Genomic DNA, 57,671 nt, shown 5'->3' on the forward strand with positions numbered 1-57,671 from the left:
CCCTCCGCCCGCAGGGAAACCGCCGCCCGGCCGCGGGAACCGGCCCCGCCCCCTCTCCCTTCCGTAGCCAGCCTCCCCAACGGCACCGGGACCGGACGTAACCCGGCAGCGCTGCCGTCACCATCCGATGCCAAGCCGTCCGCCCCCGGGCTGGAGACGGGGGACTTGGCATCGGATGGTGACGGCCGCGTCGCCGTCTCCCGGCAGTCCCGGTGCCAGTGGGTTGGCTGGCTACGGAAGGGAGAGGGGGCGGGGGGCCAGGGCACCCGGGCGGCGGTTGGTCCGCGGAGAGAAGAGGGGCGGGCCGAGGTGCCCGTGGAGAGGAGGGCCTTGGTCGTCTCGTGGACGGGAGGTAGCGGTTGGCCTTGCGGAGGGGAGGGCCGGTTGGACCCGTGGAGGAGAGGGCCGAGGTGCCCGTGGAGAGGAGGGCCTGGGTCGTCTCGTGGACGGGAGGTAGCGGTTGGCCCTGTGGAGCGGAGGGCGGGTTGGACCCGCTGAGGGGAGACCCGAGGGAGGCCATGGAGAGGAGGGCCGGGGTGCCCCTCTGGGGAGAGGGCCGGGATGGCGCGTGGAGTGGAGGTCCGAGTTGGTCCGTAGAGCGGAGGGCCGGGACGGTCCATGAAGCGGAGACCGACTGGCCCGCCAAGCGGAAGCACGACAGAGATGGAGTCAGCGTATGGACACAGGACACAAGAGATCGACGCCCAGCCCTGGAGCGGCGGTCGCCATGAGCGCGCCCGGGGCGGGCCGACTGGCGTCCCACGCTCAGCCGTTGGTGCGTGCGCTGAGTGCCGCCTTTCCCGATCTCGGTGGCGGCGTCACCGATGCCCACGAGGCCCGCCGTATCCTCGCCTCCGCCGGCGCGCGGCCGAAGGACGCCGTCGATGTCGCGTCCGTCGCCGACGACGTGATCCCCGGCCCGGAAGGCGCGCCCGCAATCCCCGTACGCGTTTATCGCCCTACGGGCCCCGGCAGCCATGGCAGGCCCATCGTCTATCTCCACGGCGGCGGCTTCGTCCTCGGTGATCTCGAGCTCTACGACGCCACCGCCCGCGCCCTCTCCGCCGGCAGCGGCCGGACGCTCATCTCCGTGGGCTATCGGCTCGCGCCCGAGCACCCCTTCCCCGCCGCCGCCGAAGACGCGTACGCCGCCCTCCGCTGGGCCGCCGAACACTTCGGCGGAGCGCCCGCCGTCGCCGGGGACTCCGCCGGGGGCAATCTCGCCGCCGTCTGCTGTCTCATGGCCCGTGATCGTGGCGGTCCCACCATCAGCCGCCAGGTGCTGATCTATCCGCAGCTCGACCCCGCCCAGGACACCCCCTCCTACCGCCGCAACGCCACCGGCTGCTTCCTCACCGCCGCTCATCTGCGGTGGTTCTGGCGGCAGTACGCGCCCCGCGCCCGTGACGCCGACCACCCCTACGCGGCGCCCCTCCGCGCCCGCAGCCACGCCCGCCTGCCGCCCGCCTACATCGTCACCGCCGGCTGCGACCCGCTCTGCGACGAGGGCGAGGCCTACGCCTGGGCGCTCAGTGAAGCCGGGGTGCCGGTGACGCACCGGCGCTACGACGGGATGTTCCACGGCTTCCTCGGCTTCGCCGACCGGCTGCCGGAGGGGGCCGAGGCGCGGGAGGGTGTGTGCCGGTTCCTGCGGGCGTGAGGCTCGGGCCTAGGCTGGGGCGTATGACCGCAAACCGTTGGTCCGACCTGGAACGCCCGCCTCTCAATGTCGACGGCCTGCGGCAGGCGCTGCTCCGGCCCGGCTCGCTGTGGACCGCCATCGATGTCGTCGATGTCACCGGCTCCACCAACACCGACCTCGCCGAACGAGCCGCCGCCGGCGAGCCGGAGGGGGCCGTCCTCGTGGCCGAGGAGCAGGCGAAGGGGCGCGGGCGGCTGGAGCGTACGTGGAGTGCGCCGGCCCGCTCCGGGCTGTTCTTCTCGGTGCTGCTGCGGCCCGGCGTGCCGGTCGAGCGGTGGGGCTGGCTGCCGCTGCTCGCCGGGGTGGCCACGGCGACCGCGCTGTCGCGGTCGGCCGGGGTCGACACCGCGCTGAAGTGGCCGAACGATCTTCTCGTCACCGTCGAGGGCGAGGAGCGCAAGACCGGTGGCATCCTCGCCGAGCGGGTGGGGGACGACGCGCTCGTCCTCGGCATCGGCATCAATGTTTCCCTCGGTCCCGACGAACTCCCCGTCCCCGCCGCCGGTTCCCTCGCCCTCGCCGGCGCCAAGGGCACCGACCGCGACCCGCTGCTCCGCTCCGTGCTGCGCTCGCTCGAGCGCTGGTACCGCGACTGGAAGCAGGCGGGCGGCGACGCCGCCGCGAGCGGGCTGATGGAGGCGTACGCGGCCGGCTGCGCCACGCTCGGGCGCGATGTGCGCGCGGAGCTGCCCGGCGGCGAGGAGCTGACCGGCGAGGCGGTGGCGATCGACGGGGACGGGCGGCTGGTGCTGGCCACGGCCGACGGCGTGCAGCGGCCCGTGGGGGCGGGCGACATTGTGCATGTGCGCGGGGTCTGACGGTTCGTACCGGAGGTATGGGGACCGGATGAGTGAGCTGGGCCACATTTCCCGTATCGTGGGGGTCGCTGTTCGCCCGCGGGCGGAGTGCGCCGGCGGGTACGTGCCGGAGCCCTCGGGCGGAGCCCGCTATCGGATATTTCGGAAGGGCAGTGAGTAAGCACGTGACAGGGGTGGGGCGGTGAGCGGCACCGAGCCGTCGGGCGATATGCCCGCCGACGGGCCTGCCGAGGACGGCGGGCTCGACGACGACCCCGTTGCGCTCAAGCTCGAGCAGCTCATCCTCGGCGCCCCGCGGCGCTACACCGCCTTCCAGGCGGCCCGTACCGCAGGCGTGCCGATGGATCTGGCGGCCCGGTTCTGGCGCGCGATGGGCTTCGCCGACATCGGGCAGGCCAAGGCGCTGACCGAGGCGGATGTGCTGGCCCTGCGGCGGCTCGCGGGTCTCGTAGAGGCCGGGCTGCTCAGCGAGGGCATGGCGGTGCAGGTGGCGCGGTCCACCGGGCAGACCACGGCGCGGCTCGCGGACTGGCAGATCGACTCCTTCCTGGAGGGACTCACCGAGCCCCAGGAGCCCGGGATGACCCGGATGGAGATGACGTATCCGCTGGTCGAGCTGCTGCTGCCGGAGCTCGAGGAGTTCCTCGTCTACGTGTGGCGACGGCAGCTGGCCGCGGCCACCGGGCGGGTCATCGGGGCCGCCGATGACGAGGAGATGGGCGAGCGGCGGCTCGTCGTCGGCTTCGCGGACCTCGTCGGCTTCACCCGGCTGACCCGGCGGATGGAGGAGGAGGAGCTCGGCGAGCTGGTCGAGGCCTTCGAGACCACGGCCGCCGATCTGGTGGCCGCGCATGGTGGCCGGCTGATCAAGACACTCGGCGATGAGGTTCTCTACTCCGCCGACGACGCCGGGACCGCCGCCGAGATCGGGCTGCGGCTGATCGAGACGATGGCGAACGACGAGACGATGCCGGAGCTGCGCGTCGGCATGGCCTTCGGCACTGTGACGACCCGTATGGGAGACGTCTTCGGTACGACCGTGAACCTCGCGGCCCGGCTCACCTCGATAGCGCCCCGGGACGCGGTCCTCGTCGATGGCGCCTTCGCGGAGGAGCTGAAGCGCGAGGGGGCGGCGCCGGAGTCGGAGGCGCAGGCAGCCAAGGAGGCGGAGGCGGGCGTCGAGGAGAAGTACCGCTTCGCGCTGCAGCCGATGTGGCAGCGGCCGGTGCGTGGGCTCGGCGTGGTCGAGCCGTGGATGCTGTCGCGGCGGGAGTGACCCTCGCGGGGTGGGCGCGGCGCCGGTAGGTTAGCCGGCGTTAACCCATGTCGGCTTCAGGAGGTCCCCATGAGCGAGCAGCGATACGGCGAGCATGTGGTCGTACGGCGCCACGGACACATCGCCGAGCTGGTGCTGGACCGGCCCAAGGCGATGAACGCGGTCTCGACGCAGATGGCGGCCTCACTGGCGGAAGCCACCGGCGCGCTGGCCGAGGACGCGAGCGCCCGCGTCGTCGTCATCACCTCCTCGCACGACCGCGCCTTCTGCGTCGGCGCGGATCTCAAGGAGCGCAATTCCTTTACGGACGACGACCTCCGCCGCTCGCGTCCGGGGTCCCGGGCCGCGTACGGCGGGGTGCTGGAGCTGCCGATGCCGGCGATCGCGGCGGTGCACGGCTTCGCGCTCGGCGGTGGCTACGAGATCGCGCTGTCCTGCGATGTCATCGTCGCCGACGCCACCGCCGTCGTCGGGCTGCCGGAGGTGTCCGTCGGCGTCATCCCCGGCGGCGGCGGCACCCAGCTGCTGCCGCGCCGGGTGGGCGCGGCCCGCGCCGCCGAACTCGTCTTCTCCGCGCGGCGGGTGGAGGCCGCGGAGGCGCTCCGGCTCGGGATGGTCGACGAGCTGGTGGAGGACGCCCGTACCGGAGCACTGGCGCTGGCCGAGCGGATGGCGGGCAACTCGCCGGTGGGGCTGCGGGCCGCCAAGCGGGCGCTGCGGCTGGGCTGGGGGCAGGGGTTTGCGGCCGGTCTCGAGCTGGAGGACGCGGCGTGGCGGACGACGGCCTTCTCTGGCGACCGGGCGGAGGGCGTGGCGGCCTTCAACGAGAAGCGCACGCCGGAGTGGCCGGGCGTCTGAGCGGCGCGATCGAGGCCCCGCGCGCTGTAGTCCGCGACGTGACGTCTGCCGGGTGTCAGTCGCAGGTGTTGTACGTATAGCTGCCGTACTTCAGCTCCATGTCCTCGTAGAAGCTCCACCGGCCGGTGTTCGATCGGTAGAAGCCGCTCGACTGACTCTTCTCGCCCACGTACCTGAACTGGTAGCGGCGCTGCAGCTGGTCGCTCTGGGTGGAGACGTAGCGGAGATTCTTGTCCGCGCGGCCGAACGTCTCCTTGCCGACCTTGCCATCGGCGGTCAGGCCCCAGCGCTTCTGGAGGTCGATGGTGGCGGTCCTGGTCAGGGCGCCGAACTGACCGTCCATGTCGGTCTCCTTGAAGTTGCCGCCGGAGCTGGTCACGTTGGCCCCCTCGGCGACCAGGATCCGCTGCCACAGGCAGGTGGCGTTGGAGTTGTTGTACGACGTGGTCGACAGTGTCCCCTCGTCACCGAAGTCGTCGAAGAAGTAGTCCGCTCCACTGATGTAGCCGTCGGAGGCGGCAGCCGACACGGGCGATGCCCCCAGGCCGAGGCCCGCCGCGGTGATGAGCGCGACGGTTGCGGCTCCCCAACAGGTGCCTGCGGTACGGAGTTTCATGATCGTATCCCCCTTGATTTCCTGCCCGAAGCTGTGGCGGTCACCGCCCCCGTGCGGTGACCGCGGTTCCACGATGCGGGCGGGGCCGTGCAGAAACCTTGCGGGAATCTAGAATCCGCGCAGGGGAGTCGGCCTCAGCGGGGCGGGGACAAGTGACGGTAGCGTTTCGGCTGTTCGGCGGCATTCACGCGCAGACCGCTGCCGGGCCGGTGGACCTGGGGTCCGGCCGGCAGCGCACGGTGCTGGCGGCCCTGCTCGCCGACGTGGGCCGGGTGGTGTCCATGGACCAGTTGGTGCACCGGGTATGGGGGGACGCTCCCCCGCGGCGGGCCAAGGACACGCTCTACAGCTACATTTCCCGGCTGCGCCGGGTGCTGCCGGAAGGGGCCGCGAGCGTCGCCCGCGGCCACGGCGGCTATCTGTGCACCGCGGAGCCGGCGACCGTGGATGTGCACCGGTTCCGGCAGCTGATCGACCAGGCCGGCACGGCCGCCGCCGACGAGCAGGCGGTGGCGCTGCTGAAGGAGGCGCTCGCGCTGTGGCGGGGCGAGCCGTTCGCCGGGGTGGACACCCCCTGGTTCAACGCCGCCCGGGACGCTCTCGGCAAAGAGCGGCTGGCCGCGGAACTTGCCTGCACCGACGGCAGGCTGCGGCTCGGCGAGCACGCCGCGCTGCTGACTCCACTGTCCGGGCGCAGTGCCGACCATCCGCTGGATGAGCGGCTGGCGGCCCAGTACATGCTCGCTCTCTACCGCTGCGGCCGGCAGGTCGACGCCCTCGCCCACTACCGGAAGATGCGCGACACGCTCGCCGAGGAGCTGGGCGTCGAGCCGGGAGCGGAACTGCAGCGGCTGCACCAGGCGATTCTCGGCGGCGACGAGAATCTGACCCGGTCCGCTCCACCCGCGGAGGCCTCCTGGAGCGTCCAGAGCCAGCTGCCGTGGTCGGTGCCGGACTTCGTCGGGCGTGGTGAACTGCTCCAGCACCTGGAGGAGTTGCTGACCGCTCCCGGGGCGGCGCCCGTAGTCGTGTCCGGCACTCCCGGGGTGGGCAAGAGCGCCCTGGCCGTACACCTCGGCCACCGGCTGCGGCCCGCCTTCCCCGACGGCCAGTGGTACGTACGGCTGCAGGGCACCAGCGGGCGGCCGCGCGATCCGTCCGAAGTGCTGGCCGCGCTGCTGCGTGCCTCCGGACTCGACGCGGGCCGCGTCCCGCAGTCCGCGGAGGACCGGGCGGCGGCCTTCCGCAGCCGGGTGGCCGACCGCCGGATCCTGCTGGTCCTCGACGACGCCGCGAGCGCCGAGCAGGTGCGGCCGCTGCTGCCGGGCAGTGCCGGTGTCGCGGTGCTGATCACCAGCAGGCCGGATCTGCGCGGCCTGATCGCCAGCCATGCCGCCCGCACCGTACGGCTCGGGGTGCTCGAGCCGGCCGAGGCGGATGCCCTGCTGGCGGCCGTCCTCGGTGAGCGGCAGGTACGGGCCGAGCCCGGGGCGGCCGGGCGGCTGGGCGAGCTGTGCGCTCGCCTGCCTCTGGCGCTGCGTATCGCCGCCGCCAATCTCGCCGCCCGCCCGGGGCATTCGCTTGCGGCGTACGCGACCGAGCTGGCCGGCGCCGGACGGCTGGCCAAGCTGTCCATCGCCGGGGACCGCGAGGCCGCTGTCCGCACCGCCTTCGACCACTCCCACGCCGCGCTGGAGCCCGCCACGGCTCACCTGTTCGGCCTGCTCGGACTGCACCCGGGACCGGACTTCACCGTCGAGGTGGCCGCGGCCCTGCTGGATGCTCAGCAGCACGCCGCCGAGCTGCTGCTCGACCGGCTCGCCACGGCCGGACTCGTCCAGCGCACCGCCGCCGACCGGTATCAGTTCCACGATCTGCTGCGCCTGTACGCGGCCGAGCGCGCGGAGGCCGACCCGGACCGCGAGGCGGCATGGCAGCGGCTGTGCGCCTGGTATCTCGCCGCCGCGGACGCCGCCACCGCCTTCGACTTCGCCGGGATGATGCGGCTGCCGCGGCCGCGTGGTGAGTCGGACCGGTTCGCCGATCGCCACCAGGCGCTCGCCTGGCTGGAGGGAGAACGCGTCAACCTGGTCGCCGTCATCCGCAGGGCCGCCGCGGCGGGCCCACGCCACGTCGCCTGGCAGCTGGCCGACCAGCTGCGCATGTACCTCTACTACCGGCAGCACAGTGCCGAGTGGGAGGCGGCGACGACGGCCGGACTGAGCGCGGCAGAAGGCGAGGGCGACGTGCTGGCCCAGGCCGCGATGCGGCATCACCTCGCGGTTCTGTACGACCACATCGGCGACGGCCGCCAGGCACTGGAGTACAAACACCGGGCACTGGCCGGCTTCCGGCAGACCGGCTTCGCCCCCGGCGAGGCCGCCACCTTGTCCAATCTTGCGATCCACCATGGGCGGGGTGGTGAGATGCGCCGGGCATTCGAGTATCAGGAACGCGCCGTCGACCTGCTCCGGACCATCGGCCAGCCCGTGCAGCTTGCCAACGGACTCAACACGATGGGTCTGCTCCGCGCCTATCTCGGCGGGCTGGAGTCGGCGCTCGACAGCACCACGGAGGCGATCGACCTCTGCCATCAGCACGGCCGCCCGATCGGTGCGATCAGTCCCTTGATCAATCGAGCCCTCGCCCAGCACTGCCTCGGGCGCTACGAAGCGGCGCTTGCCGACGGCACCGAGGCACTGCGCCTGTGCCAGGAGCACCAGAAGCGGCACAACGAAACCGGCGCCAACGAGATCCTTGCGCGCATCCACCGCGACACCGGCCACACCGACCTCGCCCGCACCCACGCCGAACGCGCGCTGGCTGCCGCGCGTGCCATCAACGACCCGTCCGCACAGGTGGACTGCCTGATCAACCTGGCCGAACAGCACGCCCTGCGCGGCGACCCGGAACGCGCCACCGAGCACCTGGCGGAAGCCCTCGCCCTCGCCCGCCGCCACGGCTTCCGCCACCAGGAAGCCGACGCTCGCGCCGCGCTGGCCCGCATCCGCCTCACGGCGGGCGACGCGACCAGGGCGGCTGAAGACGCCCGGGCGGCACTGGCCACGGCTCGCGACCTGCAGCTGCTGCTGTCCGAGTACCGCGCGCTGACCGCCCTTGCCGCCCACGCCCACACCACCGGCGACCGGACGGCGGCAGCCCAGCACACCTCCGCCGCCCAGCGCATCCGCGAACAAACCGGCTATGCCCCGTCGCGCTGGGAACGCGGCGGACCCTGAGGAGCACCACCGGTACGGCGTCGGCGCGGCGCATCCGGCCCGCCTTGACCCGGCCCGCAGGGTGTCCGGTGTCCGAAACGCGGCAATCGTTCCTAGGCTGTGGAGTGTGGAACCCCAAAGCGCCCATGGCGCCGGAGCCGAGCAGCTGCGCTGCGTCGTGGAGCTCGCCCGGGTCATGGCCGCCGCCGTCACCCACCGCGACGCCCTGCGGGCCGCCGCTGAAGCCGCCCGGGGCGCGCTCGGCGGGAGCTTCGCCGCGATCTGCGTATGGGAGCGGGAGCGGGGGCGGCTGCGGGTGCTGGTCAATGCCGGGGAGCGGGCGCCGGGGGAGGAGGAGTTCCCCGAGGACGAGTCGTACGCGGTGCACGACTTCCCGGAGATCGCCGGGCCTGACGGCGGCGCGCAGCCGCGCCCCTGGGTCGTCACCGCCGACGGGGACTCGCCGCGCGCGGCCGCCCTCGCGCGGCGTCGGCGCGGCAGCTGCGTGATCGCGCCCGTCATCGCGCACGGGCGGGCCTGGGGAGAGTTGTACGTGGCCCGGCCCGTCGGTGCCCGGATCTTCACCGCCGCCGAGGCGGACTTCGCGGGCGGGCTCGCGGCCGTCGTGGCCGCGGGCGTCGCCCAGACCGAGCGGCTCGAGGAGGCCCGCCGGCTGGCCTTCACCGACCCGCTCACCGGCCTCGCCAACCGCCGCGCGGTGGACGCGACGCTGCAGGACGCGATCCGCCGGCACCGCGGTGAGGGCACGGTCGTCACCCTCGCCGTCTGCGATCTCAACGGCCTCAAGCAGGTCAACGACTCCCTCGGCCACGCCAGCGGTGACCGCCTCCTGGAGCGCTTCGGCTCGCTGCTCTCCCTCTACGGCGCCAGCCTCCCCGGCACCCTCGCCGCCCGGCTCGGCGGCGACGAGTTCTGCCTGCTCGCGGTCGGCCCGTCGGCGGACGAGGTGGTACGGGCCGCCGAGGAGCTGTGTGTACGGGCCGCGGAGCTGGAACTCGGTGAGGGAGTGGCGTGCGGGATCGCCTCCACCGGGGACCCGATCGGCCCGGTACGCAGCGCCCGGCGGCTGTTCCGGCTCGCCGACGCCGCGCAGTACCAGGCCAAAGCGGCCCGGGCGGCGAAGCCCGTAGTGGCGGGGCGGGACGAGAAGGTGGTGCACCTCGCCGACACCGCACCCGACTACGGAGAGGACGGTGAGCGGCGCTCGTTCCGGGGGCGGTGCTGACGCATCGAAATTCATTCTCTAAGGTGCCTGAATATGAGTATGCACACTGTCGTCCTGGGGTCCGCAGGCGTCACCGCCGCCGACGTCGTCGCCGTTGCCCGGCACGGGGCACACATTGAGCTGTCCGACGATGCCCTGGCCGCCCTCAAGGCGGCCCGCCGCACCATCGACGACCTCGCCGCCAAGCCCGAGCCGGTCTACGGCGTCTCCACCGGCTTCGGCGCCCTCGCCGTCCGCCACATCAGCCCGGAGCTGCGCGCCCAGCTGCAGCGCAACATCGTCCGCTCGCACGCCGCCGGCATGGGCCCGCGGGTCGAGCGCGAGGTGGTCCGGGCGCTGATGTTCCTGCGCCTGAAGACCGTCGCCTCGGGCCACACCGGCGTACGGCCCGAGGTCGCCCAGGCCATGGCCGGGATGCTGAACGCGGGCATCACCCCCGTCGTGCACGAGTACGGCTCGCTCGGCTGCTCCGGCGACCTGGCGCCGCTGTCGCACTGCGCGCTGGCGCTGATGGGCGAGGGCGACGCGGAGGGCCCGGACGGCGCCGTCAAGCCCGCCGGTGAGCTGCTCGCCGAGCACGGCCTCACGCCCGTGGAGCTGCGCGAGAAGGAGGGCCTGGCGCTGCTCAACGGCACCGACGGCATGCTCGGCATGCTGGTCATGGCCCTTTCCGACCTGGACCGGCTCTACACCGCCGCCGACATCACCGCCGCGCTGACGATGGAGGCGCTGCTCGGCACCGACAAGGTCCTCGCCCCCGAGCTGCACGCCATCCGCCCGCACCCGGGCCAGGCCGCCTCCGCCGCCAACATGCTGAAGGTGCTTCAGGGTTCGGGCCTGACCGGGCACCACCAGGACGACGCCCCCCGCGTCCAGGACGCCTATTCCGTACGCTGCGCCCCGCAGGTCGCCGGCGCCGGGCGCGACACCCTCGCGCACGCCCGCCTGGTCGCGGACCGCGAGCTGGCCGCCGCCGTCGACAACCCCGTCGTGCTCGCGGACGGCCGGGTCGAGTCCAACGGCAACTTCCACGGCGCCCCGGTCGGGTACGTCCTGGACTTCCTCGCCATCGCCGCCGCCGACCTGGCCTCCATCGCCGAGCGCCGCACCGACCGGCTGCTGGACAAGAACCGCAGCCACGGCCTGCCCGCCTTCCTGGCCGGCGACCCGGGTGTGGACTCGGGCCTGATGATCGCGCAGTACACGCAGGCCGCCCTGGTCAGCGAGTTGAAGCGGCTGGCCGTACCGGCGTCCGCGGACTCCATCCCGTCCTCGGCGATGCAGGAGGACCACGTCTCGATGGGCTGGTCCGCGGCCCGCAAGCTGCGTACCGCCGTGGAGAATCTGGCCCGCGTGATCGCGGTCGAGCTCTACGCGGCCACCCGCGCCGTCGAGCTGCGCGAGGGCCTCACCCCGGCGCCCGCCACCACGGCGATCCTGCGCGCGGTGCGCGACGCGGGCGTCCAGGGCCCGGGCGAGGACCGCTTCCTGTCGCCGGACCTGGCGGCCGCGGAGGGTTTCGTACGGTCGGGCCGGCTTGCCGAGGCGGCCGAGGGCGTTACTGGCCCGCTGGCCTGAGCCCGGAATCCGGGGCCGTGCCCGCGCGGTTGCGGCGCAGCACGTAGACGGCCATCCCGGACCCGACGACCAGGCAGGTCGCCCCGCCGGCCAGATACGAGCCCGTGTCCAGGCCGGCGCGCGGCCCCGCCGAGTACGGGTGCCGGGCGGCCTCCCGGACGCCGTCGCCCGCCTTCTGCTGCGCGGCGGCGGCGCTGCGGGCCGGGCCGCTGTCGGGCCCCGCGGTCGCGGAGGGGATGAAGAACAGACCGGTCAGCAGCGCCGCGGCGGCCCCGGCGGGGATGAGCAGCGGCCGGCGGCTGCGGCGGTGCGAGGGGGACTGGGGGACGGAACTAGCGGACACGTGGCAGGCGTCTCCTTGTGCGACAGCAGTCGGGCCGATGGTAGTGACCTCGAATTCCCGCGTCGATACGTGGCCTGGACCACAGTTTCCCCGGCGGTGGAACGGCAAGGAGTACTTTCGGCGTTTATGCGGTACGAGCCGGGCATTGCGACCGGAAGGCTCATTGCGTACCGATGGTGGTCGAGTGGTGACGGAGAGCGTGTTGATGGCGATAAAGCTTCCCCGTAGGCGTCGTACCGCACTGGGCAGCACTGCTGTCCTGGCGGCAGCGGCGATCGCGTTGACGGCGTGCGGCGGGGGCGGCGATGCCGGCGCGCAGGGGAAGGACACGTCCGATGTGGACGATGCCGCCAAGAAGAACGCCTCCGAAGCGCAGATATCCATATCCCCGAAAGAGGGAGCCGACAACGTCGGCATCAACCGCGACACCAAGGTGAGTGTCAAGGGCGGCAAGCTGACCGAGGTGGTCCTGAAGGACACCGAGACCGGCAAGCAGATCGAGGGCACGATCTCCGCCGGCGGCAAGAGCTGGAAGCCGGACGGCCAGCTGGAGCGGGCGACCGACTACGAGATCACCGCGAAGGCGAAGGACTCCGAGGGCCGCAGCAGCACCGATCATGCCGCCTTCACCACGGTCTCGCCGAAGAACAGCTTCATCGGCTCCTTCCAGAACAACATGGAGGGCGAGACGGTCGGCGTCGGTATGTATCCGTCGATCCAGTTCGACAAGCCGATCAAGAACAAGGCCGACGTCGAGAAGAAGATCTCGGTCAACACCAGCTCCGGCGACGAGGTCGTCGGCCACTGGTTCGGCGACCAGCGCCTCGACCTGCGGCCGCAGAACTACTTCAAGTCCGGCACCAAGGTCACCCTGAAGCTGAACCTCGACGGCGTCGAGGGCTCCGACGGCGTGTACGGCGTGCAGGACCGTACGGTCACCTACACGATCGGCTCGGCGATGGTCTCCACCGTCGACGTGAAGACCAAGAAGATGACCGTCACCGAGAACGGCAAGGTCATCAAGACCGTCCCGATCTCCGCCGGCTCGCCCGAGAACCCCACGTACAACGGGCAGATGGTGGTCTCCGAGATGTACAAGGAGACCCGGATGGACGGCTCCACCGTCGGCTTCACCGACGACGACGGCAAGGGCGAGTACGACATCCCCGACGTCCCGCACGCGATGCGGCTGTCCCAGTCGGGCACCTTCATCCACGGCAACTACTGGGGCAAGGGCATCTTCGGCTCCGCCAACACCAGCCACGGCTGCGTCGGCCTGTCGGACGTGAAGGGCGCGAACGACTCGTCCACGCCGGGCGCCTGGTTCTACGGCAAGTCCAAGATCGGCGACATCGTCGAGGTCAAGAACTCGCCGGACAAGGACATCCAGGCGGACAACGGCCTCAGCGGCTGGAACATGAGCTGGTCGGAGTGGACCGCGGGCAGCGCGCTGAACGGCTGACCGCCACGCACATCGCTTCACCGAGAAGGGCCCCGCAGCGGCGGGGCCCTTTCTCATGTCCCTTTCAGGGCGGCCTAAGGGTTCCGTAAAGCTGCCTCCGTAGCTTCCACGGCATGTTCTTCACCTACCTACGGCGCGAGTTGCGCCGCCGCCGGAAGGCGGCCCTGGTCGTCGCCCTGGGTCTGGCCCTCGGCATCGGCCTCGTCATCACCGTCTCGTCCGTGTCCACCGGGATGCGCGACGCCCAGGACGAGGTGCTGCACTCGCTGTACGGCGTGGGCACCGACCTCACCGTCGCCAAGGAAGCCAAGGCCGAGGAGGGCGGCTCCGCGCCGCAGCGCTTCAAGATCGAGGGGCGTGAGGACGGCGAGAAGGCCTCGGAGACCGACGACCGGCTGATGCCGCTGGGCGGCTTCGACAACCTCGACGACTCGGTCGTCGACAAGGTCGCCGCCCAGGACGGCGTGGCGACGGCGGTGGGGGCGCTGGCCCTCAACGACATCAAGTTCACCGGGGACTTCAAGCCCGGCGAGATGAAGAAGGAGGAGGGCAAGCCCGGTTCCGGCGGCGGGCCGCGGGTCGGGGGCGGCGGCGCCGACATCGAGACCGAGACCTTCACCGTGATGGGCGTCGACGTCAGCGCGCTGAGCGTCGGCCCGCTGTCCTCCTCGAAGATCAGCAAGGGCGCGAACTTCGCGGCCACGGACACCGAAGCCCTCAAGGCCGTGGTGGACAGCGCGTACGCGAAGGACAAGGACCTCGCGGTCGGCGACAAGGTCACCATCAAGGGCAAGAAGTTCGAGGTCGCGGGCATCGCCACGGCGGACACCGGCGCCTCGACCTCCAACGTCTACATCCCCCTCGCCCAGGCCCAAAAGCTCGCCGATGCCGATATGAAGGGCAAGGTCTCGAAGGTCTACGTCAAGGCCGACAGCTCCGACGCCATCCCGGCGGTCAAGAAGGCGATCTCCGAGAACGTCGACGGGGCCACGGTCACCAGCGCCGCCGACCTCGCCGAGCAGGTCTCCGGCAATCTCTCCACCGCCTCCAACCTCGCCACCAACATCGGCAAGTGGCTCTCCATCGCGGTCCTGGTCGCCGCCTTCCTGCTCGCCGGACTGCTGACGATGTCGGCGGTGTCGCGGCGGGTACGGGAGTTCGGCACCCTCAAGGCCGTCGGCTGGCGCAGCGGCCGGGTGGTGCGGCAGGTGATGGGCGAGGCCTTCGCCAACGGCGTCCTCGGCGGTGCCCTGGGCATCGGCCTGGGCCTCGCGGGGGCGTGGATCGTATCGACGGTGGCGCCGACGCTGACCGCGACGACCGGTGGCGAGCAGCCGGGCGGTCCCGGTCAGGGCGGCGGTCCCGGCGGCGGTGGCATCGCGCAGCAGCTCGGGGAGGGCGCGCAGCAGTCGGTGGACATCGCGCTGAAGGCGCCGGTCACGCTCTCGGTGATCGTGCTGGCGGTGGTGCTGGCCGCGGCCGGCGGGATCATCGCGGGCTGCTTCGGCGGCTGGCGGGCGGCAAGGCTGCGTCCTGCGGACGCGCTTCGGCGGGTTGAGTAAAGGGAGTTACGGAATCCATGTATCAGCTGACCACTGTCACCAAGCGCTACCAGCGCGGCAAGCAGACCATCAACGCCCTCGAAGGCGTCGACCTCACCATCGCCACGGGCGACCAGCTCGTCGTCCAGGGCCCCACCGGAGGCGGCAAGTCCACGCTGCTGCAGATGCTCGGCGCCCTGGACCGGCCCACCGCGGGCTCTGTCTCCATCGACGGCACCGACCTGGCCCGCCTCAGCGAGGCGAAGCTGACGAAGGTACGGGCCGCCACCATCGGCTTCGTCTTCCAGAGCTTCAACCTCATCCCCACCCTCAGCGCCCAGGAGAACGTGGAGACCGCGCTCGTCCCCCTGGGCGTCAAGCCCGCCGCCCGGCGGAAGCGCGCCGCCGAGGCCCTGCAGCTGGTCGGGCTCGGCGACCGCCTCAGGCATCTGCCGTCGGAGCTGTCCGGCGGCCAGCAGCAGCGCGTCGCCATCGCCCGCGCGCTGGTCAAGGAGCCGAAGGTGCTCCTGGCCGACGAGCCGACCGGCAATCTCGACGAGGACACCCGCGACGAGATCATGGGCCTGCTCGCCGGCCTGTGGAAGGACCGCGGCCTCACCTTCGTCCTGGTCACGCACGACAGCTCGATCGCCCGGCGGGCACCGCGGCTGGCGGTCATCAACAACGGACGGCTGAAGGTGACAGAACGGACGCCATAGGTCAGGACCATGCCAATCTCCCCAACTGGACGGAACTGTTCCCCGAGTTCCGGGTGAATACTCGTGAGAACCGTGTCGCCCGCCGCTGACCACGGCGGGCCAGCGACCAGGAGGGGATCCGTGAAAAGACGGGCACGAGTAAAGAGAACCTGGGCCGCCACAATCGCCGCAACAGCGGCGGTGGCGGTCACCGCGGGGCTCACGTCGGCAGACGTGGGCCCCGCTTTTGCTGCGGGGAAGGATGCGCCCGCTGCCGGACGGGGCGGCCAGGTGAAGCAGTGGGTCACGCTGATCACCGGCGACCGAATAGGCGTGGACGCCAAGGGCAACGCCGTCGCCGTACGCCCGGGGGAGGGGCGTGCGAAGATCCCGGTGCAGATCCAGAAGGCCAAGGGCCACAGCTACGCGATCCCGCTGGACGCGAGCCGGCTGGTCGCGGGCGGCACCGTGGACCGGCGGCTGTTCGACGTCACCACGCTCAGCAGGCCCGAATACGTCCGCGCCCAGGCCAAGAGCCTCGGTGTCATCGTCGGCTACAAGGGCGAAGCCCCGGCCGCCGAGGCCGACTTGAAGAAGGCGCCCGGCACGACGACGAAGCGCGAGCTGCCGGCCATCGACGCCCAGGCCGTACGGGTGCGGAAGGCCGACGCCGGCGCCTCCTGGGCGGCCCTGACCCGCGGCCCCGCCGATTCGCCCGCGCCCAAGGCCGCGGCCTCCGGCGTCAAGCGGGTCTGGCTGGACGGCGTACGCAAGGCGAGCCTCGACAAGAGCGTCCCGCAGATCGGCGCCCCGGCCGCCTGGAAGGCCGGTTACGACGGCAAGGGCATCACGATCGGCGTGCTGGACACCGGCGTCGACGCCACCCACCCGGACCTGGCGGGCCAGGTCGTCGCCGAGAAGAACTTCTCCGACGCCCCGGACGCCAAGGACCGCTACGGCCACGGCACCCACGTCGCCTCCATCGCCGCCGGTACGGGCGCCAAGGGGGGCGGCACGTACAAGGGCGTCGCTCCCGGCGCGAAGCTGATCGCGGGGAAGGTGCTCAACGACGACGGCTACGGGGAGGACTCCGGCATCATCGCGGCGGCCGAATGGGCCGTCGCCGAGGGCGCCGACATCATCAACTTCAGCCTCGGCGGCGGGGACACCCCCGAGCTCGACCCGCTCGAAGCGGCGGTCAACGAGATCTCCAAGGACAAGGGCGTGCTCTTCGCCGTGGCGGCGGGCAATTCCGGCTATGGGGGCGCCGGCACCATCGACTCCCCGGGCAGCGCCGACGCCGCGCTCACGGTCGGCGCCGTGGACGACGCCGACAAGCTCGCCCCCTTCTCCTCCCGCGGCCCGCGGATCGGCGACGGCGGCGTGAAGCCCGACCTCACCGCGCCCGGCGTGAACACCACGGCCGCCGCGGCCCCGGGCAGCGTCATCGAGCAGGAGGTCGGCCAGAAGCCGGACGGCTACCTGACCATCTCCGGTACGTCGATGGCCACCCCGCATGTCGCGGGCGCCGCGGCGCTGCTGAAGCAGCAGCACCCGGACTGGAAGGGCGATCAGCTCAAGGGCGTGCTGACCGGCTCCACCAAGGCCGGCAAGTACTCCGCGTTCCAGCAGGGTTCGGGCCGCGTCGACGTCGCGAAGGCGATCACCCAGTCCGTGTACGCCGACCCGGTGTCGTTCAACTTCGGCAAGCAGGAGTGGCCGCACACGGACGACAAGCCGGTCTCGAAGAAGGTCACGTACCGCAACACCGGCGCCAAGGACGTCACCCTGAAGCTGGCCGTGACCGGCCTCGACCCGAAGGGCAAGGCGGCCCCCGCCGGCTTCTTCAAGCTGGACAAGAAGGAGGTCACCGTCCCCGCGGGCGACACCGCCGACGTCACCGCCACGGCCGACACCCGGCTCGGCGGCTCGGTCAACGGCGCCTACAGCGCGTATGTGACGGGGACCGGCGGCGGCCAGACCGTGCGCGTCGCGGGCGGTGTGGAGCGCGAGGTCGAGTCGTACGAGGTGACCTTCAAGAACCTCGACCGCGACGGCAAGCCGACGGCCGCCTTCGAGAGCACGCTCTTCGGCTACGAGGGTCCTGGCGCGGGCGACTTCATGGAGCTGCCGCTCAAGGAGACCGTTACCGTCCGGCTCCCGAAGGGCCGGTACGCGATGTCCTCGATCCTGCCCGTGGCCAGGGGCGAGGAAGCCAAGTGGGACGGCGGCGACTGGCTGGGGGTGCCGCACCTCAACGTCAGCAAGAAGCAGACGCTGACGCTGGACGCCCGCACGGCCAAGCCCGTCGACATCACGGTGCCGGACAAGAAGGCCGAATCGACCTTCGCCGCCCCCGAGTTCAGTGTGGACGGGGCCGACGGGGGCATCTCTTTCGGCATCTGGATGAATGACTACGACGGCTTCCGCAGCGCGCACGCGGGCGCGGCGCCCCTCAAGGGCAGCCTGTACCAGGCGTTCCCGGCGTACTTCCGGAGCGGCGAGGACGGACCCGAGTACCACCTCGTGTACGGCGGCAAGGTCAGCCGGCTGGCCGACGGGTTCGTCCGGCACGCGGGCAAGCGCGACCTGGCGAAGGTGACGGCCGTGCTCGGCGCGTCGATGGCGGGCAAGTCCGGCCATCTGATGGCGATGGCGTACGTGCCGGGCTCGTCCGGCGGCACCGCGATCTCGTACGACCGCAAGCTGCCGTACGAGAGCACGCTCTACCTGGGCGGCTCGCAGACGGCCGAGTGGATGCTGGAACTCAACCAGACCGGAGAGCTGGACGAGGACGGCTGGCCGATCACCGAAGCCTGGTACTTCATCCCAGGCAAGCGCTACGCCGCGGGCAAGAGCTACGCGAAGGTCTTCAACACCGGGGTCTTCGGCCCGAAGCTCAACAGCAGCCAGGGTCTGTTCCGCAAGGGCAACACCCTCACCGCGCTGGTGCCGCTCTTCGCGGACGGCAAGAACCACAGCGGCAACTCGCTGTACGACTCGGCGACCACGACGCTCTACCGCAATGGCAAGAAGCTGGCCTCCAGCAAGAAGCCGCCGTTCGGTGACCTGTCCTTCAAGCTGCCCGCGGGCAAGGCGAAGTACAAGCTGACGGCGACGGTCGACCGGAAGGCGAAGAAGGTCGCGGCGGTGTCCCCGAAGGTGACCGCGAGCTGGTCCTTCACCTCGGCGAAGACGGCCAAGAAGACGAAGCTGTCCGCCTCGGCGGTCCGCTTCTCGCCGGAGCTGGCGCCGGACAGCACCGCCAAGGCGGGCAAGACGCTCACCGTGCCGGTCACGGTCCAGGGCACGGCGGCCGGCAAGCAGCTCAAGTCGCTGACGGTGTACGCCTCGTACGACGGCGGCAAGAAGTGGTCGAAGCTCACCGTGAAGAAGGGCGCGGTGAAGGTGAAGACCCCGGCGGCGGGGCAGACCGTGTCCTTCAAGGCGTCGGCGGTGGCCAAGAACGGCAGCTCGCTGAGCCAGACGATCTATGACGCCTACGTGGCGAAGTAGCAGTACCTGTCAGTAAGACCCGCGGCCCCGGCGACGTGCTAGCGACGCCGGGGCCGCGCGTGTTGGCTATTAGTCCAGATCATGCGTATCTCCCCAATTGGATCGAACTGTTCCATGAGTTTCTGACAAATACTCATGAGAACCGTGTTGTCCGCCACTGACCACGGCGGGCCGGACCAGGAGGGGAATCCGTGAACAGACAGGCAAAAGTGAAGAGAGCCTCGGCGGCCGCCACCGCCGCCGCGGCCGCGATAGCACTCACCGCGGGGCTCACATCTGCGGCCGGCCAGGGGAGGCCGGCGGATGTGAGCCCCGCTTCGTCGTTGTCGGGCAAGGGCGCGCTGAAGCAGTGGGTCACGCTGCTCACCGGCGACCGGATAGGCGTCGACGCCAAGGGCAAGGCCGTCGCCGTACGCCCGGGGAAGGGGCGCGACGGCATCCCGGTGCAGCTGCACCGGACGAAGGGCCACAGCTATGCGATCCCGCTGGACGCGAGCGGCCTGGTCGCGGACGGCACCGTGGACCGGCGGCTGTTCGACGTCACCGCGCTCAGCAAGCCGGAGTACGTCAAGCGGCAGGCCACGAGCCTCGACGTCATCGTCGGATACAAGGGGAAGGGCTCGGCCGCCGAAGCGGACCTGAAGAGCGCCCCCGGCACCGACGTCAAGCACGAGCTGCCCGCCATCGGAGCCGAGGCCGTCACGGTCAAGAAGGCCGACGCGGGCGCCTCCTGGGCTGCCCTGACCCGCGGCCCCGCCAACTCGCCCGCGCCCAAGGCCGCCGCCTCCGGCGTCAAGCACGTCTGGCTCGACAGTATCCGCAAGGCCAGCCTCGACAAGAGCGTCCCGCAGATCGGCGCCCCGGCCGCCTGGCAGGCCGGTTACGACGGTAAGGGCATCAAGATCGCGGTGCTGGACACCGGGGTGGACGCCACCCACCCGGACCTCGCCGGACAGGTCGTCGCCGAGAAGAACTTCTCGGAGTCCCCGGACGCCAAGGACCACTACGGCCACGGCACTCACGTCGCCTCCATCGCCGCCGGTACGGGCGCGAAGTCCGGCGGCACGCACAAGGGCGTCGCCCCCGGGGCGAAGATCATCGCGGGCAAGGTGCTCGACGACAAGAGCTCCGGCGAGGCCTCCGGCGTCATCGCCGGCGCCGAATGGGCCATTGGCGAGGGCGCCGACATCATCAACCTCAGCCTCAGCGGCGGGGACACCCCCGAGCTGGACCCGCTGGAGGCGGCCGTCAACGCGCTCTCCAAGGACAAGGGCGTGCTCTTCGCCGTCGCCGCGGGCAATTCCGGCTACGGCGGCAACGGCACCATCGGCTCCCCGGGCAGCGCCGACGCCGCCCTCACCGTCGGCGCCGTGGACGACGCGGACAAGCTCGCGGTGTTCTCCTCGCGCGGCCCGCGCGTCGGCGACTTCGCCGTCAAGCCGGACCTCACCGCCCCCGGCGTGGACACCACCGCCGCCGCGGCACCCGGCAGCGTCCTCGAGCAGGAAGTCGGCCAGATGCCGCCGGGCTATATGACGATCTCCGGTACGTCCATGGCCACCCCGCATGTCGCCGGCGCCGCCGCGCTGCTGGCGCAGCAGCACCCCGACTGGACCGGTCAGGAGCTCAAGGGCGCGCTGACCGCCTCCACCAAGGCCGGCGAGCACACCGCCGTCCAGCAGGGTTGCGGCCGTCTCGACGTAGCCCAGGCGATCAAGCAGACGGTGTACGCCGGCCCGGTGTCGATCAGCTTCGGCCAGCAGAAGTGGCCGCACGCTGACGCCGAGCCGGTGTCGAAGCCCGTCACGTACCGCAACACCGGCACAAAGGACGTCACGCTGAAGCTCGCGGTCAGCGGCCTCGACCCCGAGAGCAAGCCGGCCCCGGCCGGCATGTTCAAGCTGAACAAGGAGGAGGTCACGGTCCCCGCCGGCGGCACCGCCGAGGTGACCGCGACGGCCGACACCCGCTCCGGCGGCAGCCTGCACGGCTTTTACAGCGCCTACGTCACCGCCACCGGCGACGGCCAGTCCGTAGGTACCGCGGGCGGCGTGGAGCTCGAGGTGGAGTCGTACGACGTGACCTTCAAGAACCTCGACCGCGAGGGGAAGCCGACGGCCGGCTTCAAGACCACGCTCTTCGCGTACGAGGGCGGGCCCCCGGGCGGCAGGGCGATCAATCTGCCCCAGAAGGAGACCGTCACCGTCCGGCTGCCGAAGGCCCGGTACGCGATGTCCGCGTTCCTGCCCTCCGCCACCGGAGAGGACGCCCTCCCGAAGGGCGGCGACTGGCTCGGCGCCCCGAACCTCAACGTCACCAGGACACAGACGGTGACGCTGGACGCCAGGACGGCCAAGCCGGTGGACATCACCGTCCCCGACAAGAAGGCCGAAGGCACCTTCGCACCCGCGGGCTTCGCGGTGGAGAGCGAGAACGGCGGCATCGGCTTCAACATGTGGGTGCAGAGCTATGCGGACTTCCGCACCGCGCACATCGGCGCGGAGGCGCTCGAGGGCTCGCTGACCCAGTCCTTCCCGGCGTACTTCAGGAGCGGCGCGGACGGTCCCGAGTATCACCTCGTGTACAGCTCCAAGGTGAGCCGGCTGGCCACCGGGTTCGTCCGGCACCCGGGGGTCGAGGATCTGGCGAAGGTGTCGGTGCGGCTCGGCGCCTCGCTGCCGGGCAAGATCGGCTGGGTGACTCCGATGGGCCGGATCGGGGCCATCGGACCCCCCGCCACGCAGTACACGCGCGAGCTGCCGCACGACAGCACGCTCTATCTGGGCGGTGAGACGGGCCTGGTGTGGGACATCGACTTCGCGCAGGCACTGCCCTCCGAGGATCCGGAAGAGGAGCCGGAGCCGGAGGTCACGTATGCCCTCACGCCGGGCCAGGCTTACACCCCGGGCAAGAGCTACTCGAAGACCTTCAACGTGGGCGTCTTCGGGCCCAAGCTGAACAGCGGCTTCGGCATCTCCCGCAAGGGCAACACGCTCACCCCGAAGGTGCCGCTGCTCGCGGACGGCAAGAACCACACGGGCAGCTCGCTGTACGACAAGGCGACGACCACGCTGTACCGCAACGGCAAGAAGTACGCCACCAGCACCATGCCGCCGTCCGGTTTCCTGACCTTCAAGCTCCCTTCGGGGGAGGCGAAGTACAGGCTGACGGCGACGATCGACCGGGCCGCGAAGAAGGTCGCGTCCGTGTCGCCGAAGGTGACGGCGAGCTGGTCCTTCACGTCGGCCAAGACGTCGAAGAAGACGAAGCTGCCGGCCTCGGCCGTCCGTTTCTCACCGGGCCTGGCGGCGGACAGCACGGCGAAGGCGAACAGCACGCTCACCGTGCCGGTCACCGTTCAGGGTGCTGTGGCGGGTTCCGGCCTTGAGTCGCTGGCCGTGTACGGCTCGTACGACGGCGGCAAGACCTGGTCGAAGCTCACCGTGAAGAAGGGCGCGGTGAAGGTGAAGACCCCGGCGGCGGGCAAGACCGTCTCGTTCAAGGCGAAGGCCGTGGACAAGAAGGGCGGCTCGCTGACCCAGACGATCTATGACGCCTATCTGGCGAAGTAATCGTCGATGACAAGACCCGCGGCCCCGGCGACGTGCTAGCGACGCCGGGGCCGCGGTGTTAGCTTCGCCCTTCAAGATCCTTGTGCGGCACAGCTATTAGTGCCACGTTCCGTTTAAAGGATGTACAGCATGGGCGAGATCCGGCGTCGCACTCTGCTCGCGGCACTCGGCGGCACGGCCGGCACGGCCGCCGCATCCGGCATGACGGCCGGGCGGGCGGCGGCCGCGCCCGCACCCGCGGCCGAGGGCGCCGTGCCCGCCGCGCGCAGCCCGTACGAGTCCCGGATCCGCGCGCTCCTCGGCCGCATGACCACCGAGGAGAAGCTGGGCCAGCTGCAGCAGCTGACCTGGACGAACGACACCGGCCCTGGCGAGGGCCAGAACGCCCGCGCCACCGAGCTCGCCCGCACCGGCCGACTCGGCTCCGTGCTCAACGTCTTCGGCGTGAAGAACACCAACGCGCTGCAGAAGATCGCGGTCGAGGAGTCGCGGCTCGGCATCCCGCTGGTCTTCGGCCTGGATGTGATCCACGGCTACTGGACCACCTTCCCGATTCCGCTTGCGCAGGCGGCGGCCTTCGACCCGAAGGTCTCCGTGAGCGATGCCGAGGTGTCGGCGGGCGAGGCGCGGTCGAACGGGGTGCACTGGACGTTCGCGCCGATGATGGACGTCGCCCGCGATCCGCGCTGGGGACGGATCGCGGAGGGCGCGGGCGAGGACCCGTATCTCACCGCCGTCCTCGCGGCCGCCAAGACCCGCGGCTACCAGGGCCGGAGCAAGGACGCGGACCTGAAGGCGAAGGACCGGCTGGCGGCCTGTGCGAAGCACTTCGTGGCCTACGGGGGCGCCGAGGGCGGCCGCGACTACAACACCGTGGACGTATCGGAGTCCCGGCTGCGGAATCTGTATCTGCCGCCCTTCAAGGCGTCGGTGGACGCGGGCGCGGCGACGGTGATGGCATCCTTCAACGCCCTCAACGGCGTCCCGCAGCACGGCAATTCCCACACCCTGACCGGCATCCTGAAGCGCGAGTGGGGCTTCGACGGCGTCGTGGTCACGGACTACAACGGCGTCCAGGAGATGCTGTTGCACGGCTTCGCGGCCGATCCGGCGGAGGCGGGGGCGAAGGGGCTTTCCGCCGGGCTCGACATGGAGATGGTGTCCACCGCGCTGGCCGACCACGGCGCGGATCTGCTGGCCGAGGGCCGGATCGACGCGCGGCGTCTCGACGACGCGGTGGCGCGGGTGCTGCGGCTGAAGTTCCGGCTGGGGCTCTTCGACGAGCCGTACGCGGATGTGGACGGCGAGGTGACGAAGCCGTCTGCGAAGGCGCGCAAGGCGGCCCGGGAGGCGGCCGCCCGCTCGATGGTGCTGCTGCGGAACGAGAGCGGGGTGCTGCCGCTGGCGGCTTCGGCCGGGTCGGTGGCGGTGGTGGGGCCGTTCGCGGACTCGGAGGATCTGCTGGGTACGTGGGTGGGTCCTGGTGGGGCGAAGGGGCCCGACGGGGTGAAGTTCCCGCCGGTGACGGTGGTCGACGGCATCCGGGCCGCGACCGGGGCGAAGGTCACGTACGAGAAGGGCGTGGCGGCGGAAGGCTCGGATACCGGCGGGCTGGCGAAGGCTGTGGCGGCGGCGAAGGCGGCGGACGTGACCGTCGTGGTCGTCGGCGAACCGGCCGCGCTGAGCGGCGAGGCCGCGTCGCGCAGCGAGATCGGGCTGCCGGGGGCGCAGGAGCGGCTGATCGCGGCGGTGGCGGAGACGGGCAAGCCGTTCGCGGTGGTGCTGGTGTGCGGGCGGCCGCTGACGATCGGCGGGTGGCTGGAGGACGCGCCCGCCGTGCTGCTGGCCTGGCACCCGGGGATCGAGGCGGGCCACGCGATCGCGGACGTGCTCTTCGGTGAGGTGAACCCGGGCGGGAAGCTGCCGGTGTCCTTCCCGCGGTCGGTGGGGCAGATCCCGGTCCACTACAACCACGAGAGCACGGGGCGGCCGTACGACCCGGACGAGCCGAACGAGAAGTACGTCTCGAAGTATCTGGATCTGCCGCCGGGTCCGCAGTTCCCCTTCGGGCACGGGCTGTCGTACACGACCTTCGAGGTGGGCGCGCCGCGCCCGGCGGTGCGGACCATCGCGGCGTCGGCCCTGCGCGCCGGCAGGTCGGTCGAGGTCGCGGTGGAGGTCCGTAACACCGGCAAGCGCGCCGGCGACGAGGTCGTCCAGCTCTACGTCCGCGACCTGGTCGCGTCCGTCGTCCAGCCGGTCCGCAGCCTGCGCGGCTTCGAGCGGGTCACGCTGAAGCAGGGTGAGTCGAAGACCGTCCGCTTCGAGCTGGGGGCCGAGGAGCTCGGCTTCTGGACGAACGACACCCGCGGTGAATTCGTCGTCGAGCCGGGTGAGATGGAGCTCTACGCGGGCAACAGCTCGACCGCAAAGGCGATGGCGCGGCTCACGATCACGTGAGCCGCGCCATGGGGCCTGGTCCTGGTCCTGGTCCGGTCAGGCGGTCGCGTTGCGGTACTTGCGCACCGCCAGCGTCCGGAAGACGACGATGATCAGCACCGACCAGATCACCGAAGCCAGGATCGGGTGCTCCATCGGCCAGGCGCCGGTCACCGACTTCGGGACGCCGTCGATCGTGTTGCCGAACAGCTCGCGGGCCGCCGCGACCGTGGCGCTGAACGGGTTCCATTCGGCGACGTGCTGAAGGAACGTCGGCATACCGTTGACCGGCACGAACGCGTTCGAGATGAAGGTCAGCGGGAACAGCCAGATCAGGCCGCCCGAGGTCGCCGCCTCCGGGGTGCGGACCGAGAGGCCGATCAGGGCGCCGATCCAGGTGAACGCGTAACCGAGCAGCAGAAGCAGGCCGAAGCCCGCCAGCACCTTGCCGATGTTCTCGTGCGTGCGCCAGCCGACGAGCAGGGCGACGAGCGCCAGCACCGCCAGCGTCACCGCCGTCTGCACGAGGTCGGCGAGCGTACGCCCGGTGAGCACGGCGCCGCGGGCCATCGGCAGCGACCGGAACCGGTCGATGAGGCCCTTGTGCATGTCGTCCGCGATGCCCGCGCCCGCACCCGCCGTGGCGAAGGTGACGGTCTGGGCGAAGATGCCGGCCATCAGGAATTCCTTGTAGGCGGCGGCACTTCCCTCGGGGGCGCCCGGGATGTTGATCGAGCCGCCGAAGACGTACGTGAACAGCACCACGAACATGATCGGCTGGATCAGCCCGAAGATGACCATCTCCGGGATCCGGGTCATCCGGATCAGATTGCGCTTGCCGACGACCAGCGAGTCGCGGATCGACCCGGAAATCCCGCCCCGGGGAGCGGGGGCGAGCGTCGGCGCCTGAGTGGTGGGGGCGCTCACTTGGCGGTCTCCTTCTTGCCGGCCGCGGCAGCGGCGGCGGCTTCGTCCTCGGGCTCCGAGACCTCGGCCTCATGCCCCGTAAGGGAGATGAACACGTCGTCCAGCGTCGGGCGGCGCAGCCCGATGTCGTCGATCTCCACGCCGCGCTCGTCCAGGTCGCGGATGACGTCGGCGAGCAGCTTGGCGCCGCCGAGCACCGGGACGGTGAGCTTGCGGGTGTGGTCGTCGACGGCCACCTCGCCCTTGCCGAGCACGGCGAGGACGTCGCGGGCTGACTCGATCTGGTCGCGCTGGTGCACCACGACCTCCACCCGCTCGCCGCCGGTCTGGGCCTTGAGCTGGTCGGCGGTGCCGCGGGCGATGACCCGGCCGTGGTCGATGACGCAGATGTCATGCGCCAGGTGGTCGGCCTCCTCCAGATACTGCGTGGTCAGCAGCAGCGTGGTGCCGCCCTTGACCAGGTCCTGGATGACCTCCCACAACGCCTGCCGGTTGCGCGGGTCGAGCCCGGTCGTCGGCTCGTCCATGAACATCACCGGCGGCTTGACGATCAGCGCGGCTGCGAGGTCGAGGCGGCGGCGCATGCCGCCGGAGTACGTCTTGGCGGGGCGGTCGGCGGCGTCGGCGAGATTGAACTGCTCCAGCAGCTCGCCCGCCCGCTGCTTCGCCGCGGCCTTCGGCATCTGGTAGAGCTGGCCGACCATCTGCAGGTTCTCGCGGCCGGTCAAGTACTCGTCGACGGCCGCGAACTGGCCGGAGAGGCCGATGGAGCGGCGCACCTCGTTCGGGTGCTTGGCGACATCGATGCCCGCGACCTCCGCATAGCCGGAGTCCGCCTGCAGCAGGGTCGTCAGCACGCGCACGGAGGTCGTCTTGCCGGCGCCGTTGGGGCCGAGGAGGCCGAGGACGGTGCCTTCGGGGACATCGAGGTCTACGCCGTCCAGTGCCCGCACGTCGCCGAAGTTCTTCACCAGACCTTCGGCGTAGATGGCGCCTGGCATGAGGTCTCCCAGTTGTTGTGGTTTCTTTACAAATGTCCGCATAAGGGCGGGATAAGGCAACACGAAGAGGCTAGCCCGACGCGATATATCGCGTCAAGTCTCGAGTCGTGCGTGGAGTCGGCCGTCAGCCGATGACGCGATACCCGGCTTCCCCCAGGGCGGTCAGCACCGCCGCGCAGTGTTCGGGTCCCTTCGTCTCCAGCTGCAGCTCCACCTCGGCCTCGGTGAGCCCCAGGCGGGGATCCGTCCGCACGTGGCTCACATCCAGGACGTTAGCGTCCGCCACTGACAACACCTCGAGCATGGTCGCCAGCGCCCCCGGCCGGTCCTGCAGCCGCAGCCGCAGCGACAGATACCGCCCCGCCGCCGCCATGCCGTGCCGCAGGATCCGCTGCAGCAGCAGCGGGTCCACATTGCCCCCGGACAGCACCGCGACCACCGGACCCTCGAAGGCCTCCGGCTCGCTCAGCAGCGCGGCCACCGGCGAGGCCCCCGCGGGCTCGACGACCATCTTCGCCCGCTCCAGGCACAGCAGCACCGCGCTGGAGAGCGCGTCCTCGGAGACCGTACGGACCTCGTCGACCAGATCGCCAATGATTTTGAACGGGACGTCGCCAGGGCGTCCCACCTGGATGCCGTCCGCCATCGTCGCCACCGCGTCCAGGCTCACCGGCCGCCCGGCGGCCAGCGACGGCGGATACGCCGCCGCCCCCTCCGCCTGCACCCCGATCACCTTCACGTCGGGCCGCAGCGCCTTCACCGCCACCGCGATGCCCGCGGCCACCCCGCCGCCGCCGATGCCGACCACGACCGTGGCCACCTCGGGGCACTGCTCGAGGATCTCCAGCCCGACCGTGCCCTGCCCGGCGACCACATCCGGGTGGTCGAAGGGGTGGATGAAGACCGCGCCGGTCTCCTCGGCGTACTCCTGCGCGGCGCGCAGCGTCTCGTCGACGACCTGGCCGGTGAGCTTCACCTCGGCGCCGTAGTCCACGGTGGCGGCGACCTTTGGCAGCGGGGCGCCCACGGGCATGAAGACCGTCGACCGCACCCCGAGGAGCGAGGCGGCCAGCGCCACGCCCTGGGCGTGATTCCCCGCGCTGGCGGCGACCACGCCGCGGGCGCGCTCGTCCGCGCTCAGTCCGGCGATCCGCGTATAGGCGCCGCGCAGCTTGAAGGAGCCGGTGCGCTGGAGGTTCTCGCACTTGAAGTGGACCGGCGCCCCGACCAGGGACGACAGATGCCGGCTGCCCTCCAGGGCGGTGACGCGGGCCACACCGGAGAGGGTCTTCTGGGCGGTCTTGACGTCGTCCAGGGTGACGGTGTGCGGGGCAGGGCTTGCCTCGGCGGGCGGGTGGTTCATATCGCCAGTTTTGCATCCCGCGGTTGCGCGGCACCCGGGGGCGGACGGCCCGTAAGACTCTTTGAGCAGGACAGGTACGGTCCGGGGCCCGGCCGCGTACTCTGTGCGACACACTGCGAACACTCACGAAGAGAGCACCGGCCATGCCCTCGCCCACTGACACCACATCCGACGAGTCGACCCTGCTGGACGCCCTCCAGCATCAGGTCGCGATCTTCGCCCGGCGGGCGGAGCAGACCCGGCTCGGCGGTCTCGGACAGGTCCGTAATTCCATGGACCGCGCCGCCTATCTGCTGCTGAACCGCCTGGACCAGGAGGGCCCCATGGGGGTGAAGGCCCTCGCCGCCGGCATGGGCATCGACTCCTCGACGGTGACCCGTCAGGTCGCCCCGCTCGTCGACACCGGCCTGGTCAAGCGCACCTCGCACCCGGAGGACGGGCGCGCGGTGGTGCTGCAGCTCTCCCCGCGCGGGCTCGCCCGGCTGCGGGAGGTGCGGGAGTCGCGGCGCGAGCTGATGGCGCAGATCACCGATGACTGGAGCGCGGAGGAGCGCGAGATGTTCACCGCGCTCCTGACCCGCTTCAACGCGACCATCACGACCCGGACGTCCGATCGCGCCCCGGCCGCCCCGCAGGTGCCTACCGAGTCGTAACGGACTCTTGACCCGGGCCCGCCGCTGCCGTCAGATGGTGGCGTGACGGCCAGACGGCGGGTGGCCCAAGAGCGCCGTCGCGCCCGGGAGTTCGAGTCCTTCGTGGCGGGCGCGGCCGGTCGGCTGCTGCACGCCGCCAGGTTGCTGACCGGGGAGGACGGCGCCCCCGAGACGCCCGCCGCCGAGCAGCTGCTGACCATCGCGCTGGCGGGCACGTATGCGCGCTGGGGCCGGTTACGCGGCGAGGATCCGTACGAGGTCGCCCGGTCGGAGCTGATCGGCCGGTACGCGCGCACCGCCTGGCGCCGCCGCACCCGGACCGCAGGGGTGCTCGCCCGGCTCACCCCGCAGGAGCGGATGGTGCTGGTCTTACGGCTCTACGAGGGCGTCGCCGAGGAGCAGACCGCCGCCGCCCTCGGGCTGCCCCCGGAGCGGGTCGGCGCCATCCTGTGGCGCGCCTGCGCCACCGTCCTGGCGCCGCCGCCCCCGGACAGCTCCGCCGGCTCCGACTCCCCGCAGCAACCGGAACCGGCGACGCCATGACCAGGGCCGACCAGACCGAGGCACAGGTCCGCCGGCTGCTGCACGACCCGTACGCCCCGATCCCGCCCTATCTCGCCGAGCGCGCGATGGCGCGCGGCCGCCGGGTGCTGCGCCGCCGCCGGGTGGCGCGCCTGGTGGTGTGGGTGCTGGCGGCGGCGGTGCTGATCGGCTTCGCGGTGTGGGTGCAGATCGCGGACCCGTTCGCGGAGCCGCCGTCGACGACGACGCCGGACTTCGACAGCTGGTAGCCGATCGTTTGGTCAGCCCAGGGCCTGCCGCAGGTCCGCCAGCAGGTCGTCCACCGACTCGATCCCCACCGACAGCCGCACCAGATCCGCCGGCACCTCCAGCGCGGACCCGGCCGCCGACGCGTGCGTCATCCGCCCCGGGTGCTCGATCAGCGACTCGACGCCGCCGAGCGACTCGCCGAGCGTGAACAGCTTCGCCCGGTCGCACACCGCGACCGCCGCCTCCTCGCCGTCCGCGACCTGGAACGACACCATCCCGCCGAAGTCGCGCATCTGCTTCGCCGCGACCTCGTGCCCCGGGTGCCCGGGGAGTCCCGGGTAGTGGACCTTGCTGACCCGCGGGTGGCTGCTCAGCATCTCGGCGATCCGGGCGGCATTCGCCGAGTGCCGGTCCATCCGTACGGCCAGGGTTTTGATGCCGCGGAGCACCAGCCAGGAGTCGAAGGGTCCGGCGATGGCGCCCATCGCGTTCTGGTGGAAGGCGAGTTCCTCGGCGAGCGCCTCGTCGTTGACCACCAGCGCGCCGCCGACGACGTCGGAGTGGCCGCCCATGTACTTGGTGGTGGAGTGCACGACGACGTCCGCGCCGAGCGCGAGCGGCTGCTGCAGATACGGGCTGGCGAAGGTGTTGTCGACGACCAGCAGAGCCTCGGTGCCGTACGCGATCCCGGACAGGGCCGCGATGTCGGTGATGCCCAGCAGCGGATTGCTGGGCGTCTCCACCCAGACCACCTTCGTACGGTCGGTGAGCGCGGCGCGCACCGCGGCCGGGTCGGAGGTGTCGGCGACGGAGAACTTCACGCCCCACTTGACCGCGACCTTCGCGAACAGCCGGAAGGTGCCGCCGTACGCGTCATTGGGGATGACCACGTGGTCACCGGGGCTCAGGACCGTACGCAGCAGGCAGTCCTCGGCCGCGAGGCCGGAGGCGAAGGCGAGGCCGCGCCTGCCGCCCTCCAGCGCGGCGAGGTTCTCCTCCAGGGCGGTGCGGGTGGGGTTGGCGGAGCGGCTGTACTCGTAGCCGCCGCGCAGGCCGCCGACGCCGTCCTGCTTGAACGTGGACACCTGGTGGATGGGCGGCACGACGGCGCCGGTGGCGGCGTCCGGCTCCTGCCCGGCGTGGATGGCGAGGGTTTCGAAGGCTGTTCCGTAGCGGGGAGCCTCGAATGGTGCGTGCTGGTCGGTCATGCGCACCGAGGGTAGTCCGCCGGTACGGGCAAACGTCTGGTTTGCTGGAGGGAGAACCCAATGGAGTCGGAGCCCTCCCCATGGAAATCCTGTTCGTGCTGATGGCCGTCGCGATGTTCGGCTGGGTGGCGGCGACGCTGGTGCGCAGCCGTGGCGGCGGCGGCCTGGGAGTGGGGCGCGGCCGCGGCGGCGCTCCGATCGATCCCGCGGGCGCGTACGGCTTCGTCCCCGTCGAGCAGCTCGACATCCGCCTTCCCGGCCCCGACCCGCAGCTGGCCGAGGTGCTGGACGAGGTGATGAGCGACCACGACTGGCACCCGGCGGCCCGGCTGCTGGCGCTGACCGGCTCCGGCGAGTGGGAGCTGCGCTGGCAGCGGGTGCAGACGCTGGCGGGCGCGGCGGCGTACGAGCTGGCGCAGAAGCCGGGCGAGGGCGGCGGATGGCTGCGCGCCTGGCGCGCGGAGGCGCCGAAGGACGCGGGCGGGGCCGAGGTGTTCGCGGAGTTCCTGATCCGCCAGGCGTGGATGTCGGGCCCGGAGGCCGCCGACTACCGCATCATCCTGGAGGAGGCCCGCAAGGTCGCGGACGAGGCGAAGCTGCTGTCGCCCGGCAGCCCCATTCCGTACATCATCGAGCTGGCCGTCGCCCGCGGACTCCCGTACCGGCAGGCGGACTTCGAGGAGCTGTGGGCGCAGACGGAGTCGCGCGCGCCGCAGCACATGGGCGCGCACCTGGCCGCGCTGCTGTACGCCTGCGAGAAGTGGCACGGCTCGCGGGACGCGGCGTACGACTTCGCGGAGCGCTCGGCGGGCTCGGCGCCGGAGGGCAGCCTGCTGCCGGCGCTGCCTTTGTTCGCGGTCTACGAGCACCTGCCCGAGGCCAACATGGTGCAGGGCCTCTACCAGAGCGCCGTGGTCGAGCAGGCCATCGCCGGCGCCCTGTACGCGGTCTCGCACGCCCCCGCCGACCATCCGATGCTGCCGCACGTCCGCCACCTGCTGGTGTGGTTCCTGGTCCGGGCCGAGCGCTACGGCGAGGCGCTGGAGCAGATCCGCCACGTCGACGGCCACGTCGGCGCCGTGCCCTGGTCGTACGGCGAGAACCCGGCCGGCGAGTACGCCGCGTACCGGGCCCTGGCCATCGCGGGCCGCGAGGGCGGCCGCGGAATGCCGACGACCCGGGATTCGTTGCCGTAGAGCCGTCTGTTTCATTGAGGAGAGGCATGTTCGCTTCGTACCGCCGCCCCGCCCGGCTCACCACGCCCGAGGAGTCCCTCCCCGGCCGCTCGGAGCGCGCCTACGCCGTCCCCGACCGCCACACCGTGCTGGGCAACGCGCTGCTGGGCCCGTATCCGGAGGGGCTTGAGGTGGCCGACTTCGGCCTGGGCTGCTTCTGGGGCGCCGAGCGCGTCTTCTGGCAGACCCCGGGCGTCTGGACGACGCTGGCCGGCTACCAGGGCGGCCACACGCCGCACCCGACGTACGAGGAGGTGTGCTCCGGCATGACGGCGCACACGGAGGCGGTGCGGGTGGTCTACGACCCGTCGGCCGTCTCGTACGACACCCTCCTGAAGCTCTTCTGGGAATCCCACGACCCCACCCAGGGCCACCGCCAGGGCAACGACGTCGGCACCCAGTACCGCTCCGCGATCTACACCCACTCACCGGACCAGGCAGCCGCGGCGGCGGCATCGCGGGAGTCGTACCAGAAGGTCCTGACGGCGTCGGGCTACGGCGAGATCACGACAGAGCTGGAGCCCGCGGAGGGCCGCGAGTTCTACCCGGCCGAGGCGTACCACCAGCAGTACCTCTCAGACACAAAAAACCCGGACGGGTACTGCGGGTTGGGCGGGACAGGGATCTCTTGCCCAGTGGGCGTCGCTCCTGTTGAGGACTGAGCGGTAGCGCGCTGCAGAGCCCGTTCTCCGGCGTACGCTTCCTTGCCTCTGACTTCCGGGGAGGGGCGATGGGCGGTTTCTGGCGGCGTCGGCGGAGCCTGCCAACTGATGATGGTGCCAGTGGGCGTCTGGCGGTCTGGCCGGAGCGCTGGGGTGAGCTAGGCCCGGATGAGCGGATCGCTGCTGTGGCATCAGCGATCGTGGATGGCATCACGGCGATCCCGGGCCAGGTGCGGGGCCTCTCCGAGGAGACCATCCGCGAGATCGAGCGCGACCAGCCTGCCCCACTGTGCGAGGCCTACCGCTGCTTCCTCAGCCTCCTCGGCGGCGGCGCCGGCCGTCTCTTCCAAGGAACTGACGTCTTCTACCCAGACGTCATGGGCCTCAGAGAGGGCGCGCTGGAACTCCTGGAGGAGAACGGCTTCCCGTTCGAGCTCCAGGAGACGGATCGCGTGTTCTACATGCACCAGGGCTATCTGTTCTGGTTTCTGAGAGGGACTGGGCCCGATCCGGAAGTGTGGGGCTACGGGGAGGGTCAGCACGAGAACCAGCCGATCCTCGACTCCGACCGCTTCACCGACTGGGTCCGGGCGATGGCCGAGCAAGAAAAGGCGGCGTGGGCACGACTGAGTGTCACCGACGAGCTTTGACACCAGCAGTACCTCGACAAGAATCCGGCGGGCTACTGCGGGCTGGGCGGGACCGGGGTCTCGTGCCCGGTCGGCATCACTCCCGCACTCTGACCTGACGGTCCTCGCGGAGGTCTGAGAAGAGCTGGGTCGACTTCTTCTTGTCCCAGGCGATGGCGCTGCCCTTGGAGGTTGTCAGGCCGGTGGTGGAGACCGGGACGGTTAGTTGTTTGCCATTGCCTGAGGTGATCTTGCGCATGGCGGTGAAGAGGCGGGTCAGTTGGGGGAGGCCGGTGGACTTGTCGACTATGAGGGTGTCCAGGCCGGCGCCGGCTGTGTTGTAGGCGGTGGAGGGGTTGAGGAGGACGTTCTTCGATGCGGCCTTCGCGGCCAGTGCCGCCAGGAATTTCTGCTGATTGCGGGAGCGGCCCAGGTCGCCTTCCTTTTCCTGGTGGCGTTGGCGTACGAAGCCGAGTGCCTCGCGGCCGTTCAGGTTGTGGCAGCCCTTGGTGAGGTCGAGGCCGGACTTTTCGTCGACGATGTGACGGTCCACGCACATGCGCACGCCGCCGACCGCGTCCACGATGCCGACGAAGCCGGCGAAGCCGATCTCGGTGTAGTGGCCGATGCGCAGGCCGGTGTTGGACTCGACGGTGCGGACGAGGAGTTCGGGGCCGCCGAGCGAGAACGCCGCGTTGAGCTTGTTCTTCGCCCGCTTGTGGTGGATGCCGGTCTTCGGGTCGACGTAGGCGGGGATGGTGACCCACGAGTCGCGCGGCAGGCTGGTCAGGGTGGCGCCGTGGGCGCCGGTGTGCAGCACCATCATCGAGTCGGTGCGGCGGCCCTCGGAGTCGAGGGAGGAGCCGGTGTGCAGGTCCTTCGTCTGCCGGTCGGTGAGGCCCTCGCGGCTGTCGGAGCCCACGATCAGGTAGTTGGTGCCCCGGCCGGGGGCGGGCCGGTCCTGCAGCCCGGACAGATCGGCCTGGCTGTCGAGGCGGGAACCCGCCCAGACATAGGTGCCCGCGCCGCCGAGCAGGGACAGCAGGACCAGGACGCAGACCGCGCGCAGCGCGCGCCGGGCCCGGGAGCGGCGGCGCCGGCTCGGCTTGCGCACGATCCGCCTGGGCCGTTCGCCGGGCGAAGTCGGGTGCGGCGGGCGGGAGTTCAAGCGGGAGTTCAAGCGGGAGTTCAAGAGTTCGTCACCTCGTCGCCGACAGCCGGCGCCGGCCGTCGGCCGTCCTGTCGATGTGCGTGGCCGCCGCGGCGGCCGTACCGGAACGGTGCATGCGCTGCCACTTCAGCCGGCTGCCGCCGACGAAGGCGACCAGCGACTGGATGACCACGAGGTACATCAGCTGCCGGTACACCAGCAGCTGGAAGGGCAGCGACCACAGCGTGCGCCGGCGCTCTCCGTCGAGTCGCAGCGCGTAAGCGGCAACGGCCGTCTGTGCGGCCAGGAAGCCGACCCAGGTCACGATGGACTTCACCGGCGAGTCGGTGAAGAGGGCGCTGTAGAGCATGAAGACGTCGATGACCGGGGCGAGCAGCGGCAGCAGCACCTGGAAGAGAAGGAGGTACGACAGGCCGCGCCGCCCGAAGCGCCCGGCGTGCCCGACTTCCACGGCGGCCCTGCGGTGCTTCCACATCGCCTGCAGGGTCCCGTAGCACCAGCGATAGCGCTGCCGCCACAACTGCCGTAGCGACGTGGGGACTTCGGTCCAGGCGATGGCGGTCTCCTCGTATACGACCTTCCAGCCCGCCCGCCACAGCGCCATGGTGAGGTCGGTGTCCTCGGCGAGGGTGTCCTCGCTGAGTCCGCCCACGCCCCTGAGCGCGTCGAGCCGGAACGCGCCGATGGCGCCCGGCACGGTCGTCATGCACTCCAGGACCTCGAACATCCGGCGGTCGAGGTTGAAGCCGAAGACGTACTCCAGGTGCTGCCACCGGCCGAGGAGCCGCTTGCGGTTGCCCACCTTGGTGTTGCCGCTGACGGCGCCGATCGCCGGGTGGGCGAGCGGCTGGATGAGGCGCTCGATGGCGTCGGCCTCGAAGACGGTGTCCGAGTCGACCATCACGACGTACGGGCACCGGGTGTACCGCAGGCCGTGGTTGAGGGCCGCGGCCTTGCCCGCGTTGGCCTGGCGCAGCACCTGTACGCGCCGGTCGCGGCGGGCGTACTCGGTCGCGATCTCCACGGTGCGGTCCGAGGAGCCGTCGTCGATGACGATGATCTGCAGCTCACGGTGGGTGGAGGCGAGCAGCGAGCGCAGGGTGCCGCCGATCCCGGCCTCCTCGTTGTACGCGGGCACGAGGACCGTCACCGGGTCCTTGATCCGGCGCAGCCAGGGTGCCGCGGGGCGCTGCCGTTCCAGTCGTCTGACGTGCGCCCGGGCGTACAGGACGAGGATCAGCAGCCGCAGCAGCCCGAGCCCGGCGGCGATGGTCAGCACCCAGGACAGGGCGCTGACGAAGCTGCGGCCCAGGTCCTGGAACCAGATGAGGCCGGTGCCCGCCCACCGCTGGGGAGCGGATACGTCCTTCATGGCCGGCGCGGGGGAGTCGGCGCTCTCGGAGATCGTGGTGAACCGCTTGGCGTGCGGGTCGGAGAGCAGCTGCCCGGTCTCGCGATAGGCGAGGGAGGTCTGGCTGAACTGGCGGACGACGCCGTCGGCGGGCTTCTTCCCGGCGTGGTCCGCGGCCACCAGGAGGTAACCGTCGTCCGACGCCCTGCCCGCGGCCGGCCACTCGGCGCCGCACATGGTGGGGACGGTGGTGGTCAGCGGCATCCGCAGCAGCGAGGTCCGGAAGCCGTCGGCGCCCGCGAACGCGCTCTGGGTGAGGCCGAGCTCGAGTTTGCCGCGGGCCGTGGAGGCGGTGCCGAGGTCGGCGCCGGTGTATGTGTTGGAGCCGATCTCGTGCCCGGCCGCCCTGATCTGCCGGACCAGCTCGGGGTGCTCGGCGGCCTTGGCGCCGCTGAGGAAGAAGGTGGCGTGCGCGTGGTGCTTCTTCAGCAGCGCCAGCAGCCGCGGGGTCCAGGTCGGGTCGGGGCCGCCGTCGTACGTGAGGGCGACGGTGCCGGCGGGCATCGAGGCCGACTCGACCCGGTCGCCGTGCACCGAGAGCAGTGGGCCTGCCTTGGCCGCGTCCTGGGGGACCGGCTCGGTGCAGTCCTGCTTGGCGGGGGAGCCGTCGACCTCGTTCTGCGTCCAGCCCTGGAAGAGCAGGGCGCCGAAGAGGACGGGCAGCGTGAGGAAGAGGAGCAGCCAGTGCGCCCGCGGGTCCCGCGCCTGCTTGTGCCGGGCCACCATCAGGTGGCGCGCTCCGACCGTATCGGCCACCTTTTCTTCACGTTCCAGTCACACATGGGAGGCGAGTGTATTGATCTCGGCTTCTGCAATTTGTGGCATTGCCTAAGAAAACGGACGTAAGGGGCGTCGGTGTGAGGTACGCCTCGGCCGGTACCGTCCAGGAATGGACAGCATGCCGGCCGACGACGCCGCTCTCGACGACCCGGTGGGCGCCTCGCTACGGGGCCGCCACGCGCACCTCGCCCGCCGGGCCGGCCGGGCCGCCACCTACCTCCCGGACGTCGCGACCTTCTCCGCGGTGCCCGTAGCACCGAATCCCGCGGACTGGGCCGATCTGGCCCGGCTGCTCGGCGGCCGGGACGCATTCGCCGACATGTTCAGCTGCCCGGCGGCGCCGCCCGCGGACTGGACGCCGGTCTTCACCCTGGAGGGCCGCCAGCTGATCCGTCCCGACGGCGCCGCCCCGCCTGCCGCGACCTCCGACGACGTGCTCGAGCTGGGCGCGGCCGACGTGCCCGAGATGCTCGACCTGGCGGCGCGGACCAAGCCGGGCCGTTCTGGCCGCGCACCCGCGAGCTCGGTACGTACCTCGGCATCCGCGACGCGGACGGCACCCTGGTGGCGATGGCGGGTGAACGCCTGCGGCCCCCGGGCTGGACGGAGCTCAGCGCCGTCTGCACCGCCCCCGAGGCCCGCGGCCGCGGCCACGCCGCCCGCCTGGTCGGCGCGCTCGTCGCGGTCGTCCTGGCCCGCGGTGACCGGCCCTTTCTGCACGTGGCCGAGGCGAACACCGCGGCCATCGCCCTGTACGAGCGGCTCGGCTTCAAGACCCGTAAGCCGGTGACCTTCCGCGGCTTCCGCACGCCGTAGCCGGGCAGCCGGGGCTCAGAGCTCCAGCCCCCGCTCCAGCACCTCCAGCGCGCGGTCGACCGTCTCCGACAGGTCGTCCGTGCCGCCGCGGTCGACCCAGTCGAACAGCGCCTGCATCAGCGCGCCCATCACCGCGCCGACCACCACGCGCAGCTCGAAGTCGTCCACCGGGCGTCCGCTCCGCTCCGCGAGGACGGGCAGCAGCGTCTCGGTGCTGGTGTCCATCCCCTCGAGCATCCGCGCCCGCAGCTGCGGCACGGCGCGGATCAGCCGCAGCCGCACCCCCACCTCCTCGGTGACCTGCTCCCACAGCAGCCGCATCACATCGGTCATCGCCCGCCGCAGCGCCACCAGCGGCGGCTCGTCGGCGGGGCGGGCGCGGATGGCGTCGGCGAGCAGCGGGTCGTACTCGTCGGAGAGGATGATGTCCTCTTTGGTGGGGAAGTAGCGGAAGACCGTGCTCGGCGACACCTCCGCGGCCTCGGCGATCTGCTCGACCGTGGTGGCGTCGTAGCCCTGCTCCTGGACCAGCCGGTACGTGGCCTGCCTGATGGCCTCGCGGGTACGGATCTTCTTCCGCTCGCGCAGCCCGAGGCCCGCCTCGAGCGGGGCCGGGACTGCGGGGAGCGAGGAGCGGGGAGCGGCCATGGGGTCATTGTCTTGCATCGGCGGGCCGTTCCGCCTCCTCCTCCGCCTCCTCCTCCGCCTCCTCCTCCGCCTCCTCCTCCTGCTGCCGCCCCGTCCCCGGCAGGAACATCGCGGCGGCCGCCGCCGTGACCAGCGCCGCCACGCCGCACACCAGAAGCGACAGGCCCATGCCCCGTACGAACGCGGCGTCGGCGGACCGCGCCAGGCTCTCCGCGCCGAGCCGCTCGGCGACCGCGTGCGCCGCGACCACCGAGTCCTCGGCGGCGCGGGCCGCGGCGGGCGGCAGCCCTGAGGTGTCGATACGGCTGGTGTAGACGCTGTTCAGCAGGGAGCCGAGCAGCGCCACCCCGATCGCGCCGCCGACCTGGCGGAGCGTGGTGAGCAGCCCGGTGCCGCTGCCCGCCCGGTCCTTCGGCAGGGCGCCGAGGGCGGCGTCCATCGTCGGCACCATCGCGAAGCCGAGGCCGAAGCCGGTGAAGGACAGCCAGAGCGCGGTGGAGCCGTATCCGTCGGAGGCCTCGGTGCGGCTGCCGAGGAGCAGCGCGAAGGCGAAGACGGCCATGCCGCCGCCGACCACCACCCGGTTCCCGAACCGCCGCAGCAGCGGCGTCGCGGCGCGGGCTGCCACCAGCAGCCCGGCCATCAGCGGGATCAGCCGCAGCCCGGTCCCGAACGCGTCATTGCCGAGCACCGCCTGCAGATACTGCGGCAGCACGAACAGCATCCCCGCCATGACGAAGGTGGCGAGCACGGCGACGACGGCGTTCCAGCGGAAGCCGGGGTTGGCGAGCAGCGCCAGGTCCAGCATCGGCCGCGCCGCCCGCCGCTCCCGTACGACCAGAAGCGCCAGCAGCACGGCGGAACCCGCGAGCGTGCCGACGACCAGCGGGTCGCCCCAGCCCTCCGCGGGCGCCTCGATGACGCCGAAGATGAGCGCCCCGAGGCCGAGCACGCTGAGCGCCGTGGAGACCGGGTCCACGCGGGGCGTGGCCGGGTCGCGGGTCTCCGGGATCAGCAGCAGGCAGGCGGTGAGGCCGATGGCGACGAGCGGGACGTTGAGCACGAAGATCGAGCCCCACCAGAAGTGGTCGAGCAGCCAGCCGCCGAGCAGCGGCCCGAGCGGCATGCCGAGCGCCATGCCGGCGGTGACGGCGCCGACCGCCTTCGTCCGCTCCTCGCCCTCGAAGAGGGAGGGGATGACGGACAGGGCGAGCGGCATGATCAGCGCGCCGCCGAGCCCCATCACGGCGCGGGCGGCGATCACTGGGCCAGGGCTGTCCGCGAACGGCCCGATGAGGGTGCCGACGAGGAAGATCAGCAGCCCGGCGGCGAGCATCCGGCGCCGCCCGAACCGGTCGCCGAGCATCCCGGCGGGGAGCATGCAGGCGGCGAAGAGCACCGCGTAGGAGTCGACGATCCACTGCAGGTCGCCGGTGTCCGCGCCGATCTCGGCGGCCATGGTCGGCAGCGCCACATTGAGGATGGTCAGGTCGAATCCGAGCACCAGCACGCTCGTGACCAGGGCCGCGAGGGCCCACCAGCGCTTGCGGTCGGCCTTGCGGGCGGCCGCGTCCGATGAAAAAGTGGAAGTCACTCTCAAAAGATAGCGACTTCCGCGAGTGAGGGAAAGTGCGACGGCGCGACGGTGCGGCGGCGTCTGGGCGGCCGGACATGCGAAAGCCCCCGGCCGGGCGGCGGCCGGGGGCTTTCGGTCTGCGGCGGGCTTACGGGTGGGTGTACGCCACCAGCGACACACCCACGTAATGCACGACGAAGGCGGCCAGCGTGAAGCCGTGGAAGACCTCGTGGAAGCCGAAGTACCGCGGGCTCGGGTTCGGGCGCTTCAGTCCGTAGATGACGCCGCCGGCGCTGTAGAGCAGCCCGCCGACGACCACCAGGACCAGCACCGCGATGCCGCCGGCCCGCATGAAGTCGGGCAGGAAGAACACCGCCGCCCAGCCCATCGCGATGTAGCACGGGGTGTACAGCCAGCGCGGCGCCCCGACCCAGAAGACCCGGAACGCGATCCCGGCGGCCGCGGCCGCCCAGATGAACCACAGCAGCGCCTGCTGCCGGCCGCCGTCCAGGAGCAGGATCGTGAAGGGCGTGTAGGTGCCCGCGATGATCAGGAAGATGTTCGCGTGGTCCAGGCGGCGGAACACGGCATTGACCCGCGGGGACCAATTGCCGCGGTGGTACAGCGCGCTCACGCCGAACAGCAGGCAGGCGCTGAGTGTGTAGATGGCGCAGGCCACACGGCCGCGCGGGCTCTCGGCGAGGGCGGTGAGCAGCACGCCGGAGAACAGCACGGCAGGGAACATCCCCGCGTGCAGCCATCCCCGCAGCTTGGGTTTGACGGCGGCGCCGGCCGCCCGGACGTCGTCAATCACCTGGCTAGTCACCCTGCTCATGGTACCTACGCGACCGTAGGTAGCCCCCATCGCTCGCGTGGTCCTGCTCACGCCGCTGCCCCCTGGACATAACGTCTGAGCTGTCTCATCATCAAATGAGCGCACGGTCGGCACCGGTCGAGCTCAGATGAGCACTAACTGAGCAGCGACCGGGTCGCAGCCCCCAAGGGGCGGCGGTTAACAAAAGCGGATACAACGGCACGTATCCCTCAAACCCTCAACACCCCTGGAGCGATCGTGGCTCGCAGCGATGCGACTCTCATGACCCAGCCCACCTCTTCGTCCGCCCCCGACGCCGGCACGCTTTCCGTTGTAGATGCGCCGACCAAGCACCAGGGCCTGCTCACCTGGGTGCAGGAGATCGCGGATCTCACCCAGCCGGACCGGATCGTCTGGTGCGACGGTTCCGAGGCCGAGTACGAGCGCCTGGCGGAAGAGCTCGTCGAGCAGGGCACGTTCAAGAAACTGGACCCGGTCAAGCGCCCGAACTCCTACTACGCCGCCTCCGATCCGTCCGACGTCGCCCGCGTCGAGAGCCGGACGTACATCTGCTCCGAAAAGGAGGAGGACGCAGGCCCCACCAACAACTGGATGGACCCGCAGGAGATGCGCGACATCTTCGCGGGCGCCGAGGGCGTCTTCCGCGGCTCGATGCGCGGCCGGACCATGTACGTCGTGCCGTTCTGCATGGGCCCGCTCGGCTCGCCGCTGTCCGCGATCGGTGTGGAGATCACCGACTCGGCCTACGTGGCCGCGTCGATGCGCATCATGACCCGGATGGGCCGCCCGGTCCTGGACGAGCTCGGTGACGACGGCTTCTTCGTGAAGGCCGTGCACTCCGTGGGCGCGCCGCTCGCCGAGGGCGAGGCGGATGTCGCCTGGCCGTGCAATGAGACCAAGTACATCTCGCACTTCCCGGAGACCCGCGAGATCTGGTCGTTCGGCTCCGGCTACGGCGGCAACGCGCTGCTCGGCAAGAAGTGCTACGCGCTGCGTATCGCCTCGGTGATGGCGCGCGACGAGGGCTGGCTCGCCGAGCACATGCTGATCCTGAAGCTGACGCCGCCGCGCGGTGAGTCGAAGTACGTGGCCGCCGCCTTCCCTTCGGCCTGCGGCAAGACCAACCTCGCCATGCTGGAGCCGACCATCCCGGGCTGGACGGTCGAGACCATCGGCGACGACATCGCCTGGATGCGCTTCGGCGAGGACGGCCGGCTGTACGCGATCAACCCCGAGGCGGGCTTCTTCGGCGTCGCGCCGGGCACCGGTGAGCACACCAACGCCAACGCGATGAAGACGCTGTGGGGCAACACGGTCTTCACGAACGTGGCGCTGACCGACGACGGCGACATCTGGTGGGAGGGCATGACGGAGGAGACTCCGGCCCACCTGACGGACTGGAAGGGCAACGACTGGACGCCGGAGTCGGGCGTGCCCGCCGCCCACCCGAACGCCCGCTTCGCCGTCCCGGCCGCGCAGTGCCCGACCATCGCGCCGGAGTGGGAGGACCCGAAGGGCGTGCCGATCTCGGCGATCCTCTTCGGCGGCCGCCGGGCGACCGCGGTGCCGCTGGTGACGGAGTCGTTCTCCTGGCAGCACGGTGTCTTCATGGGCGCGAATGTGGCCTCGGAGAAGACCGCGGCGGCCGAGGGCAAGGTCGGCGAGCTGCGCCGGGACCCGTTCGCGATGCTGCCGTTCTGCGGCTACAACATGGGCGACTACATGGCGCACTGGGTGCGCGTGGGCGCCAACGCCGACGCGGCGAAGCTGCCGAAGATCTACTACGTCAACTGGTTCCGGAAGAACGACGCGGGCAAGTTCGTGTGGCCGGGCTTCGGCGAGAACAGCCGGGTGCTGGAGTGGATCGTCGGCCGGCTGAACGGCGCGGCCGAGGGCGTCGAGACGCCGATCGGCGTGCTGCCGGCGAAGGGCGCGCTGAACGTGAAGGGCCTGGACCTGTCGGAGGAGGAGCTGGACTTCCTGCTCTCCGTCGACACCGAGGCCTGGCGCGAGGAGGCGGCGCTGGTGCCGGAGCACTTCAACACCTTCGGTGATCACACGCCGAAGGAGCTGTGGGACGAGTACCGGGCGCTGGTCGAGCGTTTGGGCTGAGCGCCTGGGCTGAGAGCCTGGGCTGATCTTTTACGGATCTTTCCGCACGTACCACCCGTACCACCCGCGTGGCGGGTCACGACAATGGCGTCGTGGCCCGCCACGTCGGCTTTTGCGGGTTATCCACAGGGGGATGTCGGAAAGGCATCGAAGGCGGAAGACTGGGCCGCGAACCGGTGAACTGCCCGAGGGGGATGCCATGTTGCGCGAGAGTCACCGGGGGGAAGCCGAGCTTCTCCTCGCCCGTGCGGTCGACGAAGAGGTGCGCCGCTCCGCCGGCCGCACGGACGGCGTCGTGCTGCTCGGCCGCGCCCGGCAGGCCCTGGACGAGATAGCGCTGAGCTCCGCCGATGAGTACGAGGCGTATGTGCGCGCCCTCGACGAGGCGGAGTCAGGCCGCCGCGCGCTCGGCGAGCGGTTCCGCGGCGAGGTGCTGGCGCCGGCCGGAGCGGGCGTCGCCGCGGCGGCCGTGGTGGCGATGGTGATGGCGGCGGGCGCGGGGGAGTCGGCGGGCCGGGCGGTGCAGACCGCGGCGGCCGTGGCGGTGGCGGGGGCGTTAACGGTCCTGCTGGTGCAGACGGCGGCGCACTGGTTGTCGGGCCACTGGCGGGCGGGCGCCGGCGGGCAGCCGGGCGGGCCCGAGCAGCTGCGGCTGCAGTGGCTGACCGCGCTCGAGGTGCGCGGGGTGCGGCCGTTCTTCGACCGTCAGCGGATGCTCGCCGCGTCCACCCGCGGTGGTTCGTCGGGCGGCGGGCGCGGCTCCGTCCCCTCGGCGCGCCCGGCCGTGGACCGCGAGCCGCAGCTGCGCGGCGCGGACCGCAGCCAGGCGGCGAAGCAGCGGGCGGCCCTGGAGCAGTCGTTCAAGCAGCTCCCGGCTCCGGAGGGCCCGTTCGCCGGCCGCAAGGAGGAGCTGACCCAGATCACCAAGTGGGTGCACCATGCCCGGGCGTCCACCGAGACCAAGCCCACCATCGTGGTGCTGCACGGCTCGCCGGGTGCGGGGCGGTCCACCCTCGCCATACGGGCCGCGCACCATCTGAAGGACCAGTTCCGCGGCGCCTGCGTGGTGGACCTGCGCGGGCACAGCCCCGGCGAGCAGCCGCTGCCCACCAGGGACGCGCTGCTGCATCTGCTCAACCGGCTCGGCGCGCCCCGCGACCAGCTGCTCTTCCGCGAGCGGCCGGCGCCGGACGCCCACCTCAAGCGGCTCGTGGAGCTCTACCACCAGCACCTCACCGGCATCCCGGTGGTGATAGTCCTCGATGACGCCATCGACCCCGAGCAGATCGCCATGCTGATCCCGGACCGCTCGGAGTCCCTCGTGCTGGTCACCGCGCGGGAGCCGCTGGAGCTCGGCCCGCTGCACGCGTGGCTGCGCGAGCTGGAGGTCATGCCGCTGGAGGCGCCGGCCGCGGAGGAGCTGCTGCGGGACGCGGCCCGGGAGGCGGGCGAGGCGTCCGGCGCGGCTGCCGGCCCGGCCGACGGCGGCCCCGGCCCGTACGACGCCCAGGCGGGGGAGCGGGTGGCCGAGCTGTGCGGCGGGCTGCCGCTGGCGCTGCGCATCGCGGGCACCTCGCTCGGCGTGCGCAGCATGGCCGCCCTCGCCGACGAGCTGGCGGCCTACGGCCCGGTCTATCCGGTCGAGCGCGCGCTGTGGCTGCGCTATACCGACCAGGCCGAGCCGGCCCGGCGGCTGCTGCGCCGGCTGGCGCTGGCCGGGCGGGCCAGCCTCGGCGCCGCCGCGGCGGCCGCGCTGCTCGGCACCGACGAGCAGGAGGCGGACAAGCAGCTCACCGCGCTCGCCCGCATGGGCTTCATCCAGCATGTCCGCAGCGGGCGTTACCGGCTGCACGACCTCACCCGCCGGTTCGCCCAGTCCCGGCTGCTGGACGAGGAGGCGCCGGCCGAGCGGGCAGCCGCACAGGAGCGGCTGATGCGGTCGTACGGCGAGCTGGCCGACTCGGTGATCCGGCTGGTCGACGGGCGCACCTCCACCCGCGCCGACCAGTTCGGGCACCACGGCTTCACCTCCCTGGACGCCGCGCTGCGCTGGCTGGACGACGAGACCAGCTTCATCACCGCCGCGCTGCGCCACTCCGAGGACGTCGACCAGTCCGTCGTGCTGAACCTGCTCGGCGCCCTCGCGGACTACTGCCTGCTGCGCGGCGACCTGTACCGGCTCGGCGAGCTGAACGAGCTGACCAAGGCGGCCACGGCGTCCAGCAAGGACTCGGGCCTGCTGGTGCGCTCCGTCCAGTGGCGTACGGGCGTCGCCGCCCGGCAGCTCGGCGAGCTGGACAAGGCCCGCTCCACCCTCTCCTCCGTCGTCGACCTCTACCGCGAGGCGCAGCACTCCGCGGGCGCCGCCCGGGCCCTGCGCGACCTCGGCATCACGCTGCAGCAGCAGGGCAATCTGCCCGAGGCGCGGGCCCGGCTGCGGGAAGCCCTCGACATGCAGCAGGGCGAGGGGATGGGCGGCGACCGGGCCTGGACGCTGCATGCCCTGGCCGCCGTGGAACGGGACCGCGCGGACCTCGCCGAGGCCCGCCGGCTGCTGCTGGAGTCGCTGGAGCTGCACGAGCGGAGCGAGAGTGTGCACGGCATGGCCTGGGCGCACTTCCAGCTCGGCCAGGTGCTGCTGCGCATGGGAGAGGTGGCGCAGGCCGAGGCGGAGCTGCGGGACGCCCTCGACAAGTACCACCGCACCCGCGACGCGCGCGGCGAGGCCTGGGCGCTCACCCAGCTCGCCCGCGCCCGGCTGGTCGACGGCGACGCCGGCGCGGCTGTCGAGCAGTTGCAGGGCGCGCTCTCCAGGCACCGGGACAACGAGGACGCGCGCGGCGAGGCCTGGACGCTGTACTACCTGGGCCAGGCCCGCGAGGAGCGGAACGACTACGACGGCGCGGTCCGGGCGCTGGAGAAGGCGCGGAACATGTTCAGCCGCATGCGCGATGTCTACGGCCTCGCCTGCGCCCGGCACCACTCCGCCCGGGTCACCCGCGATCTGCGGGCGCAGCAGACCGGGTCGCTGCGGAACAGCGGCTTTGCCCGGCAGCTGCTGCAGGACGCGCGCAATGACTTCCACCGGGTCGGGGTGCGCCACGGCGAGGCCTGGTCCTGCCTGGAGCTCGCGGTGATCGACGCCGGGAACGGCCGCTCGGCGCAGGCCCTGCAGCTGGTCGACGAGGCGGTGGAGCTCTTCACCGACTACGAGGACCGGCGCGGCGCCGCCTGGGCCCGCTTCCTGCGCTGCACCCTGCTGCCCTTCGCCTCGCCCGGCGGCTCCGTGGTGGGCACGGCGGTCGCCCAGGAGGAGCTGGCCGAGCTGCTGCGCGAGCAGCAGGCCGGCGCGGGCACCGGCGACGGGGCGCTGGAGGACCACGCCGAGGCGTTCCAGCTGGTGCTGGACCGCGGCGTGGAGCCGGAGACCGGCTGGCAGGCATGGCGGCTCGGCATGGTCCCGAGCCGCCACTCCCGGGAGGTGATGGGGGTGCCGGTGCTGCTCGGCTAGTCCTGCTTGCGGCCCTTTTCGGCGGCGGCGCTGGTGCCGGACGCGGCACCGGTGCCGGAGGCCGCGCTCGCGCCGGACGCGGCGCTGGTGCTGGACGCGCTCGCGGTCGCGGTCGCGTTCGTGCCGGAGGCCTCGCTCGTAGTGGCGGGCTCCTCCGTCTCGCCCGGCGCCGGCTGCTCCTTGAAGTCGACCCTGCCCATGTGGCGGTTCATGGACTTCATCAGCCGCCACACGGCCAGCGCGAGCAGGGCGAAGACCACGAAGCCGAGGAGGCCGGGCGTCACCTTGTCCTCGTCGACTTCCTTCGCGAGCGGCACGAGCTCGGCTGCCAGATAACTCTTCACGGGAATCACGCCATCAATTGTCGCGGATGCCTGCGAAGAGGTCGTCCTCGGGGAGGGAAGTGTCGACGAGCGACTTCGCCAGCTCGTATTCCTCCGTCGGCCAGACCTCCGCCTGGATCTCCAGCGGCACCCGGAACCAGGGCCCGTCCGGGTCGATCTGCGTGGCATGCGCGATCAGGGCCTTGTCCCGGGTCGCGAAGAAGTCGGCGCAGGGCACATACGTGGTGAGCGGCCGCTCCTTGCGCTCGAACTCCTTCCAGCGCTCCAGCCACTCCCCGTACGGCGACTCGATGCCGCGGTCGAGCAGCGCCTGGTGCAGCGCCTCGGTGCGCGGCCGGTTGAAGCCCTGGTTGTAGTAGATCTTCAGCGGCTGCCAGGGCTCGCCGGCCTCCGGATACTTCGCCGCGTCGCCCGCGGCCTCGAAGGCGGCCATCGAGATCTTGTGGGTCATGATGTGGTCGGGGTGCGGATAGCCGCCGTTCTCGTCGTACGTGGTGATCACATGCGGCTTGAACTCGCGGATCAGCTTCACCAGCGTCCCCGCCGCCACGTCCACGTCCTGCAGCGCGAAGCAGCCCTCCGGCAGCGGCGGCAGCGGGTCGCCCTCCGGCAGCCCCGAATCCACATAGCCCAGCCACGCCTGCTTCACACCCAGGATCTGGCGCGCCTCGTCCATCTCCTTGCGGCGCACCTCGTGGATGTTCTTCTCGATATAGGTATCGCCCTGGAGCTTCGGATTGAGGATCGAACCTCGCTCGCCCCCCGTGCAGGTGGCGACCAGCACGTCCACTCCATCGGACACGTACTTGGCCATGGTGGCGGCGCCCTTGCTCGACTCATCGTCGGGGTGGGCGTGCACGGCCATCAGTCGCAGTTGCTCGCTCAAGATCTGATCCTCGGTCGCTGGTCGGAAACCACGGCTTCTATAGTGACGGAAAGGACTGACAACAAATTCCGCACACCCCCAGGAGCCCGCGATGACCGCCGTGCGCCAGCAGCTGCCCGAAGGGCGCTACGGCCGTGCCGCCGGCTCGTCCGACGCCCGCGCCGACCATCGCCTCAAGATCATCGGCCTCGTGGTGGGCGTCCTCGCCGCCGTCGGCATCGGCTGGCTCGGCTATTCGTACATCTCCAGCCAGGACGTCTCCGGCCAGCTGGTCGGCTTCGACCCGGTCTCGGACACCAAGGTCACCGCCCGCGTCGAGGTGCACAAGGACGCCGACGCCACCGGCGTCTGCACGCTGCGCGCCCTGTCCTCCGACAAGGGCGAGGTCAGCCGCAAGGACGTTACCGTCGCCGCCGACCGGGGCAGCAGTGCTGTAGTGACCGTCCCCATGCGCACGACAGAGCGCGCGGCCAGCGTGGAGCTGATCGGCTGCAAGGCCGCCGGTCAGTGATCCCCCGGCCCGCTGCCGGAATTGTTACGATCGTGGTTTCGCCCCACCGCTGAAGGCGCAGACCTTCTGGGTAGGGCGATCCGTGTTATCGAGCACGGCAGGCTGGTATCGAGCCCGGCCGCCCGTATTGAGCAAAGACCAGAACCATCCACCGACGAGGAGCACCTGTGACCCAGACCAGCGACAACGTCACCTGGCTGACCCAGGAGGCGTATGACCAGCTCAAGGCCGAGCTGGATTACCTGTCGGGTCCCGCACGCGCCGAGATCTCCGCCAAGATCGCGGCCGCCCGCGAAGAGGGTGACCTGCGGGAGAACGGCGGCTACCACGCGGCCAAGGAAGAGCAGGGCAAGCAGGAGCTGCGGGTCCGCCAGCTCACTCAGCTGCTCGAGAACGCGCAGGTCGGCGAGGCTCCCGCCGAGACCGGCGTGGTCGCCCCCGGCATGGTCGTGACGATCGCCTTCGACGGCGACCCCGACGACACCCTTGAGTTCCTGCTGGCCTCCCGCGAGTACGCGAGCTCGGCCTTCGAGACGTATTCGCCGCAGTCGCCGCTGGGCTCGGGTGTGAACGGCAAGAAGGTCGGCGAGGACGCCGCGTACGAGCTGCCGAACGGCAAGCAGGCCAAGGTGAAGATCATCGAGGCGAAGCCGTTCTCGGGCTGACGACGCAGCTCCGCTGTGGTCCGGTACAGCAGCATTCCCGGGGGCTTCGCCCCTGGACCCCCCAAAGCCCCCGGACCCCCAAAGCCCCCGGCCGCCCGGCCGGGGGCTTTGCGCTGTGCGGGCTCAGCCCCGCAGCTGCTCCTCCAGCTGCTTTACGTCCGTGACCGGCGCCGCACACACGAACCGGCGGCAGACGTACGCGGCAGGTGACCCGTCCACGAGCGGCCGGTCCGCCAGCAGCGGGACGCCCTCGTCCCCCGGCTCGCCCCGCACCACCACCGCGCCCGGCGCCGTGCTGGTCAGCGCCGCCCGGTGCAGCTCGTCCGTCGCCTGATCCCCGTCGGGACCGACGACCGCCACCTCCCGCGGCCCGTCCAGCGCCGCCTCCGCCGCGGCCAGCCCCCAGCCGATGAACCGCGGCGCCTTCGGCCCCAGCGCGGTGACGATCCCCAGCCCCCGCTCGGCCGCCTCGCGGTGCCGCTCGGAGCCGGTGTACGCGGCGTACGACAGCAGCGCCGCCGCCGCGGCCGTCCAGCCCGACGGGGTCGCGGAGTCGGTCGGGTCCTGCGGCCGCCGGATGAGCGCCTCGGCGTCGTCCGCGGTGTCGTAGAAGGAACCACCCTCCACCGAACCGTCGCCCCCGCTGAAGTGCCGCAGCACCGTGTCCAGCTGCAGCCCGGCGAGCTCCAGCCACGACGACTCCCCGGTGACGGCCGTCAGCGCGAGGAAGCCCTCGGCCACATCGGCGTAGTCCTCCAGCACCCCCTGCGACGGGCCCGCGGCCCCGTCCCGTGAGGTCCGTACCAGCCGCCCCGCCGGGTCCATGTGCACCCGTACCAGCAGATCCGCGGCCGCCGTCGCCGCCTCGATCAGGTCCGGCCGCTCGAAGTACGCGCCGATCTCGGCGAGCGCCGCGATGGCGAGGCCGTTCCAGGCGGCGACCACCTTGTCGTCGCGCCCGGGCCGCGGCCGCCCGGCGCGCGCCGCCAGCAGCCGCTCCCGTACGGACGAGATCCGCATCGCGTCGGCGAGCACCTCGCCGTCGGGGAGCTGCAGCACGGAGGCGCCCTCCTCGAAGGTCCCCTCCTCCGTCACTCCGAAGTACGCGGCCGCGAGCGCCGCATCCTCCTCGCCGAGCACCGCCCGCAGCTCCTCGGGCGTCCACACGTAGTACGCGCCCTCGGCATGCGTGCCGTCGACCCGGTCGGAGTCGGCGTCCAGCGCGGACGCGAACCCGCCCTCCTCCGTGCGCAGTTCCCGCACGAGGAAGTCCGCCGTCTGCAGCGCGACCCTTCGGGCGAGACCGCTCCCGGTGGCCCGCCACAGATGCGCGTACACCCGCGCCAGCAGGGCGTTGTCGTAGAGCATCTTCTCGAAGTGCGGCACCACCCACTCCGCGTCCACGCTGTACCGCGCGAACCCGCCGCCGAGCTGGTCGTAGATCCCCCCGCGGGCCATCGCCTCGCAGGTGGCGCGCACCATTTCGAGCGCGCCCTCGGATCCGGTACGGGCCTGGTGCCGCAGCAGGAACTCCAGCGCCATCGCCGGCGGGAACTTCGGCGCCCCGCCGAACCCGCCCCGCACCGCGTCGAATTCCCGGGTCAGCCCCATCAGCGCCGCGTGCAGCTCCGCCTCGGCGGGCGGCCCGCCACCGTCCCCGGCGACCCGCAACTCCCGCGCCGACAGCTGCTCGACGACCTTCGAGGCCACCTCGCCGACCTCGTCGCGGCGCTCGTCCCACGCCGCCCGTACGCCGTCCAGCACCTGCCGGAAGCCGGGCATGCCGTGCCGCGGCGCGGGCGGGAAGTAGGTCCCGAAGTAGAACGGCTCGGCCGACGGCGTAAGGAACACCGTCATCGGCCACCCGCCCTGCCCGGTGGCGGCCTGCACCGCCTCCATATAGACGGCGTCGACGTCGGGCCGCTCCTCGCGGTCCACCTTGATGTTGACGAAGCCCTCGTTCATGACGGCGGCCGTATCGCCGTCGGCGAAGGACTCGCGGGCCATCACATGGCACCAGTGGCACGAGGCGTATCCGACGCTGAGCAGCACCGGGACGTCCCGCCGTCTGGCCTCGGCGAAGGCCTCGTCGGACCAGGGCCACCAGTCGACGGGATTGTCCGCGTGCTGTTGCAGATACGGGGAGGTCTCGTTCGCCAGGCGGTTCATATCGCCATCCTGCCTGAAGCGAGCTGCGGGCGGGTGTCTCACCCAGCCGTGTGCCCGGCCACCTCCGCCCGCAATCTGCGCCGGGCGCGGTGCAGCCGCGACATCACGGTCCCGCGCGGCACGCCGGTCGCTTCGGCGATCTCGGAGTAGCTGCGCCCCTCGACGAAGGCGAGATAGGCGGTGCGGCGGAACTCGGGGCGCAGCGCGGCGAACGCCTCCCGGAGCGGCTGGTCCAGCATGCCCGCCAGGGCCTCCTCCTCGGCGGACCTGACCGTCGCGGTGCCGGGGCCCGCGGTCCGCCCGCCGCCGACGCCGCTGCCGGGAGCGCCAGGACTCCCGGGCGCGAAGTCGCTGGGCACCGCGGGGCGCCGCTGCCTGCGCTGGTACTCGCCGAAGTGCGCGTTGCGCAGGATCCGGTACAGCCAGCCCCCCAGATTCCCCGGTACGTAGCGGGGAAAGGCGCAATAGGCGCGCAACAGCGTCTCCTGCACCAGATCGTCGGCATCGGCCTGGTGCCCCCGGGTCAGCACCAGGGCGTGCCGCCGCAGCGTGGGCAACTGCGGCGCCACCTCCGTCGCGAAGGCGTCGGCGGGCAAGGTCATGGATTGCTCCCCCTTTATGAAAACCCGTGAACTGGGCCGGTTTTGAGCATCACTTGGGCTCCGGGTCGGGAACAATGCCGACATTTGGATCGGGCTATACTGCCGATCCATTGATTTCCCGGATCGATCGATCCGCGGGGCTCATCGATCAGGGGGAGACGTGGAGCGGCACGAGATCGAGGTGTTCCTGACGCTCGCCGAGGAATTGCACTTCGGTCGCACCGGTGAGCGTCTTGGCATTTCGCAGGGGCGGGTGAGCCAGACCGTGCAGCGGCTGGAGCGCCGCTTCGGTCTGCTGCTGTTCCAGCGCACCAGCCGCCGAGTGGCGCTCACGCCGGCCGGCGCCCGCTTCCGCGACGAACTGCTGCCCGCGCACCGGCAGCTGGAGCGGGCGGTCTCCCGGGCGATGGCGGCGGGGCATGGCGTCACCGGGGTGCTGGACGTCGGCTATTCCAGCCCGATGGCGGCCGACGTCGTGCTCGCCGCCTCCCGGGTGTTCGAGGCCGGCCATCAGGACTGCCAGGTCCGCATCCGCGAGATCCAGCTCCACGATCCGCTCGGTCCGCTGCGGGAGGGCGTGGTCGATCTCCAGGTGACGGAATTCCCCGTCGACGAGCCCGACATCACGCTGGGCCCGGTGGCGCTGTCCCAGCAGCGTGGGCTGCTCGTCCCGACCGGGCATCCGTTCGCGAAGTGCGACTCGCTGAGCGTGGAGGATTACGCGGACGCGGTCATGATCCCGCTGATCGGCGACGCCATTCCGCCGGCGTGGCTCGACCACCACTACCCGCGCAGCACGCCCTCGGGCCGCCCGATCCCGCGGGCCCGGCCGGCCACCTTCTGGGCGGAGGTGCTGGCGCGCGTCGCGGCCGGGGAGGGGGTGTCCCTGGTGAGCATGGGCGCCGAGCCGTATGTCTCCCGGCCCGGCCTCACCTTCGTCCCCTTCCGGGACGCGGCGCCGATGGAATACGGGCTGATGTGGCTCACCGCGGCCGAGAGCGCGCTGGTCCGGGCCTTCGCGGACGCGGTGTGCGATACGGCGCAGTCCCTGCCCTGACCACAGGGCAGGGACCTCGCGGGTCTCACGGCTGCCAGATCTTGCTCTGCAGATCCCGCCCGCGGACGACCTGCACCCGGAACGGATCCATGCGCAGCAGCTCGTACCCGGCGTCCGTCGGCCCCTCGGGCCAGTACCGCCGCGGGTCGTAACCGACGCCGGCCGGGCTGCCCTCGCGGTACAGCTCCCACGCCTGCCGCTTGACCTCCTGGTCCTCGACCCACTCCGCCTCGCAGTCGAGGAACACGCAGTTCTGCCGGGGGTTCCAGTAGGAGCAGGTGACGTGCGGATTGTTCTTGATGTGCGCCATCTTCACCGGCGTACTGAAGGCGGCGAGCCAGCCGACGGGCCTCCCGTCCACGACCTCCCAGACGGGAAGCAGGACCCGGGCCCGCGGCCGTCCCTTCCGGTCGACGGTGATCAGCGAGCAGTAGACGATGTCGCTGATATACCGGTTGAACTCCGCCTCGATGTCGGCGAACGACTGGACTTGGGTGGCAGCCACGGCTTTCTCCACTCTGCTGGTACGGGTTGCCTTGCCGGTCCAATCGATCCCCCGGGCCGCCGATTCCCCGGACGGCGGCCCGGTCCCCGCGGTTCAGGCCGTGACCTCCGCCGCTTCCACGGACGGGGTGCGCAGACTCCGCCGGGCCGTGCCCAGCAGGGCGGCGAAGGTCACCGCGGCGGCGACCGCGGCGGTGCCGAGCCAGATGGCCGGTTCCGCGTCGGGCAGCCAGCTGCCGGTCTTCGCGTAGCTGATCGGCAGCACGGTGGTCAGCGCGGCGACCGAGCCGAAGACCAGCCCGGCGACGGTCAGCACCACGCCCTCGAGCGCGACCATGCCGAGCACCTGGCCGCGGGTGGCGCCGGCGAGGCGCTGCTGGCCGAATTCCCGGCGGCGGTGCGCGGTCGCCGCGATCAGGGTGTTGACCAGCATGATGCAGGCGAACAGCACGACCATCCCGGTCACCACGAGGTTCAGTGTCTCGACGGCTTCGTCGTCCGCGGCGATCGTCGCACCGGCCGCGGTGGCGTCGTTCTGGATGACCTGCATCCACAGCGTGCCCGCGGAGATCCCGACGAACAGCATCACCGGGGTCAGCCCGGCCGCCAGCTGCGCCCTGCGCTGCCGCAGGTTGAGCGCGGCCAGATAGCCGCTCACGCCGCCGAACCGCTCCAGCGGACCGGCCAGCAGCGCGGTCGCCCAGCCCACCAGCACCGGCGCGAAGAACGCCATCCCGATGCCGAACAGAATGTCCGCGGAGCCCGCGAACTGCATCGACTCCAGGCCGTCCGCGCCGGCCACCGCGCCCATCACGCTCATCTGCAGGCCGCCGAGAAGGAACAGCACGCCGGCGGCGATCCTGATGCGGCCCAGCCGGCCGCCGGCCGCGCTCGACTCGTCCGCGTTGCTCAGCGCCTCCACCACGCGCATCTTCGCGACCCGCCGTGCCGTCAGCAGCGCCGCGGCCGTGGCGGCCAGCGCCGTGACGCCGAGGCCGGTGAGCAGTGCCACCGGGCCGATGGTGAAGGGCACGTCGGCGGCCACCTGGTCGGTGGACTTCAGCATCGCCAGCAGCCCGCGCCCGGCCTGGAATCCGACGGGCACCGCCAGCACGGCGCCGGCCAGCGCCAGGATTCCCGCCTCGCCCAGGATCATCCGGCGCAGCTGGGCGGGGGTGGCGCCGACGCTCTTCAGCAGTGCCATTTCGGTCGCCCGCTGCCGTACGGACAGGGCCAGCGTGGAGGTGACCGCGAAGGCGACCAGGCACAGGCTCCAGCCGCCCACCACCGCCGACATGGAGATCAGCGTCTCCTGGTCGCGGTCCGACACACCCGCGGCGGCTCCGGTGTCCGCCAGCGTGCCGAACGCCGATACCAGCACGGCGCCGAGGAACACCGCGAGGAAGCTCGCGGCGAAGGCGCTCATCCGTCGCCGAAGCGACTGCAGGGCCAGACTGAACATGATCAGAACCCCCCGTTCCCGTAGCCGCTGCCCGCGCCGCCGCCGACGAGCCCGGAATGGCTGTCGTGCTGCCGCTGCCGCGCCACCTCGTCGCCGAGGTGGGTCAGCCGCTCCGCGACCGCCTGCGCGGTCGGGTTCGACATCTGCCCGGCGATCCGGCCGTCGGCCAGGAACACCACCGCGTCCGCGTACGAGGCGGCCACCGGGTCGTGCGTCACCATGACCACGGTCCGCCCGTAGTCGCGGACCGATTCCTGCAGCAGGCCAAGTACCTCGCGGGCGCTGTGGCTGTCCAGCGCGCCGGTCGGCTCGTCGGCGAACACCACGCTGGGCTCGGCGACCAGCGCGCGGGCGATGGCGACGCGCTGCTGCTGGCCGCCGGAGAGCTGGCTGGGCAGGTGGCCGAGCCGCTGCCCGAGACCGACCCGCTCCAGTACGGCGCGGGCCCGCGCGGTGTCGATGCGCTGGCCGGTCAGCTTCAGCGGCAGCGTGGTGTTCTGTATGACGGTGAGCGTCGGCAGCAGGTTGAACCGCTGGAAGACGAAGCCGACCCGCTCCCTGCGGAACTTCGTCAGCGCCGTCTCGCTCTTGCCGCTCAGCTCGAGGCCGTCGACGAACACGGTGCCGCCGTCCGGCTCGTCGAGGCCGGCCGCGCAGTGCAGCAGCGTGCTCTTGCCGGAGCCGGACGGGCCCATCACGGCGGTGAAGGTGCCGCCCGGCAGCGCCAGTGAGACGCCGTCCAGGGCGGTCACGCCGGTGCCGTCGGAGCCGTAGACCTTGCGCACGTCGACCAGCCGCAGGGCCTCGGCGCTCTCGTGGATGGTGCTCGGTGAAGTCGTCATGCCGACGACTCTCGGGGGCGGCGCCTACCGTCGGCTGACCATCCGCCTACCGCCGCGCGCCCAGTTCGGTCAGCGCCGCCTCCACCGTCATCGACGCGCCCCGCCCCAGGGCCCGTTCGAAGCGCTGCGCCCCGATCAGATCCCGCGCTCCGGCCGCCGTCCGCGCACCGTCGGGCAGCCCCGGCGGGGCTCCGGCCCGCAGCGCCTCGCCCAACCCGAGCAGCAGCGCGGCCCGTTCGCCGTCACCCGCCAGCAGGGCCGCCTCCGCCAGGCCCTCCACCGCACCGGCGGCCTCGCTGTGGTCGCTCCTGTGCAGCGCCAGGTCCAGCGCCTCCCGGTGCCGGGCAAGGGCACGTTCCAGGCCGCCTTCGGTGGCGGCCAGCCGGCCCAGGCCCACCAGCGCCCGCACCCGGCTCGGCTCGCCGGTCGCGCACTCCGCCACCACCTCGCTCAGGACCTGCTCGTAGAGCCGGCGGGCCGTCACCGGATCGCCCTCCAGCCGGGCGACCTCGGCGAGGCCGCAGCGCGCCGAGCCCAGCTCCGCCCGCAGCCCGTCCCCCCGGGTCACCGACTCGGCCCAGGCGAACTCGGCCCGCGCCGCCTCGAGGTCTCCGGTACGCAGTAACTCGCCGCCCCGGTTGCACCGCATGGTCACCGCACTGGCGACGGCACCCAGCTCCTCGGCGGCCGCGACGCCCTCGGCCCACAGCTCCAGCGACCGCGCATGCTGCCCGCGCCGGGACGCCAGCGTCGCCAGCGCGTCCAGCGTCTCGGCGGCACCCAGCCGGTCGCCCAGATCGCGGAACCCGCGCAGGGCAGCGGCGAATTCCTCCTCCACGGCATCCCCGGAATCCCCGGCGTACAGGGCCCAGTAGCCCTTCCCCATCCGCAGCAGCGCCTGCGACCAGGGGTCGGTGCCGACGTACACCTCCGGGCGCTCCCGGTCGGCGTCGGTCGGTCCCGCGGCGACCGCCCACAGCAGGCTGAGATACGGATAGCGCGGCGGCGCCGTCCGCGTCTCCATCTTCGCCTCGGCGCGCTCCCACCAGTCGCGCCGCTCGGAACCGTCCGGGCCGCCGGCGATCGCGTTCAGCACGCACAGGACGTACTCGTCCGACCGCCCCGCCGGTATCCGCCGGCCCACCCTGCGCAGCAACTCGGCGGCCAGCGGCGCGGCCTCGCCGCGGAGCCCGCGCAGGAACCAGTACCCGCTGAGCACGGCGGTCAGCCGCAGCGCCAGCTCGGGCGCCGCGGAGATGGAATGCCGCAGCGCCGCCAGCAGATTGGGATGCTCCGCGTCCAGCCGCCGCAGCCATTGCAGTTGCCCGGCCTGCCGCAGCTGCGGGTCGGCCTCGATGGCCAGGTGCAGAAACCACTGCGCGTGCGCCACGCGCAGCCGTGCCTCCTCCCCGGATGCCGCGAGCCGCTCGGCGCAGAACTCCCGCACCGTCTCCAGCATCCGGTACCGGCCGTCCGTGTCCACCTCGACCAGCGACTTGTCCACCAGCCCCACCGCCACGTCGGCCGGCTCCGCGACGTCCTCGCCGGCGCAGACCGCCTCCACCGCGGCCAGCGGCGCGCCTCCCGTAAAGACCGTGAGCCGGCGGGCGAGCGCCTGCTCCTGCTCGTCGAGGAGCTCCCAGCTCCACTCCACGACCGCGCGCAGCGTGCGGTGCCGGGGCGCCGCCGTCCGCTCGCCGCGGGCCAGCAGCCGGAACCGGTCGTCCAGCCGCGACTCCACCTCGTCCAGCGGCATCGAGCGCAGCCGCGCCGCGGCCAGTTCGAGGGCCAGCGGCAACCCGTCGAGCGTGGCGCAGATCCGTTGCACCGGGCCTGCCTCGGCCTGCCCCAGGACGAAGCCGGGCCGCACGGCCGCGGCCCGCTCCGCGAACAGCCGCACGGCCGGGAAGCCGAGCGCCTCCTCGGGAGCGACCGGCTGCCGCGGGCTCGCCAGCGGGGCGAGCGGCCACAGCAGCTCGCCGGTGATCCCCAGCGCCTCCCGGCTGGTGGCCAGCACCCGTACCCGCGGGCACGCGGCGAGCAGCCGCTGCACCAGCTCCGCTGCCTCCGCCACCACGTGCTCGCAGTTGTCCAGGACCAGCAGCGCCTCCCGCTCGGCGAGCGCGGCGAGCAGCCGGTCGAGCGGGTCAGGGCGCGGCTGCCCGCCACCGGCCAGCGGCACGGTGTCGTGCAGTCCGAGCGCTCCGGTCACGGCCTCGGCGACGGCGGCGCCGGTCGCGTCGGAGGCGACCGCGGTCAGGTCGATGAACCGGCCCTCGGCGCCCACGCGTTCCGCCGTCCGCCGGGCGACCTCCACCGCCAGCCGGGTCTTGCCCACCCCGCCGGGTCCCACCAAGGTCACCAGCCGCCCCGCGGCCAGCAGCTCGCCGGCCTCGGTCAGCTCCTCCGTACGGCCCACGAAACTGCTCACCGGGGC

Annotated in this window: 43 protein-coding genes and 2 pseudogenes (1 of these 45 running past the window's edge); 26 read left to right on the top strand and 19 right to left on the bottom strand. The window is 71.8% G+C overall.

The window, feature by feature from the left end:
* Nucleotides 1-775: 775 nt before the first annotated feature.
* From G5C51_RS07420 to G5C51_RS07435, 4 genes are all read left to right on the top strand, one after another.
* Complete coding sequence (locus G5C51_RS07420; RefSeq protein WP_338118050.1) at nucleotides 776-1,660, top strand: alpha/beta hydrolase; 885 nt, start codon at nucleotides 776-778, stop codon at nucleotides 1,658-1,660.
* Nucleotides 1,661-1,683: 23 nt separating this feature from the next.
* Entirely contained in the window at nucleotides 1,684-2,520 is an 837-nt protein-coding gene (locus G5C51_RS07425) for a biotin--[acetyl-CoA-carboxylase] ligase (protein WP_165233701.1), read from the top strand.
* Nucleotides 2,521-2,728: 208 nt separating this feature from the next.
* Nucleotides 2,729-3,796 carry an adenylate/guanylate cyclase domain-containing protein gene (locus tag G5C51_RS07430; RefSeq protein ID WP_165233808.1) on the top strand — a complete coding sequence of 356 codons (1,068 nt, stop codon included), beginning with the start codon at nucleotides 2,729-2,731 and terminating at the stop codon, nucleotides 3,794-3,796.
* A gap of 69 nt (nucleotides 3,797-3,865) precedes the next feature.
* Nucleotides 3,866-4,654 (top strand): enoyl-CoA hydratase/isomerase family protein, encoded by a 789-nt coding sequence (locus G5C51_RS07435; RefSeq protein WP_165233704.1) that lies wholly within the window; start codon nucleotides 3,866-3,868, stop codon nucleotides 4,652-4,654.
* 55 nt (nucleotides 4,655-4,709) lie between these two features.
* Here the strand turns inward: G5C51_RS07435 and G5C51_RS07440 are convergent, their stop codons facing one another.
* Complete coding sequence (locus tag G5C51_RS07440) at nucleotides 4,710-5,270, bottom strand: peptidoglycan-binding domain-containing protein (RefSeq protein WP_165233707.1); 561 nt, start codon at nucleotides 5,268-5,270, stop codon at nucleotides 4,710-4,712.
* Nucleotides 5,271-5,422: 152 nt separating this feature from the next.
* Between G5C51_RS07440 and G5C51_RS07445 the strand changes: the two genes are divergently transcribed.
* From G5C51_RS07445 to hutH, 3 genes are all read left to right on the top strand, one after another.
* Entirely contained in the window at nucleotides 5,423-8,509 is a 3,087-nt protein-coding gene (locus tag G5C51_RS07445; protein WP_165233710.1) for a BTAD domain-containing putative transcriptional regulator, read from the top strand.
* Between the two features lie 175 nt (nucleotides 8,510-8,684).
* A complete protein-coding gene (locus tag G5C51_RS07450; RefSeq protein ID WP_165233811.1) occupies nucleotides 8,685-9,734 on the top strand; it encodes a GGDEF domain-containing protein in 1,050 nt (349 codons plus the stop codon).
* Between the two features lie 39 nt (nucleotides 9,735-9,773).
* The gene (hutH, locus tag G5C51_RS07455; protein WP_165233814.1) at nucleotides 9,774-11,312 is read left to right on the top strand and encodes a histidine ammonia-lyase; all 1,539 of its coding nucleotides are present in this window, start codon (nucleotides 9,774-9,776) and stop codon (nucleotides 11,310-11,312) included.
* Here hutH and G5C51_RS07460 read toward each other — a convergent pair.
* On the bottom strand, nucleotides 11,293-11,655 hold the full coding sequence (locus G5C51_RS07460) for a hypothetical protein (RefSeq protein WP_165233713.1): 363 nt from the start codon (nucleotides 11,653-11,655) through the stop codon (nucleotides 11,293-11,295). The two genes, hutH and G5C51_RS07460, sit on opposite strands and share 20 nt — an antisense overlap.
* A 205-nt stretch (nucleotides 11,656-11,860) precedes the next feature.
* Here G5C51_RS07460 and G5C51_RS07465 point away from each other — a divergent pair, with 205 nt between their 5' ends.
* The 6 genes from G5C51_RS07465 (at nucleotide 11,861) to bglX (ending at nucleotide 24,904) form a co-directional block, all read left to right on the top strand.
* A complete protein-coding gene (locus tag G5C51_RS07465) occupies nucleotides 11,861-13,117 on the top strand; it encodes a L,D-transpeptidase (protein WP_165233716.1) in 1,257 nt (418 codons plus the stop codon).
* A gap of 113 nt (nucleotides 13,118-13,230) precedes the next feature.
* The gene (locus G5C51_RS07470; protein WP_165233719.1) at nucleotides 13,231-14,679 is read left to right on the top strand and encodes an ABC transporter permease; all 1,449 of its coding nucleotides are present in this window, start codon (nucleotides 13,231-13,233) and stop codon (nucleotides 14,677-14,679) included.
* A 17-nt stretch (nucleotides 14,680-14,696) separates the two neighbouring features.
* Entirely contained in the window at nucleotides 14,697-15,377 is a 681-nt protein-coding gene (locus tag G5C51_RS07475) for an ABC transporter ATP-binding protein (RefSeq protein ID WP_165233722.1), read from the top strand.
* Between the two features lie 270 nt (nucleotides 15,378-15,647).
* Complete coding sequence (locus G5C51_RS07480; protein WP_338118046.1) at nucleotides 15,648-18,872, top strand: S8 family peptidase; 3,225 nt, start codon at nucleotides 15,648-15,650, stop codon at nucleotides 18,870-18,872.
* 305 nt (nucleotides 18,873-19,177) lie between these two features.
* Nucleotides 19,178-22,444, top strand: a complete 3,267-nt coding sequence (locus tag G5C51_RS07485) for a S8 family peptidase (protein WP_338118047.1) — start codon at nucleotides 19,178-19,180, stop codon at nucleotides 22,442-22,444.
* Nucleotides 22,445-22,573: 129 nt separating this feature from the next.
* Complete coding sequence (gene bglX, locus G5C51_RS07490) at nucleotides 22,574-24,904, top strand: beta-glucosidase BglX (RefSeq protein WP_165233728.1); 2,331 nt, start codon at nucleotides 22,574-22,576, stop codon at nucleotides 24,902-24,904.
* Between the two features lie 36 nt (nucleotides 24,905-24,940).
* On the opposite strand, the gene G5C51_RS07495 is transcribed toward bglX, so the two are convergent.
* The 3 genes from G5C51_RS07495 to ilvA all read right to left on the bottom strand — a co-directional run bounded on the left by G5C51_RS07495 (nucleotide 24,941) and on the right by ilvA (nucleotide 28,174).
* Nucleotides 24,941-25,810 carry an ABC transporter permease gene (locus tag G5C51_RS07495; RefSeq protein ID WP_165233731.1) on the bottom strand — a complete coding sequence of 290 codons (870 nt, stop codon included), beginning with the start codon at nucleotides 25,808-25,810 and terminating at the stop codon, nucleotides 24,941-24,943.
* The gene (locus G5C51_RS07500) at nucleotides 25,807-26,811 is read right to left on the bottom strand and encodes an ATP-binding cassette domain-containing protein (RefSeq protein ID WP_165233734.1); all 1,005 of its coding nucleotides are present in this window, start codon (nucleotides 26,809-26,811) and stop codon (nucleotides 25,807-25,809) included. The genes G5C51_RS07495 and G5C51_RS07500 overlap by 4 nt, the downstream gene beginning before the upstream one ends.
* Before the next feature lie 124 nt (nucleotides 26,812-26,935).
* Nucleotides 26,936-28,174 carry a threonine ammonia-lyase gene (gene ilvA, locus G5C51_RS07505; RefSeq protein WP_165233737.1) on the bottom strand — a complete coding sequence of 413 codons (1,239 nt, stop codon included), beginning with the start codon at nucleotides 28,172-28,174 and terminating at the stop codon, nucleotides 26,936-26,938.
* Nucleotides 28,175-28,317: 143 nt separating this feature from the next.
* On the opposite strand from ilvA, the gene G5C51_RS07510 reads away from it, so the two are divergent.
* From G5C51_RS07510 to G5C51_RS07520, 3 genes are read left to right on the top strand one after another with little or no spacing between them, the layout of a single operon-like run.
* A complete protein-coding gene (locus tag G5C51_RS07510) occupies nucleotides 28,318-28,827 on the top strand; it encodes a MarR family winged helix-turn-helix transcriptional regulator (RefSeq protein ID WP_165233740.1) in 510 nt (169 codons plus the stop codon).
* 42 nt (nucleotides 28,828-28,869) lie between these two features.
* Entirely contained in the window at nucleotides 28,870-29,370 is a 501-nt protein-coding gene (locus G5C51_RS07515; RefSeq protein ID WP_165233743.1) for a sigma factor-like helix-turn-helix DNA-binding protein, read from the top strand.
* The gene (locus tag G5C51_RS07520; RefSeq protein ID WP_165233745.1) at nucleotides 29,367-29,618 is read left to right on the top strand and encodes a hypothetical protein; all 252 of its coding nucleotides are present in this window, start codon (nucleotides 29,367-29,369) and stop codon (nucleotides 29,616-29,618) included. Before G5C51_RS07515 ends, G5C51_RS07520 begins: the two co-directional genes overlap by 4 nt.
* A 12-nt stretch (nucleotides 29,619-29,630) precedes the next feature.
* On the opposite strand, the gene G5C51_RS07525 is transcribed toward G5C51_RS07520, so the two are convergent.
* Complete coding sequence (locus G5C51_RS07525; RefSeq protein ID WP_165233748.1) at nucleotides 29,631-30,806, bottom strand: cystathionine gamma-synthase; 1,176 nt, start codon at nucleotides 30,804-30,806, stop codon at nucleotides 29,631-29,633.
* Between the two features lie 80 nt (nucleotides 30,807-30,886).
* Between G5C51_RS07525 and G5C51_RS07530 the strand changes: the two genes are divergently transcribed.
* From G5C51_RS07530 to G5C51_RS07545, 4 genes and pseudogenes are all read left to right on the top strand, one after another.
* Complete coding sequence (locus G5C51_RS07530) at nucleotides 30,887-32,002, top strand: hypothetical protein (RefSeq protein ID WP_165233751.1); 1,116 nt, start codon at nucleotides 30,887-30,889, stop codon at nucleotides 32,000-32,002.
* 26 nt (nucleotides 32,003-32,028) lie between these two features.
* The gene (gene msrA, locus G5C51_RS07535; RefSeq protein ID WP_165233753.1) at nucleotides 32,029-32,703 is read left to right on the top strand and encodes a peptide-methionine (S)-S-oxide reductase MsrA; all 675 of its coding nucleotides are present in this window, start codon (nucleotides 32,029-32,031) and stop codon (nucleotides 32,701-32,703) included.
* 68 nt (nucleotides 32,704-32,771) lie between these two features.
* Nucleotides 32,772-33,353, top strand: a complete 582-nt coding sequence (locus tag G5C51_RS07540) for an SMI1/KNR4 family protein (RefSeq protein ID WP_165233756.1) — start codon at nucleotides 32,772-32,774, stop codon at nucleotides 33,351-33,353.
* Nucleotides 33,354-33,446: pseudogene (locus G5C51_RS07545) on the top strand (peptide-methionine (S)-S-oxide reductase MsrA); the annotation flags it as partial.
* Here the strand turns inward: G5C51_RS07545 and G5C51_RS07550 are convergent.
* Both G5C51_RS07550 and G5C51_RS07555 read right to left on the bottom strand, forming a co-directional pair.
* Nucleotides 33,430-34,446 carry an LCP family protein gene (locus G5C51_RS07550; protein ID WP_338118048.1) on the bottom strand — a complete coding sequence of 339 codons (1,017 nt, stop codon included), beginning with the start codon at nucleotides 34,444-34,446 and terminating at the stop codon, nucleotides 33,430-33,432. The pseudogene G5C51_RS07545 and the gene G5C51_RS07550 sit on opposite strands and share 17 nt — an antisense overlap.
* Before the next feature lie 85 nt (nucleotides 34,447-34,531).
* The gene (locus G5C51_RS07555) at nucleotides 34,532-36,640 is read right to left on the bottom strand and encodes a bifunctional polysaccharide deacetylase/glycosyltransferase family 2 protein (RefSeq protein WP_165233821.1); all 2,109 of its coding nucleotides are present in this window, start codon (nucleotides 36,638-36,640) and stop codon (nucleotides 34,532-34,534) included.
* A gap of 172 nt (nucleotides 36,641-36,812) precedes the next feature.
* Here G5C51_RS07555 and G5C51_RS07560 point away from each other — a divergent pair.
* Nucleotides 36,813-37,510: pseudogene (locus tag G5C51_RS07560) on the top strand (GNAT family N-acetyltransferase).
* Nucleotides 37,511-37,525: 15 nt separating this feature from the next.
* Here the strand turns inward: G5C51_RS07560 and G5C51_RS07565 are convergent.
* The 3 genes from G5C51_RS07565 to trhA all read right to left on the bottom strand — a co-directional run bounded on the left by G5C51_RS07565 (nucleotide 37,526) and on the right by trhA (nucleotide 40,569).
* Entirely contained in the window at nucleotides 37,526-38,158 is a 633-nt protein-coding gene (locus tag G5C51_RS07565) for a TetR/AcrR family transcriptional regulator (RefSeq protein WP_240929456.1), read from the bottom strand.
* A 4-nt stretch (nucleotides 38,159-38,162) separates the two neighbouring features.
* The gene (locus tag G5C51_RS07570; RefSeq protein ID WP_165233762.1) at nucleotides 38,163-39,752 is read right to left on the bottom strand and encodes an MFS transporter; all 1,590 of its coding nucleotides are present in this window, start codon (nucleotides 39,750-39,752) and stop codon (nucleotides 38,163-38,165) included.
* A 130-nt stretch (nucleotides 39,753-39,882) separates the two neighbouring features.
* Nucleotides 39,883-40,569, bottom strand: a complete 687-nt coding sequence (trhA, locus tag G5C51_RS07575) for a PAQR family membrane homeostasis protein TrhA (protein ID WP_165233765.1) — start codon at nucleotides 40,567-40,569, stop codon at nucleotides 39,883-39,885.
* 261 nt (nucleotides 40,570-40,830) lie between these two features.
* On the opposite strand from trhA, the gene G5C51_RS07580 reads away from it, so the two are divergent.
* Entirely contained in the window at nucleotides 40,831-42,681 is a 1,851-nt protein-coding gene (locus G5C51_RS07580; RefSeq protein ID WP_165233768.1) for a phosphoenolpyruvate carboxykinase (GTP), read from the top strand.
* Nucleotides 42,682-42,880: 199 nt separating this feature from the next.
* Nucleotides 42,881-46,192 carry a tetratricopeptide repeat protein gene (locus tag G5C51_RS07585; protein WP_206313569.1) on the top strand — a complete coding sequence of 1,104 codons (3,312 nt, stop codon included), beginning with the start codon at nucleotides 42,881-42,883 and terminating at the stop codon, nucleotides 46,190-46,192.
* Here the strand turns inward: G5C51_RS07585 and G5C51_RS07590 are convergent.
* Nucleotides 46,189-46,542 (bottom strand): hypothetical protein, encoded by a 354-nt coding sequence (locus tag G5C51_RS07590; RefSeq protein ID WP_420824787.1) that lies wholly within the window; start codon nucleotides 46,540-46,542, stop codon nucleotides 46,189-46,191. The genes G5C51_RS07585 and G5C51_RS07590 overlap by 4 nt on opposite strands.
* Nucleotides 46,543-46,549: 7 nt before the next feature.
* The gene (gene mca / locus G5C51_RS07595) at nucleotides 46,550-47,422 is read right to left on the bottom strand and encodes a mycothiol conjugate amidase Mca (protein ID WP_165233771.1); all 873 of its coding nucleotides are present in this window, start codon (nucleotides 47,420-47,422) and stop codon (nucleotides 46,550-46,552) included.
* A gap of 91 nt (nucleotides 47,423-47,513) precedes the next feature.
* Here mca and G5C51_RS07600 point away from each other — a divergent pair, with 91 nt between their 5' ends.
* Nucleotides 47,514-47,933, top strand: a complete 420-nt coding sequence (locus G5C51_RS07600) for a DUF4307 domain-containing protein (RefSeq protein WP_165233773.1) — start codon at nucleotides 47,514-47,516, stop codon at nucleotides 47,931-47,933.
* 167 nt (nucleotides 47,934-48,100) lie between these two features.
* Nucleotides 48,101-48,598 (top strand): transcription elongation factor GreA, encoded by a 498-nt coding sequence (gene greA / locus G5C51_RS07605; protein ID WP_165233775.1) that lies wholly within the window; start codon nucleotides 48,101-48,103, stop codon nucleotides 48,596-48,598.
* A 123-nt stretch (nucleotides 48,599-48,721) separates the two neighbouring features.
* Here the strand turns inward: greA and G5C51_RS07610 are convergent, their stop codons facing one another.
* Both G5C51_RS07610 and G5C51_RS07615 read right to left on the bottom strand, forming a co-directional pair.
* On the bottom strand, nucleotides 48,722-50,767 hold the full coding sequence (locus G5C51_RS07610) for a thioredoxin domain-containing protein (protein ID WP_165233777.1): 2,046 nt from the start codon (nucleotides 50,765-50,767) through the stop codon (nucleotides 48,722-48,724).
* A 38-nt stretch (nucleotides 50,768-50,805) separates the two neighbouring features.
* Nucleotides 50,806-51,369 carry a sigma-70 family RNA polymerase sigma factor gene (locus G5C51_RS07615; RefSeq protein ID WP_165233779.1) on the bottom strand — a complete coding sequence of 188 codons (564 nt, stop codon included), beginning with the start codon at nucleotides 51,367-51,369 and terminating at the stop codon, nucleotides 50,806-50,808.
* Nucleotides 51,370-51,529: 160 nt separating this feature from the next.
* Between G5C51_RS07615 and G5C51_RS07620 the strand changes: the two genes are divergently transcribed.
* Complete coding sequence (locus tag G5C51_RS07620; protein ID WP_165233781.1) at nucleotides 51,530-52,426, top strand: LysR substrate-binding domain-containing protein; 897 nt, start codon at nucleotides 51,530-51,532, stop codon at nucleotides 52,424-52,426.
* 25 nt (nucleotides 52,427-52,451) lie between these two features.
* On the opposite strand, the gene G5C51_RS07625 is transcribed toward G5C51_RS07620, so the two are convergent.
* The 4 genes from G5C51_RS07625 to G5C51_RS07640 all read right to left on the bottom strand — a co-directional run.
* Nucleotides 52,452-52,931 (bottom strand): pyridoxamine 5'-phosphate oxidase family protein, encoded by a 480-nt coding sequence (locus tag G5C51_RS07625; RefSeq protein WP_165233783.1) that lies wholly within the window; start codon nucleotides 52,929-52,931, stop codon nucleotides 52,452-52,454.
* Nucleotides 52,932-53,024: 93 nt separating this feature from the next.
* Entirely contained in the window at nucleotides 53,025-54,392 is a 1,368-nt protein-coding gene (locus tag G5C51_RS07630; protein ID WP_165233785.1) for an ABC transporter permease, read from the bottom strand.
* Between the two features lie 2 nt (nucleotides 54,393-54,394).
* On the bottom strand, nucleotides 54,395-55,234 hold the full coding sequence (locus G5C51_RS07635) for an ABC transporter ATP-binding protein (protein ID WP_165233787.1): 840 nt from the start codon (nucleotides 55,232-55,234) through the stop codon (nucleotides 54,395-54,397).
* Between the two features lie 46 nt (nucleotides 55,235-55,280).
* Nucleotides 55,281-57,671, bottom strand: the 3' portion of a protein-coding gene (locus G5C51_RS07640; protein WP_165233790.1) for an AfsR/SARP family transcriptional regulator. Its footprint extends 801 nt past the window's final position; 2,391 of the gene's 3,192 nt are visible here — the last part of the coding sequence; the start codon falls outside the window, past its right edge; it ends in the stop codon at nucleotides 55,281-55,283.

The sequence above is a fragment of the Streptomyces coryli genome (assembly GCF_011044975.1).
GTDB lineage: Bacteria > Actinomycetota > Actinomycetes > Streptomycetales > Streptomycetaceae > Streptomyces > Streptomyces coryli.

Coding starts and splice junctions, on each gene's coding strand:
- G5C51_RS07425 (WP_165233701.1), top strand. CDS start 1,684: ATGACCGCAAACCGTTGGTCCGACCTGGAACGCCCGCCTCTCAATGTC.
- G5C51_RS07430 (WP_165233808.1), top strand. CDS start 2,729: ATGCCCGCCGACGGGCCTGCCGAGGACGGCGGGCTCGACGACGACCCC.
- G5C51_RS07435 (WP_165233704.1), top strand. CDS start 3,866: ATGAGCGAGCAGCGATACGGCGAGCATGTGGTCGTACGGCGCCACGGA.
- G5C51_RS07440 (WP_165233707.1), bottom strand. CDS start 5,270: ATGAAACTCCGTACCGCAGGCACCTGTTGGGGAGCCGCAACCGTCGCG.
- G5C51_RS07450 (WP_165233811.1), top strand. CDS start 8,685: ATGGCCGCCGCCGTCACCCACCGCGACGCCCTGCGGGCCGCCGCTGAA.
- hutH (WP_165233814.1), top strand. CDS start 9,774: ATGCACACTGTCGTCCTGGGGTCCGCAGGCGTCACCGCCGCCGACGTC.
- G5C51_RS07465 (WP_165233716.1), top strand. CDS start 11,861: ATGGCGATAAAGCTTCCCCGTAGGCGTCGTACCGCACTGGGCAGCACT.
- G5C51_RS07470 (WP_165233719.1), top strand. CDS start 13,231: ATGTTCTTCACCTACCTACGGCGCGAGTTGCGCCGCCGCCGGAAGGCG.
- G5C51_RS07475 (WP_165233722.1), top strand. CDS start 14,697: ATGTATCAGCTGACCACTGTCACCAAGCGCTACCAGCGCGGCAAGCAG.
- bglX (WP_165233728.1), top strand. CDS start 22,574: ATGGGCGAGATCCGGCGTCGCACTCTGCTCGCGGCACTCGGCGGCACG.
- G5C51_RS07500 (WP_165233734.1), bottom strand. CDS start 26,811: ATGCCAGGCGCCATCTACGCCGAAGGTCTGGTGAAGAACTTCGGCGAC.
- ilvA (WP_165233737.1), bottom strand. CDS start 28,174: ATGAACCACCCGCCCGCCGAGGCAAGCCCTGCCCCGCACACCGTCACC.
- G5C51_RS07510 (WP_165233740.1), top strand. CDS start 28,318: ATGCCCTCGCCCACTGACACCACATCCGACGAGTCGACCCTGCTGGAC.
- G5C51_RS07520 (WP_165233745.1), top strand. CDS start 29,367: ATGACCAGGGCCGACCAGACCGAGGCACAGGTCCGCCGGCTGCTGCAC.
- G5C51_RS07525 (WP_165233748.1), bottom strand. CDS start 30,806: ATGACCGACCAGCACGCACCATTCGAGGCTCCCCGCTACGGAACAGCC.
- G5C51_RS07530 (WP_165233751.1), top strand. CDS start 30,887: ATGGAAATCCTGTTCGTGCTGATGGCCGTCGCGATGTTCGGCTGGGTG.
- msrA (WP_165233753.1), top strand. CDS start 32,029: ATGTTCGCTTCGTACCGCCGCCCCGCCCGGCTCACCACGCCCGAGGAG.
- G5C51_RS07540 (WP_165233756.1), top strand. CDS start 32,772: ATGGGCGGTTTCTGGCGGCGTCGGCGGAGCCTGCCAACTGATGATGGT.
- G5C51_RS07555 (WP_165233821.1), bottom strand. CDS start 36,640: ATGGTGGCCCGGCACAAGCAGGCGCGGGACCCGCGGGCGCACTGGCTG.
- G5C51_RS07565 (WP_240929456.1), bottom strand. CDS start 38,158: ATGGCCGCTCCCCGCTCCTCGCTCCCCGCAGTCCCGGCCCCGCTCGAG.
- trhA (WP_165233765.1), bottom strand. CDS start 40,569: ATGAGCAGGGTGACTAGCCAGGTGATTGACGACGTCCGGGCGGCCGGC.
- G5C51_RS07580 (WP_165233768.1), top strand. CDS start 40,831: ATGACCCAGCCCACCTCTTCGTCCGCCCCCGACGCCGGCACGCTTTCC.
- G5C51_RS07585 (WP_206313569.1), top strand. CDS start 42,881: ATGTTGCGCGAGAGTCACCGGGGGGAAGCCGAGCTTCTCCTCGCCCGT.
- G5C51_RS07600 (WP_165233773.1), top strand. CDS start 47,514: ATGACCGCCGTGCGCCAGCAGCTGCCCGAAGGGCGCTACGGCCGTGCC.
- G5C51_RS07610 (WP_165233777.1), bottom strand. CDS start 50,767: ATGAACCGCCTGGCGAACGAGACCTCCCCGTATCTGCAACAGCACGCG.
- G5C51_RS07615 (WP_165233779.1), bottom strand. CDS start 51,369: ATGACCTTGCCCGCCGACGCCTTCGCGACGGAGGTGGCGCCGCAGTTG.
- G5C51_RS07630 (WP_165233785.1), bottom strand. CDS start 54,392: ATGTTCAGTCTGGCCCTGCAGTCGCTTCGGCGACGGATGAGCGCCTTC.
- G5C51_RS07635 (WP_165233787.1), bottom strand. CDS start 55,234: ATGACGACTTCACCGAGCACCATCCACGAGAGCGCCGAGGCCCTGCGG.